This window comes from Kitasatospora sp. NPDC057904 (assembly GCF_042887925.1).
Classification (GTDB): Bacteria; Actinomycetota; Actinomycetes; order Streptomycetales; family Streptomycetaceae; genus Kitasatospora.
Genome location: NZ_JBHVOL010000001.1, coordinates 1,137,401 through 1,195,071 on the forward strand (window position 1 = coordinate 1,137,401; position 57,671 = coordinate 1,195,071).

Here is a 57,671-nt window from a genome sequence, read left to right on the forward strand (position 1 = left end):
CACGACTACAACCTCAACGCCGGCCCCTGGCACGGCTGGGAATCCCTCGACACCAACAAGAAGTTCACCACCGGCACCCCCGCCGCCCTCTACAACACCGACACCCAGACCGCCGAAGTCTTCGCCACCGACGACAAGGGCATCATCGCCCACAACTACTCCACCGGCGGCAACGCATACACCGGCTGGACCCCTGTGGCCGACGGCTTCAAGTCCGTGGCCAACCCGGCGGCGGTCTACAACCCCGTGAACAAGGTCACCGAAGTGTTCGCCACCGGCGCCAACAGCGCGGTCTTCCACTCCTACCTGTTCAACGGCGCCACGTGGCAAGGCTGGAGTTCCCTCGGGGACGGATGGCAGGCGACCAGCAGCCCCGCGGCCGTGTACAACGCCACCACCAACGCCATCGAACTGTTCGCCATCGGCACCGACGGCGCGGTGAACCACGACTACAACCTCAACGCCGGCCCCTGGCACGGCTGGGAGTCGATCAACACCGGCTGGTCGTTCAGCGGTACCCCGTCCGCCGTCTACGAGTCCGACAACCACGCCGCCGAGGTCTTCGCCATCGGCAGCTCCGACGGCCGGATCTCCAAGGCCTACACCGCCGACGGCCAGCCCATCGGCCCCTGGTACACCCTCGGCACCACACCGTTCAAGACCAGCTGAAGCCTCGACACCGTTGCCGGGCCCGGGCGCTGTCGGCCGAACCGGTATCGGGACGGGCTCGTACGGCTGAGCTGCCGGAAACGGACGGACGCCCGCGGTCCAAGTGGCCGCGGGCGTCCGGGTGTTACGGGATGTGACGGTGCGTCAGCTGCGGGAGCCGCGGCGACGGGCGATCACCAGTGCGCCGCCGCCGACGGCGAGCAGCGCGGCGCCGCCGGCGCCGTAGGCGATCATCTGGCCGCTGTTGCCACCCGTGCTGGCCAGGACCGGCGCAGGCTTGGTCGAGACCGGCTTGGCGCTCGGCTTGCCGACCGGGCCGGTGGTGTCGGCCGGACCGGACGGGGCCGGCGCGGCCGGGGAGGCCGACGGGGTGCCGGTGGTGGCCGGCGCCGACGGCTTGGTGCTGGTGGAGGCCGAGGGCGAGGCGCTGGTCGACGGCGTCGTCGTCGCCGTGGGCGTCCCGGTCGGGTGCTGGGTGGGGGTGCCCGTGGGCGAGGCCGAGGAGGTCGGCGTGCCGGTCGGGGTCCGAGTCGGCGTGCCCGTGGCGGTCGGGGTGCCGGTCGGGGTCGGGGTCGGCGTGCAGGCCTTGCCGCCGTTCCAGGCCGTGATCAGGTCGTTCGGGAAGACCCCGTTGGGGTACTTCGGCAGCGGGTTGGCGACGCCGTCGAACTTCTGGTCGTTGTTGTACAGGTCGATCTGGCCGAAGCACTTCGGCAGGTGCTTGCTGACGTCCAGGGTCGCCTGGCTGTGGCCCTTGTTGAGCGTGGTGGTCGCCCAGCCGAGGAAGGTCTGCTTGCCCGAGGTCTCCCAGGTCGGGCCCTCGGTGTCGTACGAGGCCAGCGAGACCTCGTAGTCGCAGCCCTCGGTGATGTCGCCGACCAGGCGGACCTGGATGACGCCGTGCGGCTGGTCCATCCGGCCGTCTTCGGTCCAGGACTTGCCGCCGTCCACCGAGTACTTCACGTTGACGTCGCCACAGGCGTACTCGCCCTGGGCGTGCGCGGTGCCGGCGGTCATCAGCGGGGCGCCGATGGCTATGCCGAGGGCGGCAAGGGCCGGAAGGCTCCGGCGCAGGGGTTGGTGCACGAGGAAGCTCCCTAGTGGTGTGGTGCACGGTGCGGGTGGGGCCTCACCGCTCCCCCGGTGGCGGTCTTCACGGACCGTCACCGGAACTGAACAGACGTGAGGCCGTGACCGTACCGGATCGCCGGGGAGCACCCGCAGGCAGGGTCCGGACCGGGGTGCGGGCCCCGGTCCGGACGTCAGGAGGCCTGTGCCCGGTACTCCGGGTCGTGGGCGAGCTCGGCGAGGAGGGCGTCCAGCTTGGCCCGGTCGACCGAGGGCATCACGAAGACGTGCACGTAGCTGCGGCGGGTGGACTCGTCGCCGGGGACCATCACGACGTCCTGCGAGGACAGCGACCACTTCGCCACCAGGTCGGCGCTGGGCTGACGGAAGCGCACGGTGACGGCGCCGGGGGTGCGGGCCGTCCAGAGGTCGACGCCCAGGGCCGCGTCCAGCGCGCGCAGGCGGCGCTCCAGGTAGCCGGCGAGCTCCTGGGCGCGGCGGATGCGGTCCACCTGGTCCTGGTAGGAGTGGCGGGAGAGGTGGTCCCAGAGGATCAGCGGCGAGAAGCCGTTGCGGGAGCCGGCGAAGGTGGTGTCCGGCGCGCCTATGTAGTCGGGCTGGGACGGCGGGCAGATCTGGTACTTGACCTTCGTCATGTAGATGCCGCAGGGCCAGGGCGCGCCGGGCCACTTGTGGCCGCTCATGGCGATCGAGGAAACCATGTCGACGTCGCCGTGCTCCGCGGTCGGCAGGGTGAGGCCGAAGTCGAACTCGGGCAGCTCGACCTCGGGCGTCCAGCCGTACTGCTGGTCGGTCGCGGCGAGCCGCATGAAGGGCGCGTAGCCGGCGCCGAGGGCGCCGTCCACGTGGATCCAGAAGCCGCGGCGCACGTCGACCAGGGGCTCGCCGGTGGCCGGGTCGGTGCCGTAGACCACCTCGCGCCGCACCAGGCCGTGGCGCTCGAAGATCGGCAGCAGGCGCTCGCACACCGCGCGGACGTCGTCGTGCGCGCCCTTGAAGGTGCTGCCGAGGTTCAGGTTGACGAAGACCGGGTGGCCCTTCGCGGCGAAGAACTCGACCAGGACGGCGAGCGCGTCGACGTCGATCTCGCCGGTGCCGTCCCACGGGAGGCCGGACGGGCCGGGCCGGGAGGGCACCTCGGTGGGCCACTCGCGGCGCCCGGTGACCGGGTCGACCAGCGGGCACTCGTCCGCGTACTTCTCCAGGCCGACGGCGTGGAACGTCTCGACGCCGAGGACGCACACCGCCTTGGCGAAGGAGTAGTGGGTGTCCTCGGAGTAGAACGCCACCGGGCGGTGGGCGTTGGGGTTGTGGCGGTCGGGCGCGGCGCTGACGTAGCGCAGCGCGTCGAACGGGGCCGTCGGCGGCTGGATCAGCGCCTTGCCGCTCAGGTAGTCGCGGGCGTTCCAGAGCGCGTACATGTTGCCCTCGGTCGAGCCCATGGACAGCATGTAGCCCCAGTACGACTCGGGGTCGGCGGGGTCGTGCGGGCGCTTCGCGTTCCACAGCCGCGCGTAGTAGTCGAGCACGGCGCGCTCGACGACCTTGGTGTTGGGCTTGTAGCCGCCGCTCTGGAACGGGTCGCCGAGGTTGTTGATGTTGTTCGGCATGAACCGGGCCAGGTCCAGCGCGGTGCCCTGCATGTCCTGGGTGGCCTGGTAACCGACCAGGTGCTTGCGCTTGCGCGACAGGTACTCGTCGACCGTGTCCAGCGCGTGCTGGCGCTGCGTCTCGTCCAGACCGCCCGCGGGGAGCACGAACTCGGCGACGTCCAGCTCCGGGCCGGGGTCGACGGCGGTGCCGGCGGTTCCGGCGGTGCCGGCGCTGAACGTGGCGGTCGGGCTCATGCGGGGGCGCTCCGGGAGGTCGAGAACGTAGGGGGCTGCGGGCCCAAGGATGGAACTTCCCGGCGCCTTTGAGAAGCTCCTCCGCAGGAAATTCGGTCGGAACTAGATCATGTTTGCGATTCTTCGGGAACGGCTGCGATCCTGGCGGGCATGCCGAACAATCCGCAGGCCACCCGGACCGCCCGAACCCCGGTGGACGACGTGGACCGGGCGATCATCCGGGCCCTGGCCGACAACGCCCGCATCCCGAACAACGCCCTGGCCGAGGCCGTGGGCATCGCCCCCTCCACCTGCCTGGCCCGGGTCCGGGCGCTGCAGGAGCGCGGCATCATCCGCGCCTTCCGCGCCGAGGTCGACCCGGCGGCCATCGGGCTGCCGCTCCAGGCGATGATCTCGGTGCGCCTGCGCGCCCACACCCGCGAGCAGAACGAGAGCTTCCGCAACACCGCGCCCGACCTGCCCGGCGTCCTGGCCGTGTTCCACATGGCCGGTTCCGACGACTACCTCCTGCACGTCGGCGTGGCCGGCCCGGAGTCGCTGCGCGACTTCGTCGTCGACCACCTGACCACGCACCCGGCGGTGGCCCAGACCCGCACCAACCTGATCTTCGAGCAGATACCCGGCCGCCGGTACCTCGCTCCCCCGCCCTGACCTGGGCCGGAGCCGGCCCGATTGTCAGTGGGTACCGCTAGCGTTCCCCTCGGTGATCACCGGACGGGCCGGTGGGGGTTGCGGAAGGCGTAGGAGGGGCTGTGCGGCGCTGGGAGTTCGTGGCGGACGGATCCGCGAAGTTCTGGGAGGCGGCGGTCGAGGGCGCCTCGGTGCGCGTGCGCTACGGCCGGATCGGCGCGGAGGGGCGGGCGCAGGTCAAGGAGCTGGGCTCGGCCGAGGCGGCGCTGGCGCAGTTCGGGAAGCTGGTCGCGGAGAAGGAGCGCAAGGGGTACGCGGAGGTGGGCACCCGGCCGGTCCCGGCCGATGCTGCCCTGCCCGCCTCGCCGCCCGACGAGGACGCCTTCGTCATGCCCGCCGCGTGGAAGGAACTGGTCGAGCCGCGCCGCGGGAGGACGGCCCGCGCCGTGACCACGCCGTCGCCGGAGTCCCTGGCCACGGCGGAGCAGCACATCGCGACCGACCGGGAGTGGATCGAGCAGGCCCTGGCGTCCCCGCACTCCGACCCGGAGCTGGTCCGCGCCGCCCGCGCCTTCCTCGCCGGGAAGGCCGACGCGCTCGGCGCCGTCGCGGTCGCGAGTCTGCTCCCTGGTTCGATGCAGACCCGGGTGGACGCGGTGCTGTTCACCGACGCGTGGGTGGTCCGGCACGGGCTCGTGTTCGCCGCACGCGCAGTCGTGGAAGCCTTCGGTGTCGAGGCGACGTGGGGTCACGGCCACCACTACCGGACGCAGCCGCGCCTGCGGTCCCTGGGGCCGAAGGACGCCTTCCCGTTGCACCTGACGGCGGGGCCGGCGGACCGGGTGCGGGCACTGCTCTCCATCGCGGACGAGGCGACGTACGACGGCGTCGTCGCCACCCTCGCGACGCTCCGCACCACGCCGCTTCGCCGTGCCGTCGCCACCTATCTCGCTCCCGGCACCCCCGGCTGGGCCGACGAGTGCGTCGCGGACGAGCCCGACTACGGCGACGACGCGCGGCAGCTGCGGCCGATGCTGCTCCGCTCGCTCGACGACCCCGGGCAGGTGGAGCGCCTCGGCCCCTACTCCAAGCACATGTGGCCCAGTTGGTCGGTCGCGCTCGTCGCCACGCTCGCCGACGCCGTCGGTACGGCGTGCGTGCCGCTCCTCGGCGAGGCGCTCGCCATCGTCTACGGCGGCGACGCGGTGCGGGCCATGGCGGCGGCCGTGGCACGGTTCCCGACCGACGACGCCTTCCGCCTCCTGCTCGCCCGCATCGACGACAAGCACGTCCGGCCCGCGCTCCAGGACGCCATGCAGCGCTACCCGGTCCGCGCCACGCGGCTGCTCGCCGAGGCCGTGCTCAAGGAGGGCAGCGCGGCGCCGGCGGCACGGCGGCTCCTCACCACCCACGCGCTCCTGCACCTGGCCGACCTGCCCGCGATTCTGGCGCAACTCGACGACACTTCCGCCGAGTTGGTCGGCTCGCTGGACGGCGTCCGGGGCCGTGTACCCGACGCGCCCGCCGAGGCGCTGCCGCCGGTGCTGGTCTCGCCGCCGCGGACGCGCAAGCCGACGCCGCCCCGCAAGGCGCGCGTGCTCAAGGGCCTGGAGCCGGACGACGTGACGGTGGAGGCCTGGCTTCCCGGGGAGCGGGAGAGCTGGGCCGCCGGGGCGGCGGACTACAGCCGGTGGGAGTACCCGGAGTCGACGGACTGGGCGGCCGAGGCGGCGCGGGTCCTGGTGGGAAGTGGCGGCAGCCACTGGTACGCGGTCCGGCTGCTGATGATGGGGCCCGCGGAAGAGCTCGCCTCCTGGGTCCGCACCTGGCGGCCCGACGCCCACTACGACGGGCACGAGCCGCTGCTTCCCCTCGTCGCCCGGTACGGTCCGGCCGCGCTGCCGACGGCCGTGTCGCTCGCGCGCACCAGGCCGGCGAGCTACGCACCGCTGCTCGCGCCGTTCCTCTCGGCCGACACGGCGCGGATCATGGCCGACTGCCTGGTCCGGCTCAAGTCCATGCGGTCGGAGGCCCGTTCGTGGTTCGAGCGGCACGGCGTGGCCGCCGCGCTGCTGCTCGTCCCCGACGCCGTGGGCCCGGCCGGGCGAGCCCGCAAGGCCGCCGAGGAGGCGCTGCGCGCGGTCGCGGCCGCCGAGAGCCCGGAGGTCCTCCTCGCGGCCGTGGCCGACCGGTACGGCACGGAGGCTGCGGGGATCGCAGCCGACGCGCTCGACACGGACCCTGCCGCGACGGGCGTGCCGGCCAAGCTGCCGGTCCTGCCCGCGTGGGCGCGGCCCGCGCTGCTCCCGCAGGTGCTGCTGGCCGACGGTCGGGCCCTGCCGGAGGAGGCCGTCGGGCATGTGCTGACGATCCTCGCGCTGTCCGGGCCCGGCGCGCCCCACCCCGCGCTCGCCACCGTCGTCGAGGCCTGCCGTGCGGACTCGCTGACCGCCTTCGCGTGGGCGCTGTTCCAGGAGTGGCACCTGGCCGGGATGCCCGCCCCGGAAACGTGGACGCTGCACGCGCTCGGCTTCCTCGGGAACGACGACACCGTCCGCCGGCTCACCCCGCTCCTGTGCGCCTGGCCCGGGCAGGACGCGCACCACCGCGCCGTCGAGGGCCTGTCCGTCCTGGCGGCCATCGGGAGCGACGTCGCCCTCCTGCACCTGCACACCATCGCCCAGCGGGTGAGGTTCAAGGCGCTCAAGCAACGCGCCCAGGAGAAGATCGCCGAGGTCGCCGAGGGCTTGGGCCTCACCGGAGAGCAGCTCTCCGACCGGCTCGTGCCTGACCTCGGGCTCGACCCGGACGGCACGACGGTCGTCGACTACGGCCCGCGCCGCTTCACCGTCGGGTTCGACGAGGAACTGCGCCCGTACGTGCTGGACGGGGACGGCAAACGGCTCAAGGACCTGCCCGCCCCCGGCGTCCGGGACGACCAGGAGCTGGCGCCGGCCGAGCGCAAGCGCTTCGTCGCACTGAAGAAGGAGGTCCGGGCGATCGCCTCGGACCAGATACGCCGACTGGAGGCGGCCATGGTGGCCGGGCGCACCTGGACGGCCGGCGAGTTCCGGGAGCTCTTCGTCCAGCACCCGCTGGTACAGCACCTCGTGCGGCGCCTCGTCTGGCTCGCGGAGAGCACGGACGGCACGACCACCGCCTTCCGCGTCACCGGGGAGCACAGCTTCGCGGACGTCGAGGACTCCGTATTCGTCCTTCCCGAGGACGCGACGGTCCGCCTCCCGCACCCACTGCTCCTCGGCGAGGCGGCCGTGGCGGCGTGGGTGGAGCGCTCCGCCGCTCACGGGATCGCCCAGCCGTTCCCGCAACTCGCGCGCCCGGTGCGGGCGGTGACGCCGGAGGAGGCCGCCGTCAGCCACCTGCACCGGTTCGAGGGTCAAACGGTGCCGACGGGCCGCCTACTCGGACTCACCAAACGCGGCTGGGAGCGCGGCCAACCGCAGGACGCGGGCATCGAGCGCTGGTTCTCCAAGAAGCTCGGCGAGGGCCTCCACCTCGTCATCGCGCTCAACGAGGGGATCTGGGTCGGGGTCGTCGACGAGTTCCCCGACCAGACCTTCGAGACGGTCTGGCTGGACCGTACGCCGCGCGACCACTGGAGCAGGACCGAGTACCCGGCGACCTTCGGCGAGCTCGACCCCGTCGTGGCCTCCGAGCTCCTCGCCGACCTGGAGGCGGTGACGGCGCCGTAGCCTCCGTGCGGGCATAGGCCCACGGGTGTAAACCCGTGGGCCTAATCCCGCACGGGTGATCAATCCGTGGGCCGATGCCCTACCGGGAGGGCACGTGACAGCGTTCCTCCCGTGCCCACGGACCTTCCGTCGCGGCATGACTGACGATCCGTGACCTTGGGGAGGGCTCGTGACCACCACTCCGACCGCCGCACCGCCCACCGGCCGCACGGGCCCGTCGCGCCGCCGCATGCTGGGCGCCGCGCTGGCCGCCGGGGCCGCCGTGCCGCTCGCCGCCGTCGCCGGCCCCGCGTGGGCGGCGCCGGCCCCGACGGCCCCGACGACCCCGACGGCCGGAGCCCCGGGGCGGCTGACGCTGCCCGAGCCCACCGGGCCGCACCCGGTGGGCCAGGTGCGGCTGCACCTCGTCGACCGGTCGCGCCCGGACGCCATCGCCGGGCCGGGGAAGTTCCGCGAGCTGATGGCCACCGTCTGGTACCCGGCGCGGGACGTCGAGCGGTACCCGGTGGCGCCCTGGATGCCGGCCGGCGCGCTCAAGGCGTTCCTCTCCGACGTCGGGGTCGCCCTCGATCCCGCGCTGGCGCCGCTCACTTCGGGCCACACGGGCGCCCCCGTGCGGCGGTCGGGCCGGCGGCTGCCCGTCGTCGTGTACGCGCACGGCGCGCACAGCCACCAGGGCGACCACACGATCATGGTCCAGGAACTCGCGAGCCACGGGTACGCGGTCATCACGGTCGCCCACGCCTACGACTCGTTCACGGAGTTCCCCGACGGCCGGATCGCCGTCCCCATGGGCGGCCCGAACACGCCCACGGCTCCGGGCGACTTCGCCGCCGACCTGCGCTTCCTCCTCGACTGCGCCGAGCAGCTCGCCGCCGGGTGCAATCCGGACGTCGACGGGCGGGAGCTGCCGAAGGGGCTGCTCGGCTCCCTCGACCCGCAGCGCATGGGCGCGTTCGGCTGGTCGAAGGGCGGCACGGCCACCGCGTGCGCCACCCTCACGGACCGGCGCATCCGGGCCGGGCTGAGCCTCGACGGCCCGATGCAGATGCGCCCGGCGTTGAGCGGCGATCTGGACCGGCCGTTCATGATGATGACCGCCGAGTTCACCCGGGCCACCGATCCCACCGCCGAGCAGTTCTGGGAGCACCTGCGCGGCTGGCGGCTCAACATCCAGGCCCAGGGCGCCCTCCACTCCTCCTACGGCGACAGCCAGGCGCTGTACCCGCAGGTGGCGCAGCTGCTCGGCTGGACCCCGCAGCAGCTCCAGGACGTGATCGGCACCCTCGATCCGGACGAGGCCGTACGGATCCAGCAGGCGTACCCGCTCGCGTTCTTCGACGAGCACCTGCGCCACCGCGGCGGGCACCTGCTCGACGGGCCGTCGCGCGACTTCCCGGCGGTGACGTACCTGCCGTGAGGCGGTGGACGGCGGCGCCCCGGACGGGCGCCGCCGTCCTGCGTGTGGCCGTCCGGTGCATCGCCGTCCGGTGCATGGCCGAAAGCCGTGCCTTGATGGGGTCCTGACACTCGATATGGTTAAATTAAGGTAATTTTACGGGGCCAACCGGGTGAATATCACCGGACCCTCGTGAAGGACTCGTACATGCACCGCCACCGTCCCACCCCTTCCCTCCGCCGGACCGCCGCCTCGGCGCTCGCGCTCACCGTCGCCCTCGGCGTCCTGACCGCGACCCCCGCCGTCGCCGAATCCGCCCCAGCCCCCGCGCCCGCACAGCCCGGCGCCACCCCGTACCTCGACGCCGTCGAGGCGACCCTGCGTCAGGTCTCGCCCGGCCTGGACGGATCCGTCTGGCAGCGCACCGCCGGCAACCGGCTCGACGCCCCGGCCGACGACCCGGGCGCCTGGCTGCTCCAGACCCCCGGCTGCTGGGGCGACCCGTCCTGCACCGACCGGCCCGGCACCCGCCGCCTGCTCGACAAGATGCGCGAGAACATCTCCCGCGCCACCCGCACCGTCGACATATCCACCCTCGCGCCCTTCCCGGACGGCGCCTTCCAGGACGCCATCGCGGCCGGCCTCAAGGCCTCCGTCGCCGCCGGGAACCGGCCGCACGTGCGGGTCCTGGCCGGCGCCGCACCGCTGCTGAACATCGGCGCCCTCCCGTCGAAGTACCGGGACGACCTGGTGGCCAGGCTCGGTGACGCCGCGTCGGCCGTCACGCTCGAAGTCGCCTCGATGACCACATCGAAGACGGCCTTCTCCTGGAACCACTCCAAGCTGCTGGTCGTCGACGGACGGACCGTCATCACCGGTGGCATCAACAACTGGAAGAAGGACTACCTCGACACCGGCCACCCGGTCTCGGACGTCGACCTCGCGCTGAACGGGCCAGCCGCCGCCTCCGCCGGCGCCTACCTGGACACCCTGTGGGACTGGACCTGCCGCAACACCGGCACGTTCTCCGCCGCGTGGTTCGCCTCCACCGGCGGCACCCCGTGCACCCCCGACCTGGAGCAGCGGCTCAACCCGGCCGCCGAGGACGCGCCCGCGACCGGCGGCGTCCCGGTGATCGCCGTCGGCGGCCTCGGCGTCGGCATCCGCGCCTCCGACCCGGCCTCGGCGTACCGGCCCGAGGACCTCCCGAACCCCGCCGACGTGAAGTGCGGCCCGGTCGGCCTGCACGACAACACCAACGGGGACCGCGACTACGAGACCGTCAACCCGGAGGAGAACGCCCTGCGGGCGCTCGTCGGCGCCGCCGGCAGCCACATCGAGATCTCCCAGCAGGACCTCAACGGCACCTGCCCGCCCATGCCCCACTACGACGCCCGCCTCTACGACCTGCTGGCCGCCAAGCTGGCCGACGGCGTCAAGGTGCGCATCGTCGTCAGCGACCCGGCCAACCGCGGCGCGGTCGGCAGCGGAGGCTACTCGCAGATCAAGTCGCTGAACGAGATCAGCGACGTCCTCAAGGCCCGCCTGGCCGCCCGCCTCGGCGACCAGGGACAGGCCCGCACCGCCATGTGCCGCAACCTCCAGCTCGCGAGCTTCCGCGCCACCCCGGCCGCGACCTGGGCCGACGGCCACCCGTACGCCCTGCACCACAAGCTGGTCTCGGTCGACGGCTCGGCGCTCTACATCGGCTCCAAGAACCTCTACCCGGCCTGGCTCCAGGACTTCGGGTACGTCGTCGAGGACCGCGCGGCCGCCGGGCAGTTGGACACGCAGCTCCTGTCGCCGCAGTGGCAGTATTCGCAGGCCACCGCGACGGTCGACTACGCGCGCGGGATCTGCAACGCCTGACACCGGGTCAAGGTGACAGCAGCCGGTGCCCCAGCCCCGTCCGGCTGTGGCGCACGGCCCGGCCGCTGCGGACGGTCGTCACCAGCCCGGCCCGGCGCAGCGCGCGGGCGTGTTCGGAGGCGGAGGCGAGGCTGATGCCGAGCTCCGCGGCGAGCTGGCTGGTGGTGGGCTCGCGGTCGGCCAGGCGCAGGACGGCCGCGCGGGTGCGGCCCAGCAGGGCGGCGATCGGGTCGTCCTGCGGGCCGCCGTCCGGCCCGCTCTCCGGGAGCAGCGGCAGCGGGGTGACGGCCGGGTAGACGAGCAGCGTGCCCAGTGGGTACGGGCCGGCCAGCGGGCCGCCGGTCCACTGCGCTGAGGGCATCAGCACGAGACCGGTGCCGCCCGGCCGGACGTCCACCTCACGCTCGACGGGGATCTCCAGGACGCTGCCGCGCCACCGGCTGCCCGGGTGGAGGCCGGCGAGCATCCCGCGCAGGCCGTGTTCGCGCTGGACGCGGGCGCGCCAGGCGAGATCGGTGTCGAAGCCGGTGCGCAGGCGGGGCCAGACGGCGCCGACGAGGTCCGGGTAGGCGGCGCGCATGGCGCGTTCCAGGTACTGCCAGGCGTCCTGGTCCTGGTCGGCGAGGTGGCGCAGCAGGGTGGTGGCGGGCAGCCCGCCCTTGGTCGTGACGCGGGTCAGCTCGCGGCGCACGAGCGTGCCGGTCGAGCTGCGGACGGTCTCCAGGCCCTGGTCGAGGCCGTCGCTCGGCGGGTCGAGGAAGAGCGGACCGGCGCCGCTGGGCGGCACGAGCTGCCGCAGCGGGGCGACGGCGGCCCGGGCCCGGGGCGTGCTCAGCGAGCGGCGCCATCGGGCGAACCCCGGTCCGCCGTCGTGGCGTTGGAGCATCGCGACGGCGAGGCCGAGTTCCAGGAGCGGCGCCGGTCCGTCGGCGAAGCGGACGCCGAGCAGGTCCTCGGCGGTGAAGTGGATCCGCAGCACCGTGCCCCCTCCGCCGTCGTCGCGGCCTGGTCGGTTTCGGCCTCGGCCGAAAGCATCGCGGGCGACGCGTCCGCCGTTCGACGATAGCCACCGCGCCCCCCGCAGGGGAGGGGGCGCGCACCCCTCTCTCGTCCGTGACACGCCAGGAGGCCCGTCATGTCCCTGCCCGCTTTGTCCCTGCCCGTCATGTTCCTGCGCCGGGCCGCCCGACCGTTGGCCGCCGCCGCGGCGCTGGCCGCCGCACTGCTCACCGTGGCCCCGACCGCTCAGGCCCACACGGGCGGTGACGACGGCTGGCAGCCGTACACGAGCGGCGACGAGGACTTCCCGGCCGGCGCGCTCTGCCCGTTCCACCTGCTCATCGGGGTGCTGGTGGAGGGCGAGGAGACCAAGGTCGCCGCCCGCTACCCCGACGGCTCGCCGGCCGAGGTGCTGTGGCGCGGCCCGCTGGTGCTGCGCTACACCAACGTGGACAGCGGGCGCAGCGTCGACCGCGACCAGAGCGGCAAGGCCACCGAGTACAAGCTGCCCGACCACAGCGTCCTGTGGCTGATCCCGAAGGACTCGCACATCTCCGCCCGCGTCCGCGCCGGGAACCCGTACCACGCCCCCGGCGACTTCCTGTTCAGCGGCGGCGTGACGCTGCTGGTCCACCCGGACGGGCAGCCGCAGGTGCTGGTGCAGCACCGGGTGGAGAACCTCTGCGAGACGCTCGCGTGAGCGGCAAGTGGCCTTTCACAGCAAGCGCTTGATGTCCCCTCGGGCCCGGTAGAAGCCGCCGCCGGCGGACTCGCGGACCTCCGCGACGAGGTAGCGCGCCCCGGCCACCCGGACGTCCTTCGGGAACTGCACGCGCCAGGTCGGGTCGTACCCGGCCGACACGACGCGCACCCGCAGCCGGGCGCCGTCCTGCACGCACTCCACCTCCACGCCGCCGAAGCCCGCGCCCGCCGCGACCGTCTCCAGCGCCCGGCCCGGCAGCACGCGCTCGACGTCGGCGCCGCGCACCTCGGCCGTCCGCGGCAGGGTGCCGGCCTCGGCGGCGCCGATGGCGGCCTCGCTCGCGTCCAGGCAGGCCAGCGAGCCGTCGGTGGTCACCAGGTAGAGCCGGCCGTCGCGGTACTGCATGCTGTAGGCCGATCCGCAGCCGGTGGCGAGCTTCCACAGCCGGGTGCCGTCGGCGGCGAAGCAGTACACCGAGGAGTGGTTGTCGCCGGCGAAGACGTACGCGCCGTCCGGCGAGGCCGCGCAGGAGAACACGGCGGCGTCGCACCGGTAGGCCGCGACCTCGGTGCCGTCCGCCTTGCGCAGCCGGTGCACCCAGCCCCGGGAGGTGCCGGCGAACACGTCGTCGGCCACCTGCCAGCCGAACAGGACGGCGCCCTTGGTGTCGGCGTGCCACAGCTGGTCGCCGCCGCGGGAGGCGTAGCGGGCGACGCCGCGCGAGTGGCCGTGGTAGACGCCGTCGGCGTCGCAGCGCACCATCCAGCCGTCGCGGCCCTCGGCCTTGCGGCGCCACTGGAACTCGTCCTCGTGGTCGACCGTGGTCAGCCCGCCGCGCTCGTCGGCGACGCCGAGCACGCCGTCATGGATGTCCAGCCAGTAGATGTCGACGTCCTCGGCGATCTCGTAGGCGACGCGCGGCACCTTGCCGCCGAGGTCGTAGACCTTGCCGTCGTCGCAGCCCGCGTAGATCCACCAGTCGTCCGCGACGATGCACTTGACGCCGTCGGGCAGGCCGAAGCGGCCCGTCACCTCGCCGTCGTGGGTGAGCGTGTAGACGTCGCCGGCCTCGTTGCCGACCCAGGCGTGCTCCTCGCCGACGAAGATGCCGAAGGCGGGCGAGCCCGAGCGGAAGCGCCACAGCAGCGGCGCCTGGCGGGCGGTGGAACGGCTGCTGACGATCTGCCGCCGGGTGGTGGCGCGCCGCTGGCGCACGCCCTGCACGGCCGGGGCGTAGCCCTTGCGGACCTTCTCCCCCACCTTCTTGGCGGCGGCCGCGGCGGCCTTCTCCGGGCTCGGGTAGCTCGTCGCCTTCACCTGCCCGGCGTCGCCGATCCGCCCGTAGCGCACGGTCACGACGCAGTCGGCGACGCGCACCTCGTAGAACTTGTGCGCGGTGCCGGCGTCCTCCGACAGCTCCATGTACGTGACCTGCTCATCCACGGCGACGGGCACGGCGAACACCCCTTTCGGGCAACGGAGTTGGATTCCGTCGGCGGCCCGGACGCTGCGCCCGCCCGCCGACTCCCCAGAATCTAGGCGCTGCCACTGACAACGGGGCCTGACAGCGGGGCCTGACAACGGGTGGTGAGCCGGGGTCAGGCCCGCGGGGTGAGGCCGTCGAGGAGGGCGCGGACCGTCTCCGTCGCGAACTCCTCCGTCGTCGGCGGGAGCAGCACGCCGGGCGGGGCCTCGTCGGCGTAGAAGACCTCCAGGAACGCCCGGTGGAAGCACGCGCCGATGAGGAGCAGCGCCGCCGCGTGCGGGTCGAGCGCGGCCGGGACGCGGCCGAGGCGCTGTTCGGCGGCCAGGTACTCGGCGAGGTGGACGCCGACCTGGTGCGGGCCGGCGTCGCCGAGCTTGCCGCGGTGGGCGGCGAGCAGTTCGGGGCTGGCGAGCAGGGAGCCGGCCATCGGGAACGACCGGCGGTAGAACGGGACGGCCACCCGGACCAGCGTCTCCAGGTGCTCACGGACGGTGCCCTGCCCGGCCTGGTCCGGCAGCTCGGCGACGGCGTCGGCGAGGCGGGGGGCGCGTTCGCGCAGGACCCGGACGAAGATCTCCTCCTTGTCCCGGAAGTGCTTGTACAGCGCCGCCTCCGAGCAGCCCGCCTCGCGCGCGATCTGCTTCGTCGTGGTGCGGGTGAGACCCACGGTGGCGAGCAGCCGGGCGGCGGCGTCGAGCACCCGGGCCCGGGTGAGCGCCCCTCCGGTCAGGGGCTCGGCGCCCTCGTGCGTGCTCTCCGGCGTTCCCTCGCGCGTCATGGGCCCCAGCGTACCTTGACAGGTGGGTGAGCACTCACCCACCATCGAAGGAGAACGTAAGTGAGCACTCACCCACCCACACTCACCCACCCTCGCGCACCCACCCCTGGGAGGGGTCATGAAACTCACCGTCCTCGGCGCCACCGGAGGCATCGGGCGCCACCTCGTCCGCCTGGCCCTGGCCGACGGGCACCGCGTCACCGCCGCCGTCCGGGACCCGGCGCGCCTCCCCCTGCAGCACGAGCGGCTCACCGTCGTCACCGCGGACGCCCTCGACCCCGCCTCGCTGGAGCCGGTGGTCGAGGGCGCCAACGCCGTGCTCTCCGGCATCGGCCAGGCCGGCCGCACCGACCCACTGAAGCCCGCCTCCACGTCCGCGCGTGCGGCGGTCGCGGCCATGACGGCCACCGGGGTCCGCCGCCTGCTCGTGGTGAGCGCCGGCCCGCTCAACCGCGGCGGCACCGGCCAGCCCCTCCTCGCGTCCAAGGTCTTCACGCCACTGCTGTGGGCGGTGCTCCGCGACCTCTACACCGACCTGGAGACGATGGAGCGCCTGCTGCGCAACACCGACCTCGACTGGACGGCCGTCCGGCCGCCGCGGCTGACCGACGCCCCCGGGCGCGGTCGCACCCGGCGCGACGTCGAATCCGGCCCGGCCGCGACCAGCGTCGCCCGGGAGGACGTCGCCCGCGCGATGATCGACATGGTGGCCGCGCGGGAGACCTTCCGGCACGCCGTCGGGGTCGGCGGCTGACGGACCCGAACCCGCTTGTGACGTACCGCCGGGACGCGGTCGGGTGGTGCCCGTGCCCACCGCCGAACTCACGCCCCGCGGCAGGCTGGTGATCACCGGCTGCGGGACGGACGGCCGCGGGCCCGGGCTCGATGCCGCCGAATGCCGCCGAATGCCGCTGGATGCCGCCGGCCGGACCGCGGTGCCCGGCAGGCGTTCACCACCTGATGCCCGCCGCGACCGGCAGGTGGTCGCTGCCGGTGTCCGGCAGCACCCGGGAGCTCGTCGCCGTCACGCCGCGGACCAGGATCTGGTCGATCCGCACCACCGGGAACGAGGCCGGGTAGCTGAAACCGAAGCCGTCCCCGGCGGTCTCCTGGGCCGAGCGCATCCGGGCGGTGAGGCCGGCGAACGCGCGGTCGTCCAGGCTGCCGTTCAGGTCCCCCAGCAGCAGCGTCCGCTCGCTCGCGTCGGCGGCGACGGCCCGGCCGATCGCCTGCACGCCGATGTCACGCGAGGCCGTCCAGAAGCCCGACGAGGGGAGGACCCGGACGGACCCCAGGTGTGCCACGTACACGGTCAGCGGCCCGCGGTCCGTGGCCACCGTGGTGCGCAGCGCCCGGTTCTCGGCCGCTTTGCCGTCCACCGGCCGGGTGTCCGCCAGCGGCCCGTAGTCCATGACGTCGATCGGCTGGGCGTCGCCCAGCGGCAGCCTGCTCCAGAGGCCGACGGTGCCCCGGACCACGTGGTACGGGTACGCCGCCGCGAGCCCCTTCTCGTACGCGTCCGTGGACTGCGGGGTCAGCTCCACCAGGGCCAGCAGGTCGGCGCCGGAGGCGGCCAGGCGACGTGCGGTGCCGCCCGGGTCGGGGTTGTCGGCGTCCACGTTCTGCTCGGCCACGGTGAGGTCGCCGCCCGGGCGGGACTTGTCGGCGAGCACTCCGCCGAAGAGGGTGAGCCACGCCGTGACCGGCAGCAGCAGCGCCACCACGGCGGCGGCCGATCGGCGCCACAGCGCCGCGACCAGCAGCAGCGGGACGAACAGGCCGAACCACGGCAGGAGGTTCTCCACCAGGCTGCCGAGGTGCCAGACGCCGTTCGGGATCTGCGCGTGCAGCAGCAGGACCAGGCCCAGCAGCAGCGCCAGCGCCGTGAGGACCGGGCCGCGCTTCCACGGCTCCGGCCGGGAGGCGGCGCGGAGCGCCCGGTGCAGCGGCGTGCGCCGTGCGGTCGGCTCCTCCGTTCGCGTGCGCTCACCGGCGGTCGTCGTCACGTCCTGCTTGAGGTTCATTCCGCCAGTCAACGGGCGTCGGCGTTGCCGGGGCGTATGCGATTTCCGATACGCGGACGATATGTGCGGGCTCGTAGCATCGGGGGATGCGCGTGTTGATCGTCGAGGACGAGCTCTACCTGGCCGAGGCCATCAGGGACGGCCTGCGGCTGGAGGCGATCGCGGCCGACATCGCGGGTGACGGCGACACCGCGCTGGAGCTGCTCGGCGTCAACGCCTACGACATCGCCGTCCTCGACCGCGACGTCCCCGGGCCGTCCGGTGACGAGATCGCCAGGCGCATCGTCGCCTCCGGCAGCGGCATGCCGATCCTGATGCTCACCGCGGCCGACCGGCTCGACGACAAGGCCTCCGGGTTCGAACTCGGCGCCGACGACTACCTCACCAAGCCCTTCGAACTCCGGGAGCTCGCCCTCCGGCTCCGGGCCCTGGACCGCAGACGCGGCCACAACCGGCCCCCGGTGCTGGAGCTCGCCGGCCTGCGGGTGGACCCGTTCCGGCGCGAGGTCTACCGGGACGGCCGCTTCGTCGCGCTGACCAGGAAGCAGTTCGCCGTGCTCGAAGTCCTGGTCGCCGCGCAGGGCGGTGCGGTCAGCGCCGAGGAACTGCTGGAACGGGCCTGGGACGAGCACACCGACCCGTTCACGAACGCCGTGCGCATCACCGTCTCCGCCCTGCGCAAGCGCCTCGGCGAGCCGTGGATCATCGCCACCGTGCCGGGCGTCGGCTACCGCATCGACGCCACGGGAAGCACTGGAGCCGACCGTGGTTACGGCCCCCGGACCGAGCGTCCGCCTGAAACTGGCCCTCAGCTACGCCGGGTTCCTGATGGTCGCCGCCGTCCTGCTGCTCGCCGCGGTCTGGCTCTTCCTGCTGCGGTACGTCCCCGACCGGGCGTTCCTCATCCCCGGCTCCACCGACACCCCGACCAACAACGGGGTGTTCCCCGTCCGGTCGAACCTCCTGCACGTCTTCGCCCCGAGGGCGGCCGTCGTACTGGCGTTCCTGCTGGTGTTCGGCCTGGTCGGCGGCTGGCTCCTGGCCGGCCGGGTGCTCGCCCCGCTGAACCGCGTCACCGAGGCCACCCGGCTGGCCGCGACCGGATCCCTCCGGCACCGGATCCGACTGCCGGGCCGCGCGGACGAGTTCCGGGAACTCGCCGACGCCTTCGACACCATGCTGGCCCGGCTCGAAGCCCACGTCGACGAACAGCGTAGGTTCGCCGCCAACGCCTCGCACGAGCTGCGCACCCCGCTGGCGACCACCAAGGCGCTCCTCGACGTCGCCCGCACCGACCCCGACCCGGACGTCGCCGGGATCGTCGACCGCCTCCACGCCGTCAACACCCGGGCGATCGAGCTCACCGAGGCGCTGCTCCTGCTCAGCCGGGCCGACCAGCGCTCCTTCACCCGGGAGCCCGTCGACCTGTCCCTCCTGGCGGAGGAGGCGGCCGAGACGCTCCTGCCGCTCGCCGAACGGCACGGCATCACCCTGGAAACCTCCGGCACCGTCGCCCCCACGACCGGATCGCCGGCACTGCTGCTACAGCTGACCGTGAACCTCGTGCACAACGCCATCGTCCACAACCTGCCCGAGGGGGGAACGGTACGCATCGACACTCGGACCCGCCCGGGCGTCGTGCTGCTCACCGTCGACAACACCGGCGAGCAGCTCTCCCCGCACCTGGTCGCGACCCTCACCGAGCCGTTCCAGCGCGGCACCGGCCGCGTCCGCACCGACCACGCGGGCGTCGGCCTCGGCCTGGCGATCGTCCACTCCATCACCCGCGCGCACGACGGAACGCTCACCCTCACCCCGCGCCCCGGGGGCGGCCTGCACATCACGGTGGAACTGCCCGCGGCGGCCGCCTGACGGAAACGGCCGGTCGTCATCCAAAGGGATGACACCGCTGATTCGCATAGATGATGGCTCGTCAGAACTTGCATCGGCAGGCGGATTCGGGGGGCCAGGCCCCGAATCTAGTCTCAACGGCATGAACCGATACCGCCGCGCAGCCGCCGTCACCGCCCTCGTCCTCGCTCTTCCGCTCCCGCTGGCCGGGGCCGCCATGGCCTCGCCCGCGCAGCCCGTCGCCACCTCCGCGCCCGCCTCCGCGAGCGCTGCCTTCCACGGTGAACTCCCCCGCCCCACCGGGCCGTTCGCGGCCGGCGAGGAGGTGCTGCACCTGACCGACCCGGACCGCACCGATCCGTGGGTGCCCGCGGCCGGGCCGCGGCAGCTGACGGTGTCGATGTTCTACCCGGCCCGGCCCGGCACCGGGGAGGCCGCCCCGTACATGACCCCCGGCGAGGCGCAGAACTTCCTCGCGACGCGGGTGCCGCCGGGCACCGGTCTGCGGCCGCAGGACCTCGTCGACACCAAGACCTACGCGTACACCGGCGCGAAGGCCGCGGGCGGGAAGCACCCGCTGGTGGTGCTCTCCCCCGGCTTCGAGAACCCCCACGCCACGCTGACCGGCCTGGCGGCCGACCTGGCGAGCCGCGGGTACGTCGTGGCCCTGGTCGGCCACACCTACGAGGACTCCGGCGAGACGCTCGCCGACGGCAGCACCCCGGGGTGCGCGCTGTGCGACAGCGGGGCACCCGACTCGCTCCCCGACAGCCGGGCGAAGGACGTGTCGTTCGTCCTGGACCGGCTCACCGGGCACCACCCGGTCTGGCGCCTCGCGCACCTGATCGACCGCGACCGCATCGGCATGGCCGGGCACTCGATCGGCGGCGCGTCGACGCTGAACGCGATGGCCGCGGACGAGCGGATCCTCGCCGGGGTGAACATGGACGGATCCTTCTTCCCGCCGGTCCCGACCGACAAGCTCGACGGACGCGCGTTCCTCCTGCTCGGCAAGCAGAGCGACCACTCCGCCGGCAGCGGCGACCCGTCGTGGGGGCAGGCCTGGGCGGGCTGGGACGGCTACAAGCCCTGGCTGGCCGTCGCCGGCACCACGCACGCGAGCTTCACGGACGTCCCGGTCCTGGCCGCCGAGGCCGGCCTCCCGCTCCCTCCCGGCACGACCACCTCACCCGAGCGCGGGATGCAGCTGACGCGGGAGTACGTCGGCGCCTTCTTCGACCAGACCCTGAAGGGCCTCCACGAGCCCCTGCTCGACGGCCCGTCGGCGGCGAACCCGGAGGTGTCCTTCCAGCACCCCTGACCGGCACCCCTGACCGGAGGCTGTCTCCGCCCCTCGGCGGAAACAGCCTCCGCTCCGCGCCCCGAGCGTTGCGATCAGGCCAGCGTCGGGCGGACCGCCAGGAAGCGGTCGACCGTGCGCTCCAGGTCCTCCGGCGTGGCGCAGTCCAGGATCGCCCAGCCGATCCGCTCCTGCGAGGAGTGCGGCGGCCCCACCACCGCGCCCGGTTCGGCGTTGACGCCGCCGCGCACCACGCCGGGCCAGGCCAGCCACTCGTGCTCGCCGGCCGACTTCAGCACGCCGGTCCGGTCGGCCGTCACGAAGCAGCTGCCCGCGTGGTGCATGGCGACGTCGGAGGGCGGCTGGAACGTGCCGCCCCGGGCGAGGGTGAGCACGTCGGCGAACAGGTCGGTGCCGGCCACGATCGACGTCGCCTCCATGCAGTGGTCGCCGGGGGCCCGGACCGCGACCTCCATGATCACCAGGTCGGTACCCCTGGTCCGGAACTCGACGAACATGATCCCGGTCCGCATCCGGATCGCGTCCGCCACCGCCTGGCCGAGCGCGTCGGCGGCGCGGCCGAGCTCCGGGTCGGTCCGCTGGTGCCCGGCGAAGTGCGCGAGCTCGACGAAGTCCGGTGCGTTGGTGGTGAGTTTGCGGGTCAGGCTGCCGAAGCAGACCCGGCCGTCGACCGCCAGCCCCTCCCAGTTGTACTCCTGGCCCTCGACGTAGTCCTCCACCAGCAGGGCGCCCTCGGTGTCCCGCCGGGCGACCGCGTCGGCCCACTCCGCCGGGGTCGCGACCCGCTCGACGCCCTCGCTGCCCGCCCGGTCGAGCGCCTTGACCACGACCGGCAGACGGCCGGCCGCCCACTCGGTGGCGGCCGACAGCCGCGGGGTCTTGAGGTGCTCGGGGTTGGCCAGACCGGCGGCCGCGAACCGGAAGCGCTGCTGGCTCTTGTCCCGGGAGATGGCCGCCGCGTCCAGGCCGGGACCGGGCAGGCGGTGCTGTTCCTGGGCCATCGCCGCGGCCAGCACGTGCACCTCGGAGGAGGCCACCACGCCCTCCGGACGCACCCGGCGGACCAGTTCGGCGGTGGGCCGGATCCAGCCGTCGTCCCGTCCGGTCGCCGCCGGGTCGACCTCGGCGGTGGCGGTGATGCAGTCGTACCGCTCGCGCAGTTCGGCGGCCCGCGCGGCGGTCTCCACGAGGGCGATCTCCAGGCCGAGCCGCTCCGCCGCGCGCAGGTAGCCTTCGAGGATCGGGGCGGCCCCGACCAGGACGATGCTCATCGGACACCTTCGGTGAGTGAGGCCGCCAGGGCGCGGCGGTCGGTCTTGCCATTGGGGTTGAGCGGCAGCGCGTCGAGGTGGGTGAAGCCGCGCGGCACCATGTACGGGGGCAGGTCGCCGAGCAGCGAGCGCAGCGCCACCGGATCCTGCTCCCCGCCCGTGTAGCAGGCCTCCAGGCCCAGCTCGTCGTGGGCGTCGGGCAGCGCCAGCACCACCGCGTCGGTGACGCCCGGCAGTGCGCGCAGGGCCGCCTCCACCTCGCCGAGTTCGATGCGGTGGCCGCGGATCTTGACCTGCTGGTCCAGCCGGCCGAGGTGGACCAGGCCGTGGCCGCTCACCGCGACCCGGTCCCCGGTCCGGTAGTAGAGCTCCGGGCCCACCGTCTCCTCCTGGTGGATCACCGCCCGGGTCCCGTCGAAGGAGACGAAGCGCCCGGGGTTGTCGGAGGGCTGGAGGTAGCCGGGAAATCGCTGCGACCCGCGAATGCACAACTCGCCCTCCTGCGCCGGGAGTCCGTCCTCGTCCAGGACCAGGAAGTCCAGGTGGGGGTAGGGCTCGCCGATGGGGACGGTGCCGTTCGCCGGGGACGGCCACTCCTCGGGCCGGGTGGGCAGCCGGTACTCGGTGCAGATCACGGTGGTCTCGGTCGGACCGTACAGGTTCTCCAGCAGGCTGCCGGGCGCGGCCCGGCGCCACAGGTCGATCTGCTGCACGGTCAGCCGCTCGCCGCAGAATCCGCTCCAGCGCAGGCTGGGCATGCTGTCCGGGGCCAGGTCGCGCAGCCGGTGCGCGTAGTTGATGATCGACGGCACCGAGAACCAGTGGGTGATCCGCTGCCGGGCGATGAAGCGGGCGGGGCGCACCAGTTCGCTGCGGGTCGGCACGACCAGGGTCGCGCCGGAGCCCCAGGCCGAGAACATGTCCCACACCGACGGGTCGAAGGTGAGGTCGAAGGTCTGCGACAGCCGGCAGCCGGGGCCCAGTTCGTACCGCGGGATGACGTGGTCCAGCAGCGCCGAGACGTTGCGCTGCAGCACCGGCACCCCCTTGGGCGTGCCGGTCGAGCCGGAGGTGAACAGGATGTAGGCGATGTCGTCCGGCCCGGCCGCCCCCACCGGCGCCTGGTCCGCGGGGTCCGCCGGCGCGTCGGCGAGCACCACCGGCACCGGCAGGCCCGGCGCCGGCGCCTCGCTCAGCACGACGTCCAGCCGGGCCAGTTCGGCGACGGCGGCGAGCCGGTCGGCGGAGAAGCCGGGGTTGAGCGGGACGGCGGTGGCGCCGAGCCGGTGGACCGCCAGGTAGCCGGCGTACGCGGCGACGCTGCGGTTGGCCAGCACGCCGACCCGGCGCGGCGTACGGCCGGCGCACCCGGCCACCAGCCGGACGGCCGCCAGCCGGGCCTGCTCGGCGAGTTCGGCGTAGCCGAGCCGACGGTCGCCGACCTCCAGCGCGCTGAGCTCGGGATGGCGCCGCGCGGTCGCGGTGAACCGCTCGTAGAGCGTGGGCTGGTCGGCCATGTCAGTCCTCCAGGGCGGTGACGTCGGCATGCGTGACATCGGCGTCCGGGACACCGGTGTCGGTGACGTAGGCGTTGTAGTAGACCGGGGTGCCGAGGAAGGAGGAGGTGAACACCCCGCCCACCTGCGAGCCGTGCAGCGCGAGGTGCACGTAGGAGAACAGCGGCACGACCGGCACGTGGTCGCGCATGAGCAGCTCGTCCAGGGCCGCCCACTCGCCGGCGGCCGGTTCGGCGGGCAGCCGGCCGATGCGCTCGATCTCGGCGTCGACCGCCGGATCGGCGAGGTAGCTGGTGTTGTCGTTGCCGCTCGGGCCGATGGTCCGCCCGTCGAAGGCGCCGAGCAGGGTGGAGGCTCCGGGCCAGTCGGCGGCCAGGCACATCATGTAGAGGTCGTACGGGTTGCCGCGGGTCTTCAGGGCGCCGTTGTGCGAGGGCCGGTCGATCTCCACCACTTCGGTGCGGAACCCGGCCCGGTCCAGGCTGTCCGCGAGCGCGCGGCTGCCGGCCAGGAAGTAGTCGCCGTCCCGGCTGAGCAGCCTCAGCTCGGGCGTCCGGCCCGCGAGCAGCTCCGCGGCGGCCGCGGGGTCGCCGTTCGGGCCGCCGGGGTTCGGGTCGGGGTAGTCGCGGTGGCCGATGGTGGCGGCGGGCAGGATGGTGTGCACCGGTTCGCCCTGGGTGTCGCCCACCATGACGGCGCGGACGCCGACGCGGTCCACCGCGCGGGCGACGGCCCGGCGCACGTCGGGGTCGGTGACCCGGGCGGTGTTGATCACCAGGTACCAGATCAGCGGGGTCGGGTCGCGGCGCAGCCGGCCGGCCAGGGACGGGTCGGCGAGCAGCTGCGCACCGACCGCCTGCGGGGCGTTGTTCTCGGCCACCGCCCGGGCGTCGTGGCCCCGTTCGTCCCTGACCCGCAGGTTCTGCTCGCCGCTCCCGACGCCGAGCTCGATCTCGATCCGGTCGGGGTGGTCGTGCCGGACGGGATCGGTGGCCGGGTCCCAGTGCGGGTTGCGCTCCAGGGTGATCCGCTTGTCGGGGACGTGTTCGGCGATCCGGTACGGGCCGCTGGCGACCGGGGCGAGGTCGTAGTCCGCGCCGGTGTCGGCGTCGCGCGGGACGGGCGCGGTGACCGCCTGGGAGGCGGCGAACGGCAGGTCGGGGTGCGGCTCGCGGAAGCGGAACACGAGGGTGTGGGAGTCCGGCGTCTCCAGGCCGGGCACGTCGGCGGGGCCGGCCGCGTACGGGCCCGGGTAGTCGCCGTTCTCGCCGAGCCAGGTGCGCAGGTAGGTCGGGCCGTCGGAGACCTCCGGCGCGAACGAGCGGGCGATCCCGTACGCGACGTCGGCGGCGGTGACCTCGCGGCCGTCCTCGAACCGGACGCCCCGTTTGAGGGTGAACTCCCAGGTGCGGCCGTCGCCGTCGACGTCGCGGCCGGGCGTCTCGGCGAGGTCGCCGACCAGCACCCGGCCGCCGGCGCCGTCCTCGCGGAACATGGTCAGGGTGCGGAAGAGCAGGTGTCCGACGGCCATCGACTGGAGGGTGTAGCTGCGCTGCGGGTCCAGGTGGTCGTAGGCGGCGTCGCGCAGGATGTGCAGGGTGCCGCCGCGGCGGGCGCCGGGCTGGGCGGGGGCCGGGCCCCGGGAGGCGGCCGGGTCGCGGGCGATGGCGTCGGAGGTCATGCGGGTATCTCCAGTGCGGGGGCGGTGGTGTGGAAGGCGCCGCCGGAGAACACCAGCGGCTGCGCGGCGGGCGGGCGGCCGATCGCCTGGACCGCGCCGACGACGATCGCGTGGTCGCCGGCCGGGTGGACGGCGTGGACCGTGCAGTCGAACCAGCCGGCGCCGTCGAGCAGCACCGGGCTGCCGGTGGCCGGCCCCGGCGCCCAGGCGTCGTCGGCGAAGGCGGCCGCGCCGAGCGGCCGCCGGGGGTCGGCGAAGCGGCGCGCGGTGGCCTGCTGCCCGGCGCCGAGCACGGTGACCGCGAAGGCGCCGGTGGCGAGCAGGTGTTCGCGGATCCGGGCCTTGTGGCCGACGCAGACCAGGACGAGCAGCGGGTCGAGCGAGACGGTGGCGAAGGAGTTCGCGGTCATGCCGAACGGCCCGTCGGCCGACCGGGTGGCCACCACGGTCACGCCGGTGGCGAAGCGGCCCGCCACGCTGCGGAACGCGTCCGGGTCCGGCGCGGTCCGGTTCATCCGGCGCTCCGCTGCCGGAGCCGGTCCAGGTGTTCCAGGCCCGCGAGGACGGTCTCGTCCGGGATGCCGAAGTCGATCAGGCAGGCCAGTTCGTCGACGCCGGCGGCCCTGGCCCGCTCCACGACCGCGGACGCCTGCTCGACCGTGCCGAACAGGCCGCTGGAGTCGTAGTAGGTGTCGAAGGAGCGGCGGACCAGGAAGTCCACGTCCGACTCGCGGAGCTTGTCGACGTCGAAGCCCTGGAGCAGGCTGGTCGCGGAGCGGGCGATCAGCCGGAAGGAGCTCTTCAGGTACTGCGTGAACGGCTCGCGGACGGTCTCGCGGACCTGCTCCGGGTCCTCGCCGAGGAAGCTGTGCAGCATCAGCACGACGTGTCCGGGCCGGCCGTCGTGGCCGGGCCGGGCGGCCAGCGCCTTGCGATAGACGGCGATCTTCTCGGCGAGCTGGTCGAAGTCCTGGCCCAGCAGGTGGGTCAGGACGCCCGCACCGGCCCGCCCGGCGGCCTCGAAGGTCTGCGGCCCGCCGGCGCTGGTGACCCAGACCGGCAGTTCGGGCTGGACCGGCCGCGGGAAGGCCCGCACCTCGGCCGGGTTCCCGGCGCCGTCCACCACCGGCAGCGGCTCGCCGCGCCACAGCGCCCGCAGGGCGTCGACGGTGTCCAGCACGGCCTGCTTGCGCTCCGGGTAGCCCTCGGGCCGCAGCGCGAAGTCCACCGCGTTCCAGCCGGAGGCCAGGGAGATGCCGGCCCGGCCGTTCGACAGGTTGTCGACCACCGCCCATTCCTCGGCGATCCGCAGCGGGTGGTGCAGCGGGGCGACGACGCTGCCGGCCCGGACGCCGATCCGCTCGGTCACCGCGGCGACGGCGGCGCCGGTCACCGAGGGGTTCGGGTAGGGCGCGCCGAACGGGTGGAAGTGCCGCTCCGGGGTCCACACGGCCGCGAAGCCGTGGGTGTCGGCGAACCGGGCCCCGTCCAGCAGGAGGCGGTACCTCCCGCGGGACGGGTCGTCCGAGCCGTCGGCGAAGTAGAAGAGACTGAAGTCCATGGGGCTTCCTCGGGGTTGTGCGAACGGCTAGCGGACGGCGAGCGGTCGGAGGTCCGTCCACACCTCGGCCACGTGCGCCAGGCACGCGGCCCGGTCGCCCCGGAAGCCGGTCTCGCGCCAGCCCGCCGGGACGGGGACGAGGACGGGCCAGACCGAGTACTGCTCCTGGTCGTTGACGACGACGGTGTGCACCGGCTGGTACTCCTGCACGGCAATGCCTTTCGGTTGGAACTCAGTGGGAACGGAGTTCGTCGGAGATCGGGTCGGGCAGGCGGTGTTTGATCCGCACCAGCGAGGAGGTGCCGAGCGGGATCAGAGCCAGGCAGAACCCGAGGGTGGTGATCAGGACGGTGGTGCGCAGGCCGAGGAGCGAGCCGAGCCCGCCGCCGACCAGCGCGCCCACCGGGGCGATGCCCATGGCCACGAACCGGTTGGTGGCCGCCACCCGGCCCTGCAGCGAGTCCGGCGTGATGGACTGGCGGATCGTCACCATGGTCACGTTGTTGGCCACGCCGAACGAGGCGAAGACGAAGTTGACGGCCATCAGCGCGCCGGTCTCCACCGGTCCGCTGCCGCGCACCAGGGCGATCAGCGGCATGACGAGGTTGGCCACGCACGCGGTGAGCAGCATGGTCCGGCCGTAGCCGAGCTTCTTCGGCAGCCGGCCGGCGAACACCGCGCCCACCAGGAAGCCGGGGCCGAGCGCCGCCATCACGAGGCCGATCTCGCCCGCGCTCAGCCCCAGGGTGTGCGGCATGTACTGGACGAAGACCACCTCGAAGGCGGTGAAGGACAGGTTGAAGGTGGAGGCCATCAGCGTCATGGTGCGCAGCGGCTCGTTGCGGAACACCAGGCGCAGCCCCTCCCGCACCTGGCGCAGGGTGCCGGCGGCCCCGCCGTCGCCGGTCGGCTCGGCGGGCTGCTCCCGGTGCCGGATCAGCCAGATGTTCAGGACCGACAGCAGGTAGGAGACGGACGCGGCGGCCACCGCGAGCGGTGCGCTCAGCCACTGCACCAGCACGCCGCCGATCGCCGGGCCGCCGATGGTCGCGGCCGACTGGCTGCTGCCCAGCGCCGAGTTGCCGGCCGCCAGGTCCTCGCGGTCGACCAGCCGGGGCAGGTAGGCCTGCGCGGCCACGTCGAACAGGACGGTGCAGCAGCCGGCCAGGAAGCCGAGCACGTACAGCCAGCCGATGCCGAGCCGGTGCATCGCGTACAGCACCGGGACCAGGCCGAGGATCAGGGCCCGGCCCAGGTCGGCGGCGGCCATCAGGTTGCGCCGGCGGACCCGGTCGACCAGCACGCCGGCGAACAGCGAGACCAGCAGGTAGGGCAGTCTGACCGTGGTGGACAGCAGGCCGACCTGCTGGGAGCTCGCGGCCAGCGCGAGCACGGCCGTCAGCGGCAGCGCGAACTCGCTGATCTGGGCGGCGAACAGGGAGGCCGACTGGCCGATCCACAGTTTGGTGAAGTCGGCGTTGCGCCACAGGCTGGGGCGGGGTGCGGCCTCCTCCTCCCCGGAACCGGGTGCGGCCTCGGCGGCGGCGGTCGACATGGTGGGGCTCCTCAGGGTGCGGTGGTGGGTTCGGCGCCCCGGCCGGCCGGACGGGCGCGGACCGGCCGTGCGGCCGGCCGGGGGGCGGGTCAGACGGAGACGTCTCCGGCGGGCTCGCCGGCGAGCGCGGCCTCGATGCGGGCGGCCAGCTTGGGCACGTTGGGCCGCTCCAGCATCGAGAAGTGGTTGCCGGGCGACACGTCGATCAGCAGCCGGCCGTCGACCCGGCGGGTCCAGCCGAAGTCCCAGCCGCTGAACATCTCGTGCTCGGCGCGGATCAGCAGCATGTCGCCGCGGAACGGCTCGCGCGGGGTGTCCCGGTAGCGGATGAGCGCGCGGGCGTGGCGCTGGTACAGCCGGACCAGCCGGCGCAGGTCCTCGACGCTGGCCGCGTCCTCGCGCTCGTCGGCGGTGCCCTTGGTCAGCTTGAGCACGAAGCGCAGCCGGGCCTCCGGGTCCAGCGCCTCCAGCTCGGCTTCGGTGGTGGGCAGTTTGTGGGCGAAGGCACCCATGATGGCGGCCGACTCGGAGACGGTGTAGCGCGGCGGCACCGGGTCGTCGATGCTGGCGCTGACCACCACGAGGGCGGCCACCTCCTGCCCGGCCCGCTGGAGCTGACGGGCCATCTCGTAGGAGACCATGCCGCCCATGCACCAGCCGCCGAGGTGGTACGGCCCCTCGGGCTGGACGGCCCGCAGGTGCTCCAGGTAGAGCGCGGCGATCTCCTCGACGGTGTCCGGGCGCGGCACGTCCGGACCGGCGTACTCCGGGGCCTGCACTCCGTGGAAGGGCTGCGCCTCGTCGAGCTCGTCGACCAGGTCCGCGTAGCTGAACACGGCGCCGCCCAGCGGGTGGACGAAGAACAGCGGCGGCCGGCCGCCGGTGGAGCGGAACGGCACCACCACGCCGCGGTCGGCGGCGAGTTCGCCGTCCACGATCCGGGCGAGCTTCTCCACGGTGCCGCCCTCGAAGAGCGCCGCGACCGGCACGTCGACGTCGGTGATGTCCGGCAGTCGCATCACCACGCGCAGCGCGGAGATCGAGTTGCCGCCCAGGTCGAGGAAGTTGTCGGTGACGCCGACCTTCTCGATCCCGAGCACGTCGGCCCAGATCGCGGCCAGCGCGCGCTCGGTGTCGGTGCGCGGTTCGACGAACTCCCCGGCGGTGGTCTCCTCGCGGCCCGGGGCGGGGAGCCGGTTGCGGTCCACCTTGCCGTTCGGGGTGAGCGGGAAGGCGTCGAGCACCACGAAGGCGCTCGGCACCATGTACTCGGGCAGCGCGGCGGCGACCGCGGCGCGCAGGTCGGCCGTGGCCGGGGCGGCGCCGTCCGCCGCGGTGAGGTAGGCCACGAGCCGCGGGTCGCCCGCGCGGTCCTCGCGGGCGGCCACCACGACCCGGCCGACGCCGGGCTGCCGGGCCAGCACCGTCTCGATCTCGCCCAGCTCGATCCGGAAGCCGCGCAGCTTGACCTGGTGGTCCGAGCGGCCGAGGAACTCCAGTTCGCCGGAGGGCAGTCGACGCACCACGTCGCCGGTGCGGTACATCCGGGCGCCGTCGCCCGCGAACGGGTCCGGCAGGAAGCGGTCGGCGGTCAGGTCCGGCCGGCCGAGGTAGCCGCGGGCCAGGCCGTCGCCGCCGAGGTGGAGGTCGCCCGGCACGCCGTCCGGGACGAGGCCGAGGTGCTCGTCCAGCACGTGCACCCGGGTGTTGGCGATCGGGCGGCCGAGTCCGACCGGCCGGTCCGGGGCCACGCGCTGCAGGCAGGACCAGATGGTGGTCTCGGTCGGGCCGTAGGCGTTCCAGACCACCGGGAAGCGGGCGGTCAGTTCACCGGCCAGGTCGGCGGGCAGGGCCTCGCCGCCGGAGATCACCCGCAGCCCCTCGTCCGGCCGCAGCCCGGCCTCGACCAGGAGGCGCCAGCTGGAGGGGGTGGCCTGCATCAGGGTCGGGCGGGTGCGCTCCAGGTGCTCGCGCAGCCGGGGCCCGTCCACCGCGATGTCCGGGGCGAGGACGAGCTCGGCGCCGGCCAGCAGCGGCAGGTACACCTCCAGGCCCGCGATGTCGAAGGAGAGGGAGGTGACCGCCAGCAGCCGGTCCTGCTCGGTGATCGCGAGGTCCCGCTCGAAGGACTGCAGCAGGTTGAGCAGCGCGCCGTGCGGGATCTGCACGCCCTTGGGCCGGCCGGTGGAGCCGGAGGTGTAGATGACGTACGCGAGGCGGTCCGCGGTGGCCAGCGGCGGCGGGCACTCGGCCGGGTAGCCGTCCCCGGCGGCGGCGTCCACGGCCACCACCCGGGCCCCGGCCGGGTCCAGCGCGTCCTCCAGCCCGGGGTCGCAGAGCAGCACGGCCGCACCGGCGTCGTCGAGCATGTACTCCAGGCGGTCCTGCGGGTAGTTCGGGTCCAGCGGCACGTACGCGCCGCCGGCCTTGAGCACGGCGAGCAGGCTGACGACGAGTTCGGCCGACCGGGCCTGGTGGACGCCGACCAGCACGTCCGGGCCGACGCCGAGTTCGCGCAGCCGCCAGGCGAGCCGGTTGGCGCGGGCCTCCAGTTCGGCGTAGGACAGCTCGGCCCGGTCGGTGCGCAGCGCCACCGCGTCGGCGCGGCGGGCGGCGGTGGCGGACAGCAGCTCCGGCAGGGTGTGTACGGAGCGCTCGGCCGCGGTGTCGTTCAGGGCGCGGACCAGCCGGTCGGTCTGTTCCGGGCCGAGCAGCGCGGCGGACTGGGCCGGGGCGTCCGGGTCCGCCACCAGCGCGGCCAGCGCGGCCGCGTAGTAGCCGCCGATTTCGGCGATCCGGCGCCCGGAGAACTGCGCCTCGTCGAAGTTGATCCGCAGCCGGACCTCCTCGGTGACCGGGTCGGTGCCGAAGTTCGCGGTGAACGGGAAGTTCGTCTGCTCGAAGAACTCGCTCCCGGCGATCTCGATCCGGGTGAGGGCGAGGTCGTAGCCGCGGAAGTTGCGGTGGTCGACGACGGTCTCGAACAGCTCGGGCCGTTCCAGGTCCCGCAGCAGCTGGGCCATCGGGTAGCGGCGGTGCGCGAGCGACTCGCTCTCCTGGCGGTGGATCTGCCGGGCCAGGTCGAGCCAGCTCACGCCGGCCGTCTCGGCGACCAGCGGCAGGGTGTTGAGGAACAGGCCCACCACCTGGTCCCCGTCGGCGGTCTCGGGGCGGCCGTTGCTGACCCGGCCGGTCACCACCCGGGTCCGGCCGGACAGCAGCGCCAGCACGCGGGCGTGCGCGGCGAACATGACCGCCTTGACCGGCACCCTGGCCCGGGCCGCGACCGCGCGCAGCCCGTCCGTGAGCCCGTCCGGCAACGGCACCTCGTGCACCCGGGCCGACCGGCCGGCGGCCAGGCCCGGCTCGTCGAAGCGGGGCAGGCCGGTGAACTCGGTGCCGGCCAGGGTCCGCGTCCAGTGGTCGCGGGCGACGGGGTCGGCCAGCGCCTCCTGTTCGAGCAGGACGAAGTCCCGGAAACGGGTGACCGGCGCGGCCGGGGCGGCAACGTCACCGGCACCGGCACCGGCACCGGCGAGCCTGGCGTCGTACCCGGTCAGCAGCTGCGAGATGACCAGCGACAGGCTCCAGCCGTCCAGGATCGCGTGGTGGAAGCTCAGGTTGAGCCGGAAGTCCCGGTCGGCGAACAGCTGGACGTGCAGCCGCAGCAGCGGGGCGGCGGCCAGGTCGAAGGGCGTGGCCTTCTCCTGCGCGGTCCACTCCGCGACCCGGCGCCGCTGCTCCTCCTCGGCGAGGCCGCGCAGGTCCTCGACGGTGAGGGGGGTCGGCACGGCGGAGTGCACCAACTGCATCGGCTGGCTGAAGTTCGCCAGGTCGATGGCGCTGCGCAGGACGTCGGAGCGCTCGATCACTCCGGCCAGCACCTCGCGCAGGGCGTCCTCGTCGAACGGGCCGGTCAGGCGGATCGCGGAGATGTCGTGGTAGGTGGGACTGTCCCGGTCCCGCATGCTGTGGTACAGCATTCCGGACTGGAGCCTGGTCAGCGGGTAGGCGTCGACGATCTCGCCGGGGTTCGGCATGTCGATCCTTTCGGTAGTTCGGTGAGTGGCCTGTCACTTGGCGCGCAGGCGGGCCAGGTCCTCCGGCGAGAGCAGCCCGAAGGCCGTCGCCCGGCGCTGCGGTCCGCCGGTCTCCGTGCGGGAGTCCAGCCAGCCGGCCACGGCCTCGACGGTCTGGTGGGTGAACAGCTCGGTCAGCGGGATGTCCAGGCCCTGTTCCCGGGCCTGTCCGACCACCCGCACGGCGTGCATCGAGTCGCCGCCGAGCTCGAAGAAGTTGTCCGTGACGCCGATCCGCGCCAGCCGCAGCACCCGCTGCCAGAGTTCGGCGAGCTGCCGCTCCACCGGGGTGCGGGGCGCGACGTACGCCTCCGGGGCCGCGCCGCGGTCCGGAGCGGGCAGGGCGCGGCGGTCCAGCTTGCCGTTCGGGCTGAGCGGCAGGGCGTCCAGCGGGACGAAGGCGCTCGGCAGCATGTGCTCGGGCAGCGTGCGGCCCAGTCCGGCCCGCAGGGCGCTCCGGTCGGGTGCCGGTCCGTCGCCCGGCGTGAGGTAGGCGACGATCCGCCGGTCGCCCGGCTCGTCCTCACGGACGATGACCGCGACCTGGCCGACGCCCGGCTGCGCGGCCAGCGCCGCCTCGATCTCGCCGAGTTCGATGCGGAAGCCGCGCACCTTGACCTGGTGGTCGATCCGGCCCAGGTACTCGACGGTGCCGTCCGGCTGCCAGCGGGCCAGGTCGCCGGTGCGGTAGAGCCGGTCGCCGGGCGCGCCGTACGGGTCGGGGACGAAGCGGTCGGCGGTCAGGTCCGGCCGGCCGCCGTAGGCGCGGGCCAGTTGGACGCCGCCGAGGTACAGCTCGCCGGGCACCCCGAGCGGGGCCGGGGCCAGCCAGCGGTCGAGCACGTACACCCGGGTGTTGGCGATCGGCGCACCGATCGGCAGGCTCGGGCGGTCCCAGTCCGGCCGGCTGGACCAGCGGGTCACGTCGACCGAGGCCTCGGTGGGGCCGTACAGGTTCTCCAGCCTCGTCCCGGGCAGGGCCTGGTGGAAGCGCCGGGCCGTCCCGGCGGGCAGCGCCTCGCCGCTGCACGCCACCATCCGCAGCGACCCGCAGCGCTCGGCGGGCGCGGCGGACAGGAAGGTCTCCAGCATCGGCGGCACGAAGTGGCACACCGTCACCCGCTCGTCCTGGATCAGCCGCGCGAGGTGGTCCGGGTCGCGGTGGCCGCCGGGGCGGGCCAGCACCAGCCGGGCGCCGGTGAACAGTGGCCAGAACAGCTCCCACACGGAGACGTCGAAGCTGATCGGGGTCTTCTGGAGCACGGTGTCGTCCGGGCCGAGCCGGTAGGCGTCCTGCATCCACAGCAGCCGGTTGACGATGCCCCGGTGCGGCACCTGGACGCCCTTGGGGCGGCCGGTGGAGCCCGAGGTGTAGATGACGTACGCCAGGTGGTCGGGGCCGGCCGTCGGCTCGGGCGCGTGGTCGGGCAGGTCGGCGGCGGTGTGCGGGCCGACCGCGACGACGGTGCGGCCCGCGGCGGCGATCGCGGGCGCGCCGGAGTCGGTCAGCAGCACCGGCGCCTGCGCGTCGGCGAGCATGAACTCCAGCCGGTCCGCCGGGTATCCGGGGTCCAGCGGCAGGTAGGCGCCGCCGGCCTTGTGCACCGCGAGCAGGGCGACCATGAGCTCGACCGACCGCTCCATCAGCACGCCGACCACCACGTCCGGGCCGACGCCGTGTCCGCGCAGCAGGCGGGCCAGGCGGTTGGCCCGCCGGTGCAGTTCGGCGTAGCTCAGTTCCCGGCCCTCGCAGCGCACCGCGATCCGCCCGGCGGCCGGGCCGGTGCCCGGTCCGGCCTGCTCGGCGAGCAGCGAGGTGAGGGTCCGCTCCAGCGGCCAGTGGGCGTCGGTGGCGTTCCACTCGTGCAGCACCCGGTGGCGCTCGGCGGGCGGGAGCAGGTCGGCGGTGGCCGTGCACGCGGCGGGGTCGGCGGCCATGGCGGCCAGCGCCGCGGTGAAGCGGCCGGCCAGCCGCTCGACGGTGGCGGCGTCGAACAGGTCGGTGTCGTAGTCGAGCCAGCCGAGGATCTCGCCGCCGGTGTCCAGCATCCGCAGGTTCAGGTCGAACTGGGCGTTCGCCTCGGAGACCTCCACCAGCTCGCTGGTCACGCCCGGGGCCTCGAACGAGCCGAGCCGCACGTTCTGCAGCGCGAACAGCGCCTGCACGAGCGGGCTGCGGGCGAGGTCGCGCTCCGGTGCCAGCTCGCCGACCAGCCGGCCGAAGGGCACGCCCTGGTGGGCGAACGCCGCCAGGGCGTCCTCGGTGACCCGGCCCAGCAGTTCGCCGAAGGACGGCGCGCCGCGCAGGTCGAGCCGGACCGGGACGGTGTTCAGGAAGCAGCCGACCAGGTCCTCGAACTCGGCGCGCTCCCGGTTGGCGACCGGGGTGCCGACCAACAGCCGTTCCTGCCCGCTGTGGCGGGACAGCACCACGGCGAAGGCGGTCAGCAGGGTCAGGTACAGGGTGCTGCCGGACTCCCGGGCGAGCCGGCGCAGCCGGTCGGCGGTGTCCGGGTCGACGGCCAGCCGGTGGCGCGCGCCGCGGTGCGCCTGGACGGCGGGCCGGGGGCGGTCGGTGGGCAGCTCCAGCACGGTCGGGACGTCCGCCAGGTGGTCCGTCCACCAGTCCAAGAGCTCCGTCAGCGGCTCTCCGGCCAGCTCGGCGCGCTGCCAGCGGGCCACGTCGGCGAACTGCAGCCCGTCGCCGAACCCGGCCTCCCGGCCCTCGCACGCGGCCCGGTAGGCCTGCGACAGGCCGTCGAGGAGGACGCCGAACGACCAGCCGTCGAAGGCGATGTGATGGATCGTCAGCACCAGCAGGTGCTCGTCCTCGGCGGTGTGCAGCACCAGGGCCCGCAGCAGCGGACCGGCGGCCAGGTCGAACGGGCGCTTGGTCTCCCGCATCGCCTCCGCGAGGGCCGCCCCGGGGGCGGGCTCCAGGTACCGGACGGTCACCGAGGCGTCGGCCACCGCCTGCTGGACGGGCTCCCCGTCGACGACGGCGACCCGCATCCGCAGCACCGCGTGCCGGCGCAGCACGGCGTCCACCGCCGACTGGAGCGCGGTCCGGTCCAGCGGGCCGCGCACCCGCAGCACCAGCGGCATGTTGTAGGCGGCATCGCCGGGGCGCAGCTGGTCCTCCAGCCACAGCCGCTCCTGGGTCCACGACAGCGGCGCAGGCTCGGACTCCCCGCTCCTGGGGACCGGCCGCTCGGGCCCCGCCCCGGTGTGCCGCCCGACCAGCCGGGCCAGCCCGGCGACCGTCGGGTGGGCGAAGAGCTCGCGCAGCGACAGTCGCACGCCGAACCGCTGCCGCAGGCGCACCAGCACCCGGCTCAGGAGCAGCGAGTGCCCGCCGAGCGCGAAGAAGTCGTCCCGGCTGCCGATCCGCTCCCGGCCCAGGACCTCCCGCCACACTTCGGCGATCCGCTCCTCCCGTTCGCCCGCCGGGGCCACATACGCGGCGACCGCCGCCTCCTCGCGGCCGAGGGCGCGCAGCGCCGCCCGGTCGGCCTTGCGGTTCGCGGTGAGCGGGAGCTCGTCGAGCACCACCCAGCCGGACGGCACCTTGTACTCGGGCAGCCGGGCGGCGAGCGCCGCGCGCAGCCGTCCCAGGTCCGGGCGGGTGCCGCCGGTCGCGAGGTAGGCGGTCAGCCGGTGGCCGCCGCGCTGCTCGGGCGTGGCCAGCACCACGGCCCCGCGCACGCCGTCCTGCCCGGCGAGGGCCGCCTCGATCTCGGCCGGCTCGACCCGGAAGCCGCGCACCTTGACCTGGTGGTCGGCCCGGCCGAGGTGGTCGACCAGCCCGTCCGGGCGCAGCCGGCCGAGGTCGCCGGTGCGGTAGACCGGGTCGGGCCGGTGCCCGCTCAGCGGGTTGTCGCCGTAGCCGTCCGTGGTCAGCGGGTCGGCGTAGCGCGCCAGGTGCGGGGTGCGCACGACCAGCTCGCCCACCTCGCCGAGGCCGGCCGGGCGGTCGCCGGCCAGCACCAGCAGCTGCACCTCGTCGATCCCGGGACCGAGCGGGATCCGGCCCTCCCCCTCCGGGGCGGCCTGTCCGGCCCGCCGGGCCACGTGGACCGACACGGCCTGCGGGGTCTCGGTCGCCCCGTACAGGTTGAGCAGGTCCGCGGCGGGGGCGAGGGCCGCCCACTCCCGGACGGTGCGCCGGGTCAGCGCGTCGCCGCCGAAGCCGACCAGCCGCAGCGCGGGCCAGCCCGGTCCGGCCGCGGCGGCCAGCGCATCGGCCAGTGCGGGGGTCAGGTGGGCGACGGTGATCCGCTCGCGGTGCAGCTCCTCGGCCAGGGCCGGGACGTCCCGCAGGTCCGCCGCCGGGAACACGGCGGTCGCGCCGGCCCACAGCGGCGCCAGCACGTCGCGCAGGAACGGGTCGTGGCCGAGCCCGGAGAGCACCGAGAAGCGGTCGCCCGGGGTGATCGCGTACGCGTCGGCGTACCAGTGCAGGAAGTGGGCCAGCGGGCCGTGGCCGCCGACGATCCGGCGGGGGCGGCCGGTGGTACCGGAGGTGAAGGCGACGTAGGCGGGGTCGTCCGCGGTGGCGGCGCGGCGGGCGGCGGGCGGCGCGTCGGGGTCGTCCGCCACGGCGAGCACGGGAACGGCGCGGGCCTGGTCGGGCAGCTCGCCCGGGCCGGTGGCCAGCCAGGCCTTTGGCTGCAACTCCTCGGCCCGCAGGGCGAGTTCGGCTGCCGGGTAGTCGGCGTCCAGGACCGCGAAGGCGGCTCCGGCCCGCCAGACCGCGAGCAGCGCCACCGCGGTGGCCGGGTCGCGCGTGGCGTGCACGGCCACCACGTCGCCGGCGCCGACGCCGACTCCGGCCAGCCGCCCGGCCAGGCGCTCGACCCGGTCGGCCAGCTCCCGGTAGGTCAGCGCGCCGGAGGGTCCGGCCAGGGCCGTCCGCTCCGGGCTCCGTTCGGCGTGCCCGGCCAGCCGCTCCAGCAGCGGACCGGGGTGGGTCGCCGTCAGCTCAGCCGTCGCGTCGGGGGCGAGGGCCGCGGCCCGGCCGGTGGCGAGCGCGAGCTCCCCGGTGCGGCGGGCCGGGTCGGCCGTGGCCTGCCGCAGCACCAGCGCGATCTGCTCCAGCAGGTCGGCGATCCGCTCGGCCCGGTACAGCCCGGCGTCGTACACCGCCTCCAGGGCCAGCCGCCCGCCCTCGGTGGAGACGTACAGCGTCAGGTCGAACTTGTTGTCGATCTCCGGGAAGGGCAGCTGCTCGACCGCGCACCCGGCCAGGGCGAGCGGGGCGGCCGGCGGGAGGACGTTGAAGAACACCTGGATCAGTTGGGTGCGGCCGAGGTCACGCTCGGGGGCCAGTTCGCCCACCAGCCGCTGGAACGGCACCCGCTGGTGGGCCAGGGCCTCCAGCGCACTGGCGCGGACCCGGCCGAGCAGGTCACCGAACGACGGGCCGCCGGACAGGTCCAGCCGCACCGGCAGGGTGGTCAGGTAGCAGCCCAGCGCGTTGTGGTCGCCGGCCCGGCGGGTGGAGACCGGGGAGCCGACCAGCAGCCGCTCCTGGCCGCTCTGGCGGGCCAGTACCACGCCGAAGGCCGACAGCACCGTCATGTAGAGGGTGGCGCCGTGGGCCCGGCCCAGCTCGCGCACTCCGTCGCTCAGCCCGGCGTCGAGCAGCAGCCGCGCCTGGGCCCCGCTGCGGCCGCGGACGGCGGGCCGCGGCAGGTCCGCGGGCAGCTCCAGCACCCTCGGCGTCTCCGCCAGGTACGCGCGCCACCACTCCAGCAGCCCGTCCACGGTCTCCGGGGTCAGCTGCTCGCGCTCGGCGCGGACGGCGTCGCCGAACCGGCGGCGCAACGGCGGCAGCGCCGGCGCCTCCCCCGCCCGCGCGGCGCCGTACGCCGCCGACAGCTCCTCGAAGAACGGCCCGAACGACCAGCCGTCGAAGACCAGGTGGTGGAAGGTCAGGACGAGCAGGTGCTCCTGCTCGCCGGTCCGCACCGCGAGCGCCCGCAGCAGCGGACCGGCGACCAGGTCGAACGGGCGCTCGGCCTCCCGCTGGGCGAGCCGCAGCCCGGCCGCGGCCGGATCGGGCAGCGCGCGCACGTCCTCGGTGGCGACCGGGACCGGCGCTTCGGGCAGCACCCGCTGGACGGGCGTGCCGTCCGGCTCGGCGAACACCGTCCGCAGCGCCGTGTGCCGGGCCACCACGGCGTCCACGGCGTGCTGCAGCGCGGCCACGTCGAGCGGGCCGGACACCCGCGAGATCACCGGCATGTGATAGGCGGAGCCGCCGGGCCGCAGCTGCTCCTCGAACCAGATCCGCTCCTGGGTGAACGAGAGCGGCAGCGGTCCGGCGGCCTCGGCGGGAGCCGGAGGGAGGAAGGTGTCGGTCATGGGAGGTCCTTGGTGAGGTCCTTGGCGAGCAGCAGGGTCAGCTCGGATTCGAGGAGGTCGGTCAGCAGGCCGAGGACGGCGGGCGGCAGCAGGCCGGCCGGGGCCTGGAGGCTGCCGACGAGGTCGTCGCCGTCCTCCCACAGCTCGCAGACCAGTTCGCCCTGCGCGCCCAGCGGAGGGGCGGGTCGCGGCCGGAGGGTCGAACCCCCGAGCCGTACGGTCGGGTTGACCCGCTGGAACACCAGCATGGTCTGGAACAGCGGACTGCGGCCGCCGGGCGGGCGGGGCACCAGCGCGGCGATCTCGTCGGTGGGCAGCGCGGCGTGCTCGAACACCTCCAGCAGCCGTTCGCCGATCAGCCCGGTCAGTTCGGGCCCGGAGGCGCCCGGCGTCCCGGCGATCCGGACCGGCAGACTGTTGGCCAGGAAGCCGATGGTGCGCTCGTGGGCGGCGGCGCGGTCGGCCACCACGACGCCGACGGCGAAGTCGAGCCGGCCGCTCCAGCCGGACAGCGCCCGCCACCAGGCGGCCAGCGGCACCGCCAGGGCCGGACGGCGCAGCCGGGCCGCCGCCGCGCGCAGCAGGGCGGCCGAACCGGGCGGCAGCACGACCGGGCGCTCGACCACCGGAGCGGTCCACAGCCCCTTCATGGTCACCGGCCTGGCCCCCGGCAGGTCCAGCGGTTCCAGGCCCGCCAGCTCGGCCCGCCAGAAGGCCCGGTGCCGCTCGGCGTCGCCGACCGGGCCGGTCGGCGCGGCCGGGGCGGGCCGCGGCCGGACGCCGGACCAGGCCGCCGCCAGGTCGGCAAGCAGCACCTGCTCCGAGTGCCCGTCGTAGACCGTGTGGTGCACCGCCAGCACCAGCGTGTGCCGCTCGGCGCCGTGCGACAGCAGACCCGCGGCGAGCAGCGGGCCGTTCACCAGGTCGTGCACCCGGGCCGCCAGTTCGGCGGTCAGGGCCGGCAGGGCGGCGGTCTCGTCGCCCGAGCGCCGCAGCAGCGGCGGCAGGGCGGGTTCGGCGGCCACCGCGCGGTGCGGGCGGCCGCGCAGCTGCGGGAAGGTGGTGCGCAGCGCCGGGTGGGCGGCGGCCACGGCGGCCAGCGCCCGTTCCAGCCGGTCGCCGTCGACCGGCCCGGTGATCTCGATCCGGCTCACCGCGACGTGCCCGGGTGCGCCCGGCGCCAGCCGTTCGGCGATCCAGAAGCGGCGCTCCCCGGCGGAGAGTTCGGTCGGCCCGCCGTCGCCGGCCGGTCCGGTGGGCCCGACGGGTCCGGGTGGACGGCGGCGGGCTTCCCGCTCCAGGGCGTCCACCGTGCCGTGCCGGTAGACGTCGCCCGCCGAGAGCTCGGTGTCCAGCAGGCGGGACAGCCGGGCGGCGATCCTCAGCACCTGGAGCGAGTTGACGCCGTCGGCCAGGAGGTCGTCGTCCCCGGCGAGTGCGGGGTCGCCGAGGATCCGTCGCACCTCGCTCAGCGCGGGTGATCCGTCCGCCGCCGGTGCCGGTGCCGCCTCGGGCGGTTCTCCGACGAGCAGCCGCTCCAGGGCCCGCAGGTCGGCCTTGCCGGTCGGGCCCAGCGGCACCGACGCCAGTCGGACGAACCGGTCGGGCCGCAGGTGCGCCGCCAGCACGGCCGCGCTCGCGCCGCGCACCCGCTCGTCGGTGAGCGTCCGGCCCGGCTCGACGGTGTAGCCGCAGACGGTGCTCGTGACCGTCCCCTCCGCCGTCCGGACGGGGACCAGGAAGCACTCCTGCACCCCGGCCACCGCGGCGACCGCGCGCTCTACCTCGCCCGGCTCGATCCGGTACCCGCGCAGCTTGAACTGGCGATCGGCGCGCCCGACGTAGGACAGCCGGCCGTCCGGTGCCATCCGCACCAGGTCCCCGGTCCGGTACACCCGCTCCGGTCCCCGGCCGGGGACGTCGAGGACGCCGAACCGACGGGCCTCCTCCTCCGGACGGTCGAGGTAGCCCAGCGCCAGCCCGTCGCCGCCGACCCACAGTTCACCGACCCGGCCGCGCGGCAGCGGCGCGCCGTCGTCCCCCACCACGGCCAGCAGGGTGTTGCGCACCGCGCGGCCGACCGGAACGCCGTCCGGCTCGGCCAGTTCGGCCGCGGTGACGTCCTGGGCGGTGACGAAGACCATCGACTCCACCGGGCCGTACCCGTTGGTCAGCCGGGCCCGCGGGCAGGCGGCCAGGAACGCGGCCAGGTGCGGCGGCGACACGCGCTCGCCGCCGGTCATCAGGTGCCGGACGCCAGCGAACGCCCCGGGCTCCTCGTCCAGGATCAGGTTGGCCAGCGAGCTGGTCAGCCAGAGCGTGTTGACGCCGTCCTCGCGCACCAGCCGGCGCAGCTCGGCCGGGGTGAGCAGGCCGTCCCTGGCCTCGACCGCGCAACCGCCGTTGAGCAGCGGCCCGAACGTCTCCAGCGCGCCCGCGTCCCAGTACGGAGCGGCCAGCAGCGGCATCACGGTGTCCGGGCCGAAGTCGGCGTAGCCGCCGTCGACGAAGGTGCGGATCATCGCGCGGTGCGGGATCACCACGCCCTTGGGGCGGCCGGTGGAACCCGAGGTGAAGAAGACGCACGCGGGGTCCTCCGCGCCGACCCGGGGCGCCGCGAAGTCCCGCCGTGTGCACGGCGGTTCGCCGTCCGACAGCTTCACGACCGGCAGCGCGAGGGTGCTTCCCTCCCCGGTGGCGTCGAGCACGAAGCGGGCACCCAGGTCCTCGGCCACGTCCGCGAGCCGTCCGGCGGGCCACCGGGGATCGACGGCGGCGAACGCCGCGCCCGCCAGCAGCACGCCGAGCGCCGCGACCGCGAAGGCCTCCCCCGGCCGGGCCGACACCGGCACGAACTCACCGGGCCGCAGGCCGAGTTCGACCAGGCGGGAGGCAACCTCCCGGGCCCGGCCGACCAGGCCCCGGTAGGTGGTGGTCCGGCCGCCGGCCCGCAGCGCGGGGGCGTCCGGCGTCCGGTCCGCCCAGGCCAGCACCGCGCCGTGCGCGGTGCCGTGCGGCGGGACGGCCGCGGCCGGACCGAACGTCAGCGACGGTTCCACGACCGGTCAGCTCTCCGCGCGGGCGGCGTTCACCGCGTCGGCCAGCGAGTCCGGAGTGGAGTCCAGCACGGCGAGGAAGTCCAGCTCGACGCCCCACTCCTCCTCGATCCGGGCGATCAGCGTCACGGCGTGGAAGGAGTCGCCGCCGTGGCCGATGAACGACCCGTCGCCCGGGACGTCGACCCCGAGCGCCTCCGCCACCATCGCCCGAACCGCAGCCGCGTCGACACGGTCGGCCGAAATGTTCGGCTGGGACATCTGAACCTGCCTCCAGAAAATTCCGATTACCACTTGTGGACATGACAGCAAGCCCTTTCCCGGGAATTGGGGAACGGTTATTGCTGCGAAATATTGGAGTGATGCGAGTCAATTTCGGGCGGCGCCCCGGGAGAGGGGGGACGAAACCCGCGTAGAGCCCGCTGGACGGGGCCCGTCCGTATCCGTCGGATCAGGCCGCACGGGCCTATCCCCAGCCGGTGTCGCCGTTGCCACCAGCCTGCGCTACAACGGAAGTCGACGGCTCCCGGCCCGGCAGATGACCGGTCCCGGCGGCCGCCGCGAGGGTCGCGACGAGGGCTGCCGCGACCACGGCCGCGCCGGTCCGGAGGATTCCGCGGATTTTCTTGGAGAACTGCACGATGTGCCCCCGTGGGATGGATGCCTGCGCCGCCGGGGATCGCCCGTCGAACGCCGTTGACATCAGCATCGGGAATTCGGAGCTTGGCAGTCCAGTCACCGAGCCCGCATGATGATGCTTTACATCAAGCTGCACGTGGGAGAAAGAGTGGACAAGGTGTCAAAAACGGACATCGTGACCAGGTTCCAGGCGCTGCAGGCCGAGGAGATCCAGGTCTACGGGTGGGCGGTGGACCGGGGCGTGCTGCGGATCCCGGACGCGGCGGTGGGGCTCGGACTGCCCCAGGAACGCGTCGCCCGGGCGGTCGAGTCGCTGGCGGCCGTCCCCCTGGTCCGGCCGCTCGATCCGCTCGATCCCGCCGGGCCGCTCCGACCACCGGGCGGGCCGGCGGACGGACCCGAGGACGGATCGGAGGACAGACCGGACGGCAGACCGGCGGACAGACCGGCGATGGAGCGAGCCTGGAAGGCCGTCGACCCGCAGCAGGCCAGCGCGGAGGTGGCCGCGGCCGAGTCCCGCTTCCGCCGCGGGCTGTCCGGCGTCCTCTCCGTCTGGGACGTGGTGGACTCGGTGAACGCCATGTACGACGCGGGCGTCGACGACGTCGACCGGGGCGCTCCGCTGCAGCCCGTCGAGGCGCTCGGCGAGGTGATCGCGATGCTCGACGAGGCCGGCGCCACCTGCGAGTCCGAGGTGATGACCGCCCAGCCGGGCGGCGGCCGCCCGCCCGGAGAGCTGGAGCGCTCGATCGCCCGCGACCTCGCCATGATCGGGCGCGGCGTCCGCATGCGCACCCTCTACCAGCACCCCGCGCGCCACAACGCCCCCACCCAGGCCTACGTCGAACGGGTCACGGCGGCGGGCGCCCAGGTCCGCACCCTGCCCGAGCTCCTGGGGCGGATGATCGCCTTCGACCGCCGGGTGGCCTTCATCTCCCACCACCGGACCAGCGGCGGCGCGGTGGTCATCCGGGACCCCTCCACCGTCGGCTTCCTGTGCGACGCCTTCGACCGCAACTGGCAGATGGCGACCCCGTACCATCCGGCCCCGCTGGACGGCGGCCTGCGGGACGACCTCAAGGGCACCATCCTCGGCATGCTCAGCGAGGGCCTGCGGGACGAGACGATCGCCCGGCGGCTCGGCGTCTCGCTGCGCACCTGCCGCAAGTACATCGCGGACATCTTCGCGCAGTTGGGCGCCGAGAGCCGCTTCCAGGCGGGCTACCTCACCGGCGCCCAGCGCCGGCTCGGCACCGGGCCGGACGAGTCCCCCGGCGTCTTCTGAACCGGCTCGGCCGCGCTACCGCAGCGCCTCGCTCATCCTGGCTCATCCAGGTCAATCAACTGTTCGGCCCCGTAGGGGACCACGCGCGCCGTCCACCGCTCGCGCCGCATTGCGGGGGCACGTCGCCCGGCTGATCACTCTCCGCGCCGACGGCCTCCGGCCGGCCACCCGCACCCCCGGCCACGTCCGGCTCGCTGCGCCGGACCGGGTCGACGCCCATCGGCTCACACAGTTCCTCAACGAGGCCAGCCGGCCCCGGGAGCGGGCGCTCGAACCGGCCACCGGGCAGGGGCGGACGACCAAGCAGGTGGACCGGTCAGGGCCGCCGTCAGGCCTGCTTCAGGCGCCCCAGGAGGTCGTGGTCCGTGCGCCCGCCGATCCGGTCGCGGTGGTCGCGGTGGTCGGGCGCGACGGGGCCGCGGGCCGGAGGAAGTCCGAGCCGGCCGTCGAGGTGGTCGTGCGGGCGCCCGTGCCCGGCGTGGTGGCGGCCGGTCCGCCCGCCGTGGTGGGCCGTGCGGCGCCCGCCGGGGCGGCCGTCGGGTCGGCGGTCGCGGTACGACGCGCGGCGGGCAGGCCGGGCGTGGCGGCCGGAGTGCGCCCGCCCGGTTCGATCCGCTCGATCCGCAGCACGAGGTTGCGGTCCTGGCGGTCGCCGGCCCGGTCGCGGTTGCGGCTGTGCACCTGCTGCGTCTGCACGCCCCGGACCTCCTGCCAACGGCCCTGGACCGCGCGGATGTTGGGACTCCACTCGCCCTCGTGGCAGTGCTCCAGGTCCAGCTGCCAGCTCGCGGCGTCGACCACGTGGACGGCGCCGACCGCCGCCGGGACCAGGACCGGCGCGGCGCCCCGCACGGTCACCACCGCCCGCTGCTGCCACGGGCCCTCCACCGCCGTCACCGTGATCCGGCTCGGCCCCTGGTACCAGGCCATGGTCGTCCTCCCGCGTCCGTCCTCGCGCCGGTCGCCGACCGGCCTCAGCAGATACCACGGGCGGCGGGCCCTCCAGGGTTCGACCGGGCTCGACCGGGCTCCGCCGGATTCGACCGGCCGGGGGTCACTCGTCCACCGGCACCTGACGGACCCGGACGTCCCCGCAGACGACGAAACCCGCGGGCACACCACCGCTGAGCAGATGGAGCCGCAGGTAGCGAGCAGACGCCGGGCCCGGCACGTCGACCAGCGCCTCGATCTCCGGGTCGGAATCCGCCTCCCGGATCTCCAGGTCCTGGTAGCCCGACCGCGTCTTCATGGCCAGGACACTGACGAACTCGACCTCCGTGGCCGTGTCCCTCCCCTGCTTCCAGAAGCTGCGGAACAGCAGCGTCCGGTGCGAAACGCGGTACGACCAGACCTGCATGTCCTCGTGCAGGTCCAACGGCAGCGGACTCGTCGTCATGCCGGTTCTCCTCTCCCGGGCGCGGTACTGCGCCGCCGAGTTGCGTACTAGCCGGCGTACTGCCGCCGGAGGGCGTCGAGGTGCTTCGCCCCGCGCTCGGCCTCGTCCAGGTGACCGAGGTCCAGGGCTGCCGTGGCGCGGCCGTAGACGTAGAAGACGTCCTCGCGCTCCTCGGCGGACAGCGTCCGCAGCCGGCGCAGCACGTCGAAGTCGACGTCCAGGGAGAGTTGGACGGCCGCCAGGCGGTCGCGGGCCGTGACGGGCAGCCGGGTGCGCAGCACGTCCTTGAGGTGGTCGCGGATGCGGCGATCCGCTTCCTCGGGCCGGCGGACGGCGGGCCGGTGCGGATGGTCCCCCAGCTCGTCGGCCCAGGTGGCGAGAACGCCGTGGATCGCCTGCAACGCCGCCACGTCCCCGGGGTCGGTGGCGAACACCTCCCCGGCCAGCCTGGCCGCCTCCCGGGCACGCCCCTCGACGTCCGTGCAGGCCGCGACGAATCCGGCGAGCGTTCCGCACCTCCACCGCAACTCGGCGGCCTGCCAGGCTTGTTCCATGTCCACGTCGGCACCCTATCGGGCGGCCGGCCGGGGTTGTCGACCGCTTTTGGGCGGCGGGCCGGCCGGGCCGTCGTCGACGAGCACGAAGGCAACCGAGGGCGCCGCCGGCTCGCCGGTCCGGCCGCGCCATGCCGCGAACGGTCTGCTACCCCGGTATCCGGGCGCCCAATGCCCGGATGAACCAGTCGAAGGCCGGCGCCAGGCTTTCCGGGGCCGACCAGCCGTTGATCACGGCGAGCAGCTGAAGGTACCGCTCCCTGCGAGGGTCGTTCACGGTCTCCAGGCGGGTCGACAGCCGGCGCCGGAGGTCGACGTCGTCGGGGAGCCCCACGGCGTCCGCGTACTGGGCCATGACTGCCGCAACGACCCGATCGGCCTGGGGCGAGCCCGGGTCGATGCCGGCTGCCAGGGCCGGGCCGACCTGGTCGAGGGCCGCTGCGGCAGGGTCACGGCGCGGGCACGTGGTGCCGACCTGGGCGTGATCGGCCACGTAGTGCTCGACCGTGCGCCGCGTGCCGGCGCGGAAGTCCGGGTCCTGGGACAGCTCGGCCAGCTCCACCCACGCCTCGACCTGCTCGGCCTCCGGGTTGTCGGGCAGCTCGGGCGTCATCGACCGCGTGATCCCCGCGAGTCCGGGGTTGGCGTCCAGCAGTCCGCTGAAGGCGGTGTCGAGGAAATCGCCGATCAGCCGTCGACGTTCGTCCTCGGAGAGCTTGGCCAGCTTGTGCATGAAATCCATCTCCTCAGGGGTGGACCCGCGCCTGGCCACCGCCGTCAGCACCGCGCGCCGCAGGCGCAGCGTCCGGATCTGCACCGCCAGTGCTTCGGCGTGCGCCGCGGCGACCTCGGGAAGGGAGATCTCCCGGTCCACGACCTTCCGGATGGCAGGGAGGTCCAGTCCCAGGTCGCGCAGTGTCCGCACGAGGTCCAGACGTGCGACGGCGTCGATGCCGTAGAGGCGGTAGCCGGCCGGGCTACGGTCGGTCGGCGGCACGATCCCGCAGTCGGAGTAGAACCGGATGGCCTTGACCGTCAGACCGGTCCGCCGGGCCAGATCACCGATCGGGTAGAGCGTGTCGCCGTCCATGCCCTCACCCTCCCACCTCCCCCTACAGGAGACTCAAGCCCACCCGCCTGCCGGCGGCAGACCACCCGTCAGTCACACAGAGGCTTCACTCGAAGCGGTGGTTTGCCCTCTCAGAGGAGTGGCCGGGCAGCTCGCTGCGCTGGGGTGGGTACGGACTCGCCGTTCGCACCAGCAGCGGCCCTCTCACCTCAAGGAGTGTGGATGCCCAGTCAGAACCCGCCAGGGGTCTTCGTGACGGAGCTCCCCAGCGGAGTACGCACGATCACCGGGGCGAGCACATCGGTCCCGGCGTTCCTCGGTTACACGAAGGCCTCCGCCAACGACGATCCGAGCGCGGCCCCCGAGCCGTTCACCGACGCCGAGCGTGTCGTCCCGCAGAAGATCCGCAGCTGGCAGGAGTTCGCCGCCCGCTACAGCGTCCAGGGAATCGCCAAGGAGCTCGCGGACGCGACCGAACCGGCCGCGATCCACACGCTGCAACGGTGCCTGCCCCTGGCCGAAGCGGTCTACGGGTTCTTCGCCAACGGCGGGAGCACCTGCTACGTGGTCGGCTTCACCAGCCCGCAGAGCGCCGTCTCACCCGAGGAGCTCAAGGGGAACACGGACGCCCGCACCGGCCTCGCCGCCCTGGAGACCGTTCCCGAGGTCACCATGGTCGCCGTCCCCAGCCTCTGGGACATGACCGCGGACGCCTCCGCCGAGAAGGAGGCGCCGACGCCCGACCATGCCGAGGGCGTCGGCAGGATGGCCCAGGTCGTCAAGCACTGCACCGAGCAGCGCAACCGGCTGGCGATCCTCGACCCGCCGCCCGGCCTGACCCCGGCCGAGGCGGCGGCCTTCGCCGACACGCTCGGCTCGCGCGACTCCGACGACGCCGCCTTCACCGCCCTGTACTACCCGTGGATCACGGTCCCGGGCGTCGACGCCGTCGAGCGCACCGTGCCGCCCTGCGGCCACGTGGCGGGTGTCTGGGCCCGCACCGACGCCGAACGCGGCGTCTTCAAGGCCCCCGCCAACCAGAACCTCCGCGGCGCACTCAAACTCCAGACCGTCCTCACGGACGACCAGCACGGGGAGCTGAACGCGAAGGGCGTCAACTGCCTGCGGCTCTTCCCGGACCGGGGCCTGCTCGTATGGGGCGCTCGTACCAGGTCGACCACACGCGACTGGCGCTACCTCAACGTCCGCCGCCTCGTGTCCTACCTCGCCGACTCCGTCCACCAGTCCTCGACCTGGGCGGTGTTCGAGCCCAATGACGAACGGCTGTGGGCGACACTGCGGCACTCCGTGTCCTCCTTCCTCACCGACCAGTGGCGGCAGGGCGCCCTCGTGGGACGCACGCCGGACGAGGCGTTCTATGTGATCTGCGACGACACCAACAACACACCCAAGACCATCGACGACGGCAAGGTCATCTGCGACATCGGCGTCGCACCCGTGCGCCCCGCCGAGTTCGTCCACTTCACCATCACCCAGATCGCGGGACAGTCCGGAGAGGCCCCCAAGGCCACCTGACGGCACACCTGTCCGCCCCGCCGTTGCGCGGCTCGCGGCTCGCGGCTCCCGGCTCCCGGCTCCCGGCCCGAGCAGGAAGGCGGACCGGCCGACTTCCTGCTCCGGTGGCCGGCCGGAGGCTCCTCGGCGGCCGGGCAGTATGGCGCGCGATCGTGAACGCCGCCGGATTCGGCCGCCGGGCCCGTGGCGGGTACCGTGACTGGATGCCGATTCCCCGTTCGTGGCGAGGGAGTTGGCAGAGCTGATCGCCGAGGCGGGCGCCCGGAGGAAGCCGTGGACCTCCTGGGCCCCGCCCGTTCCTGGCACCGCCGCACCTTGGCGGGGCTACTCCTGGAGCTCGGGCGGATCGACGAAGCGGTGGCCCTGTTCCGGCTGCGGTAACCGGCCGCTCCCGCCCGGCCGCGTGCCCGGACCCGGCGTCGCCGCCGGCGTCCGGCGTCCGCTCTCGGCCTCGGCTTCGACGCCGAGGCCGACGTCGGGACGACGGGCCGGCCGTCGCCACCGGTTCCGGAACGCCCGGAGGACCGCGACGACGGCAGCCGTGGCGAGGCCCGCGAGGAACTCGGGCAACGCGGCTCGCAACAGGTCGCTCATCGGGCCGTCCTCGCGGCCGCGGCGGTGCGCTCGGCGTGGAGGGCGCCCCGGCGCCGGAGCTTTCGGCGCACCCGGTCGCCGTACGAGGGCGGCAGGCCCGCTTCGACGGCCGCCTGGAGCCAGCTCCCGCCGTCCCGCGCGAGCCGGACGGCGACGGCGGCCTCGTCGGCGGTCAGGCCGCGCAGGACCGCTCCGATCCGCTCGTCGTCGAACTCGTGCCGCAGGACCACGTCCTCGGCGCTGCGGTGGTCGGTGAGCGCGTCCTCCAGGGTCACGCCCGCGCCGATCGTGACGCTGGTCAGCCGGGTGGGGCCGTTCCTCGTCCCCCGGTTCCACAACGGCAGCCACCGTTTGCGTTCCTCCTTCGCGCAACGGTCGAGGAGCGCCACCAGCTCGGGATCGCTGCGGCAGTCCCCGAGGCCGTCCACCCAATCGCCCAGGAGCGCGTCGATCACTCCCTCTCGCCACTCCTCCGGCCGCGCCCTGCCGAGCACCCTGCGGGTGAAGTCGTCCACGCCTTCGAGGTCTCCCACGAGGGCCGCGAAGCGGGCGGCCAGGGCCGCGACGAGAGCCGCCCGGGCGGGCGGCGGTGGCGGGGAGCCGAGGTGCCTGATCGACCTGGCCAGACCGATCAGCAGGACAGCGACCGAAGCGGGCGGCACCTCGGCGAGTGCGGTGTCCAGACCGGCCGTCGTCATGGCGTCCGCCACGTCGTCGAACCCGAAGATCCGAAGCATCTGCGCGGGCCGGTTCCTGGTGATGTACAGCAGCTTGATGATCAGGTGCGGGTCTGCCCGGTCCGCGCCGGGCACGACCAGCACCGACTGGCAGCGCTCCCGCCCGCGCCGGTCGGCCCCTCGGTAGTTCACGTCGGTCAGGAACTGCCGGGGCAGCCCCGGGCCCGGCCGGAACTCGATGCACACACCGTCGATGCACACGGCGATGACTCTCCTCTGCGACTCGTACGAGCAGGCTCTACTTCCGGGGACGGGAGCACGGCACAACGGCAAAGAATCCGGAGGATCGGGACGTGATCTGCGTCACGTCGGACGAATGGGCGCCCGCACCCGGCCGGGGCGGCACCGGTCCGCGGCTCCGGCCGGGCGCCGGCGACCGGCCGGTGGTGAACCGCCGGGCGGGCGCGGGCCGTATAGCTGGGCGGGGCACCGACCGGGTGGGTCCCGACGAACGATCAGGGGAGGCGTACGCCGATGGCCGAGGTGGAACCTCACCGGACCTCCGCCCGGGCCGGGCGTACGCACCGGCCGACGGACGTGGTCCGCGCCGTCGCCGGAGCGCCCTTCCCGCCCCACCGGCAGACGGACGCCGGCCGGCGCGCCGCCGGAACGCCGATCACGTGCCGGCGCCCGGCGCCCGCGATACCGCCCGCCGGCCGGGTGGCGCGATGAGTGCGCCGCAGTCCGGGGCCTCGTCCGCACCGGCTCTGCGCCGCCGGTTCGGCCGTCGTGGGGCGCCGTCCGCTCCACCGCCCGTACCGGCCGGGCGGCGGGGGCCGTCGCGGTCGATCCTGCGGCCGTTCGGGCCGCACTACGTCATCGCCCCGCGTGAGGTGGGCGACGACGAGCTGGCGGCGGCGATGGGCAGCCTGCGGCCGGTGCCGGACGCCCTCGTCGTCGTGGCGGCGGCGGCCGACGCCGCGCCGGTGCTGCGCGAGCAGATGGCCGAGCTCGGGCTGATCGCCCGGACCCGGGGCGCTGCCCGGCTGATCCTCGCCGCCTCCGGTCTCGCCGCGCTGGGCCCGGGTGGGCGGCGCCCCGCCGAGGTGGTCGCCGACAAGGCCGGACTGCCGGTCGTGGCCCCGGACGGTCTGGTGTCCATCCAGCCCGACGGCACCCTCAAGGTGACCGCGCCCGAGGGTGCCACCGAGCCCGCCGCGTGGTGGAGTTGCCCGCCGGGCGGCCGTCCGCGGCGGCTGCGGGAGACCGTCGAGGCGGCGACCGCCGTCGGACCCGGCCAGGCGCCGCCCGAACCCGAGCCGACGACGTGGCCGGCGCCGGCCGGTCCGGCGTGGGGCGCCACCGGGCCGGCCGCGTGGCCGCCGCCCGCCGTCCCCGTCCCCACCCCCGTCCCCACCCGTACGGTCGCCGCGGCGCGCCCGACCACGCTGCCCGCCTCGGTCGTCGTCCAGCGCCTCGCCAACGGCTTCTGGCTCAGCCACGCGACGGCCCGCCCGGAGGCCGGGATGCCGTTCCTGGAGCAGCTCGCGACACCGCCCGGCACGACGCCGCTGCTCGTCGGCACGCCCACCCAACCCGTCCTGACCCCCGAGGAGTTCGCCGACGCCGCGCTGTCCCTGCCGACCGGCTCCGACCAGCTCCTCGTGAGCGCGCCGTGGGCGGACCCGGGAGCGCTCGCCGCCCTGTCCGGCACGCTCGCCGAGCGGCTCGGCCGGCCCGTGCACGCCGCGGTCGGCCTCCCGGTCGCGGGCGACGGCGCGTTCACCACCCGGGTGCTCGACCACCGCGGCGCCACCACCTGGGAGCCGTACCTGATCCGGCTGACCTCCGGCAGCCGTCACGACACCGTCAGCACCGCCTGGCGCAACGGCGGCGCCGGGTGGGACACCGTCGGCCCCGGACTGTTCCGCGCCTTCCCGTTCTGGTGCCTGGAGGCCGTGCCGGCCGGGCTCTGGCTGCGCCCCGAGCCGCCGTACGCGTGGGCGCCACGCTTCCTGCGCCCGGACCCGGCCCGCCCGCTGCTCGTGGTGGGCGAGCAGGCCCGACTGATCCCGCACGACGTGTGGGAGCAACTGTCCGCCCTGCTGGACCAGTTGCCCGGTGACGGCGCACGGGGTTTCGGGCTGCTGCTACACGGCCTGGTCGACACGGCGTCCGAGAGCAGCGCCCGGTTCTTCGCACGGATGCACGGCCTGGTGTGGCTCAACCCGCCCGCCCGCACGCAGAACGGTCTCCCGGCTCCGGCTCTCCCCACGACGTACGCGGTGGGCGGCGGCCTCGGCACGCCGAGCGGGCCGAGCAGGCCGGGTACCCCGAGCGCGCCGAACGTTCCGGAACGCTTCGCCCTGCCGGCGCACCGGAACGAGGGGTTCGTGACGGGACGGGTCACACCCGCCGATCCGGAGCTCGCTCCCCCGGCCGCCCCGCCCGCCGGACTCGCCACGAGCAGTGGCGCGGCGCCGGCGAGCCGGCCGGCCACCGCCGCGAGCCCATTGACGGCGGAGGCGACGGCGAGCGCCACCGCTCCGGCCGGGTCTCCCGCCACCGAGCGCCCGGCCGAACGGCCCACCGCCTCCACCGAACCCGCCGCCCCCACCGAGCCCGCCGCAGCCCCGACGCCTGAACCGCCCGTGGCCCCGGAGCCGGAGGAGCCCGCGGAGCCGGAGGTGGCAGAGGCGCCCGAGGTGGCAGGGACGCCCAAGGTGGCAGAGGCCGCAGAGGTGCCGGAGCAGCCCGAAGCACCCGCCCAGCCGATCGCCCTCACGGCCCGCTACTTCACCCCCGCCGACGTCCCGCCGCTCGCCCCCGTGAGCAGCGCCGCCGACCGGGACGCCTTCCGCTCGCTCCTCGGCGACCACTACCAGCGCGGCGCCGGCCGGGTCGAACCGGCCGTCACCCGCCTGCCGGGCCTGCGCTCGACCGGCCGGGACGACCTCAAGCCCGACCTGGTCGCCGTGCTGCTGCACCACGAGGGCGCCGACGTGCCCGCCGGCCCGGCCGCGCTGGTCGCCGGGGCCCGCAGCGGCGCGCCCGGCCCGCTCGCGCCCTACCTCGCCTGCCTGGCGTCGGGCCTGCGCCGCCTGCCGAGCCACCACGGCGCGGTGCTGCTCGGCGCCGACGTCCCGCCCGAGATCCTCGACGCCTACCCTCCGGGACTGGTCCTCGTCGAGCCGGCGCCGGTCACCGGCGTCTCGTCACCCGCGGCCGACCTCGGCACGCCGGTGGAGTTCGCCGTGTGGTCGACAACCGGGCGCCGGACGGCCGTGTTCGCCGCCGACGGCGAGGTACCGCAGGTCGTCTTCTCCCCCGGCACCACCTTCACCGTCCTCGACACCGTCCCCGGCGACGGCACGACCCGCCCCGCCCGCGTCCTGCTGCGCGAGACCACCAGCACGCCCCCGGCCACCGCCGACGCCGCACGCGACCGCAGTGCCCGGGACCGCCTGCGGGCCTGGCTGGAGCGCCGCGACGGCACGGCCCCGGCCGACCGCCGCCCGGTCACCGGACCGGAACGCTTCCGCCTGACGCCCGGCACCGCCCTGCCCGCCCGCCCCGGCGCCGGCCCGTGACCTGCCCGGCTCCGGCGGACGGCCCGGTCCTCGGCCGCCGGGCCCGGCGCTGACGAGCGCCTGGACGCAGGGCAGGTCATCGCCGGTCCCCGTCGAGTTCAGCGCGCAGCAGCGGTGATCACCCCGATATCGCCCCTGGAACGTCTGGAACTCCCCTGGAACGTCCCTCGGGTGGGCGTCACCTGCCCACGGCGTAGCCCTGCATGCCGCGCGGGTTGGCGGCCGCCGACAGGACGCCGGTCTCGGGGTCGCGGGCGACGGCGCACAGGCGGCCCTCCGACCACGGGCCCCCGACGGTGACGTCGTGGCCGCGCCGGCGCAGGCCCTCGATGACGTCCGGGCCGAGGCGGGACTCGACGAAGAGGCTGCCGGGCCGGCCGGCGCGCGGATAGAAGGAGCTCGGGAAGCTCTCGGTGTGCCAGTTCGGCTCGTCGATCGCGCCCTGGAGGTCGAGCCCGCCGCGCATCGGCGGGCGCAGGGCGAGGGCGAGGAGGAAGTGCAGGCTCCACTGGTCCTGCTGGTCGCCGCCCGGTGTGCCGAAAGCGAGGACGGGCCGGTCGCCGCGCAGGGCGAGGGACGGCGAGAGGGTGGTGCGCGGACGGCGGCCGGGGGTGAGGGAGTTGGGCAGTCCGGGGGTGAGGGCGGCCATCTGGAGGCGGGTGCCGAGCGGGAAGCCGAGTCCCGGGACGACGGGGTTGGACTGGAGCCAGCCGCCGCTCGGGGTGGCGGAGACGAGGTTGCCCCAGCGGTCCACGACGTCCACGTGGCAGGTGTCGCCGCGGGTGCCGCCGTCCCTGGCGACGGTGGGCTCGCCGGAGCCGGGCGCCGCCTCGGCGGGGGCGTACTCGGCGAGCCTGGGCGCACGGCCCTCGGGGCTGCCGGGCCGCAGGTCGTAGGACGCCCGGCCGCCGATCAGGGCACGGCGGTCGTCGTTGTACCCGGGCGACAGGAGCGCCTTGAGCGGCACCTCGGCGGCGTCGCCGAACGCGTCGCCGTACCAGGCCTCGCGGTCGGCCATGGCGAGCTTGGTGCCCTCCACGAGTGTGTGGACGTACTCGGCCCCGTCCAGCGTCCCGAAGTCGTCCGGCAGCAGGGCGAGTTGCTGGAGGAACACCGGGCCCTGGCTCCACGGTCCCGGCTTGGCGACCGTCCACCCGTTCCAGGTGTGCGTGACCGGCTCCTCGTAGTGCGCTTCGAAGGCCGCGAGGTCGTCGCCGGTCAGGGTGCCCGCGTGGCGCTCTCCGGAGGTGTCCAGCGCGGGACGGGCCGCGAAGCCGGCCAGTGCCTCGGCGATGAAGCCCTCCCGCCAGACCCGGCGCGCCGCGTCGATCTGCGCCTCGCGCCCGCTCCCGGCGGCCTCGGCCTCGGCGACCAGGCGCCGCCAGGTCGCGGCGAGCGGCGGGTTGGTGAGCAGCGCGCCGGGGCGCGGCGCGTGCCCGCCGGGCAGGTAGAGCTCCGCCGAGCTCGTCCACTCCCGTTCGAAGAGCTCCCGGACGGTCTCGACGGTCGCCCCGATCCGCTCGACCGCCGGGTGCCCGTGCTCGGCGTACCCGATGGCGAACCGCAGGACCTCCGCCAGCCGCTTGGTGCCGTGGTCGCGCAGCAGGAGCAGCCAGGCGTCGAACGCCCCGGGCACGGCGGCCGCCAGCGGTCCCGTCCCCGGGACGAGGGACAGGCCGAGCGAGCGGTAGTGCCCGATGCTCGCCCCGGCGGGCGCGGGCCCCTGCCCGCACAGCACCCGCACCGGCCCGTCCGCGGGCGCGAGGATGATCGGCACCTCGCCCGCGGGCCCGTTCAGGTGCGGTTCGACGACGTGCAGCGTGAACGCGGCGGCCACGGCCGCGTCGAACGCGTTCCCGCCGTCCTCCAGCACCGCCTGGCCGGCCGCCGACGCCAGCCAGTGCGTCGACGAGACCATCCCGAACGTCCCCTGCAAGGTCGGTCGAGTCGTGAACACCGGTACCCCTCCCATCCTGAAGCCCCCGCCGTCTCCGGTTGGCACCCATCGTGTCCACTGCCGACCGTCCTGTCACCACCGCCACCGCCCGGAGCCGCGCTGCTCCGGAGGGTGAGGATCGTCACTGGTTCGCTCCATGGGCCCGCAGGGTGGGTAGGTGTACGTTCCAGCGACCACCGGGCGGGGATCCCGACTCCCCCTCGATCGCAGTTGCTCCGGTCCGCAGCGCCTCCGGCGAAGAGAGGTACCAGACATGTCTGCACAGGTGCCGGTCCACCACCATCCACCCCAGCGCGTCGGTGTGGTCGCCGAGTCGAGCGTCGGGGAGACCCGCGTCGCGGCGACGCCACCGACGGTGCGGCAGTTGCTCGGGCTCGGCTACGAGGTCGTCGTCGAGTCGGGGGCCGGGACGGCCTCCGGCTTCACCGACGCGGCGTACGCCGAGGCCGGCGCGCGCATCGGCGACGCCTGGGCGGCCGAGGTCGTCCTGAAGGTCAACCCGCCGTCGGGCGACGAGATCGCCCGGTTGGGTGAGGACGCGACCCTCGTCGCCCTGCTCGCACCGGCGCAGCGCCCCGAACTGCTGAAGGCGCTGTCGGCACGCGGCGTCACCGCGCTGGCGCTGGACGCGGTCCCGCGGATCTCCCGGGCGCAGTCGATGGACGTGCTCAGCTCGATGGCCAACATCGCCGGGTACCGGGCGGTGATCGAGGCGGCCCACGTGTTCGGGCGGTTCTTCACCGGGCAGGTCACCGCCGCGGGCAAGGTGCCGCCGGCCAAGGTCCTGGTGGCGGGCGCCGGTGTGGCCGGGCTGGCCGCGATCGGTGCGGCGTCCAGCCTCGGCGCGATCGTCCGGGCGACCGATCCGCGGCCCGAAGTCGCCGACCAGGTTAGGTCGTTGGGCGGCGAGTACCTGGCCGTGGAGGTCGCCCAGGAGGCGGGCTCGGACGGCTACGCCAGGGCGACGTCGGCCGAGTACGACCGGGCCGCCGCCGCGCTCTACCACGAGCAGGCGCGGGACGTGGACATCGTCGTCACGACCGCGCTGATCCCCGGCAGGCCGGCGCCCCGGCTGCTCACGGCCGAGGACGTGGCGGCGATGCGGCCGGGCAGCGTCATCGTCGACATGGCCGCGGCGCAGGGCGGCAACGTCGAGGGCACCGTGCCCGGACGCGCCGTGGTCACCGACAACGGGGTCACCATCATCGGCTACACCGACCTGACGGCCCGGCTGCCCGCCCAGGCCTCGCAGCTGTTCGGCACCAACCTGGTGAACCTGCTGAAGCTGCTGACGCCGGGCGGGGACGGGCGGCTGGCCGTCGACTTCGACGACGTGGTGCAGCGGGCGGTGACGGTCGTCCGGGCGGGCGAGGTCACCTGGCCGCCGCCGCCCGTGGCCGTGTCGGCCGCCACCGTCGGCACAGCCACCACCGCCGCTGCCACCGGCCAAGCGGCTGCCGCGCAGATCGGCCCGAAGCCGTCCCGGCTCACCCCGCCGCTGCGCTTCGGGCTGATCGGCCTCGGGATGCTGGCGACCTTCCTCCTGATCGCCTTCGCGCCGGCCCAACTGGCCCGGAACTTCACGGTGTTCGCACTTGCCGTGGTCATCGGCTACTACGTCATCGGCAAGGTCCACCACGCCCTGCACACCCCACTGATGTCGGTGACGAACGCGATCTCCGGGATCGTGGTGATCGGTGCCCTGCTCCAGATCGGGCACGAGAGCCGGCTCGTGACGGCGCTGTCCTTCGTGGCGGTCCTGCTGACGAGCGTGAACGTCTTCGGCGGCTTCGCCGTCACCCGCCGCATGCTGTCGATGTTCTCGATCTCCCCCACCTCCCAGCCGTCCCAGTCGTCCCCGTCGTCCCAGCCGTCCTCCGAAAGGCGTTGAGTCCGATGACTTCCACGACGGCCTCCCACGCCGCGGACCTGGTCGCCGCGCTGCTGTTCGTCCTCAGCCTGGCCGGGCTGTCCCAGCACCGGACCTCCCGGGCAGGCGTCGTCTACGGCATCGCCGGCATGGCCCTCGCCCTGGTCGCCACCGTCGTGCTGGCGGCGCGGGACGTCTCCGCCGGCGCGGTCGCGCTGATCGTCCTCGCGATGGTGCTCGGCGGGGCGGCGGGCCTGTGGCGGGCGCGGCGGGTCGAGATGACGCAGATGCCCGAGCTCATCGCCGTGCTGCACAGCTTCGTCGGCCTCGCCGCCGTCCTGGTCGGCTGGAACGGCTACCTGGAGGTCGAGTCCCACGGGTCCGCCCAGACCCGGGTGGCCGGGGACCTGCTGGGCATCCACCACGCCGAGGTCTTCATCGGCGTGTTCATCGGCGCGGTCACGTTCACCGGCTCGATCGTGGCCTTCCTGAAGCTGTCCGCCAGGATCGCCTCGCGCCCGCTGGTGCTGCCGGGCAAGAACGCGCTCAACGTGGGCGCGCTGGCCGCGTTCGCGGTGCTGACGGCCTGGTTCACGGCCAGCCCGGGTCTCGGCCTCATGATCGCGGTCACCGTCCTGGCGCTCGCCCTGGGCTGGCACCTCGTCGCCTCGATCGGCGGCGGCGACATGCCCGTCGTCGTCTCCATGCTGAACAGCTACTCGGGCTGGGCAGCGGCGGCGGCCGGGTTCCTGCTCGACAACGACCTGCTGATCGTCACCGGGGCCCTGGTCGGGTCCTCCGGCGCCTACCTGTCGTACATCATGTGCAAGGCCATGAACCGCTCGTTCCTGTCGGTCATCGCGGGCGGGTTCGGCATCGAGGCTCCGTCGGGCTCCGCGCAGGAGCAGGGCGAGCACCGCGAGATCCGCGCGGAGGAGGCCGCCGGGCTGCTCGCCGCGGCCCGGTCCGTGGTCATCACGCCCGGCTACGGCATGGCGGTGGCCCAGGCGCAGCACCCGGTGGCGGAGCTGACCCGGCGG

The 57,671-nt window shown here is 74.5% G+C and carries 39 protein-coding genes and 1 pseudogene (1 of these 40 cut by a window edge); 15 read left to right on the forward strand and 25 right to left on the reverse strand.

Annotated features, from left to right (window positions below; translation table 11 throughout):
- A partial coding sequence (locus ACFVSN_RS05255) for a hypothetical protein (RefSeq protein ID WP_387599390.1) occupies nt 1-669 on the forward strand: 669 nt, incomplete at its 5' end.
- Nucleotides 670-813: 144 nt separating this feature from the next.
- Here ACFVSN_RS05255 and ACFVSN_RS05260 read toward each other — a convergent pair.
- Both ACFVSN_RS05260 and ACFVSN_RS05265 read right to left on the reverse strand, forming a co-directional pair.
- A complete protein-coding gene (locus ACFVSN_RS05260) occupies nt 814-1,755 on the reverse strand; it encodes a hypothetical protein (RefSeq protein ID WP_387599387.1) in 942 nt (313 codons plus the stop codon).
- 176 nt (nt 1,756-1,931) lie between these two features.
- Nucleotides 1,932-3,605 carry a histidine decarboxylase gene (locus ACFVSN_RS05265; RefSeq protein WP_387599384.1) on the reverse strand — a complete coding sequence of 558 codons (1,674 nt, stop codon included), beginning with the start codon at nt 3,603-3,605 and terminating at the stop codon, nt 1,932-1,934.
- A gap of 150 nt (nt 3,606-3,755) precedes the next feature.
- Between ACFVSN_RS05265 and ACFVSN_RS05270 the strand changes: the two genes are divergently transcribed.
- The 4 genes from ACFVSN_RS05270 to ACFVSN_RS05285 all read left to right on the forward strand — a co-directional run bounded on the left by ACFVSN_RS05270 (nt 3,756) and on the right by ACFVSN_RS05285 (nt 11,216).
- A complete protein-coding gene (locus tag ACFVSN_RS05270) occupies nt 3,756-4,256 on the forward strand; it encodes an Lrp/AsnC family transcriptional regulator (protein WP_387599381.1) in 501 nt (166 codons plus the stop codon).
- A 101-nt stretch (nt 4,257-4,357) separates the two neighbouring features.
- Nucleotides 4,358-7,948 carry a DUF4132 domain-containing protein gene (locus tag ACFVSN_RS05275; protein ID WP_387599379.1) on the forward strand — a complete coding sequence of 1,197 codons (3,591 nt, stop codon included), beginning with the start codon at nt 4,358-4,360 and terminating at the stop codon, nt 7,946-7,948.
- A gap of 169 nt (nt 7,949-8,117) precedes the next feature.
- The gene (locus tag ACFVSN_RS05280; protein WP_387953703.1) at nt 8,118-9,368 is read left to right on the forward strand and encodes an alpha/beta hydrolase family protein; all 1,251 of its coding nucleotides are present in this window, start codon (nt 8,118-8,120) and stop codon (nt 9,366-9,368) included.
- Nucleotides 9,369-9,554: 186 nt separating this feature from the next.
- Nucleotides 9,555-11,216 (forward strand): phospholipase, encoded by a 1,662-nt coding sequence (locus ACFVSN_RS05285; protein WP_387597851.1) that lies wholly within the window; start codon nt 9,555-9,557, stop codon nt 11,214-11,216.
- Nucleotides 11,217-11,223: 7 nt separating this feature from the next.
- Here ACFVSN_RS05285 and ACFVSN_RS05290 read toward each other — a convergent pair whose 3' ends face one another.
- Complete coding sequence (locus ACFVSN_RS05290) at nt 11,224-12,195, reverse strand: ArsR/SmtB family transcription factor (protein WP_380508003.1); 972 nt, start codon at nt 12,193-12,195, stop codon at nt 11,224-11,226.
- Between the two features lie 156 nt (nt 12,196-12,351).
- On the opposite strand from ACFVSN_RS05290, the gene ACFVSN_RS05295 reads away from it, so the two are divergent.
- Nucleotides 12,352-12,915 (forward strand): hypothetical protein, encoded by a 564-nt coding sequence (locus tag ACFVSN_RS05295; RefSeq protein WP_387597854.1) that lies wholly within the window; start codon nt 12,352-12,354, stop codon nt 12,913-12,915.
- 15 nt (nt 12,916-12,930) lie between these two features.
- Here ACFVSN_RS05295 and ACFVSN_RS05300 read toward each other — a convergent pair whose 3' ends face one another.
- Both ACFVSN_RS05300 and ACFVSN_RS05305 read right to left on the reverse strand, forming a co-directional pair.
- Nucleotides 12,931-14,373 (reverse strand): WGR domain-containing protein, encoded by a 1,443-nt coding sequence (locus ACFVSN_RS05300; protein ID WP_387597857.1) that lies wholly within the window; start codon nt 14,371-14,373, stop codon nt 12,931-12,933.
- Between the two features lie 143 nt (nt 14,374-14,516).
- On the reverse strand, nt 14,517-15,182 hold the full coding sequence (locus ACFVSN_RS05305) for a TetR/AcrR family transcriptional regulator (RefSeq protein ID WP_380441448.1): 666 nt from the start codon (nt 15,180-15,182) through the stop codon (nt 14,517-14,519).
- Nucleotides 15,183-15,300: 118 nt separating this feature from the next.
- Here ACFVSN_RS05305 and ACFVSN_RS05310 point away from each other — a divergent pair, with 118 nt between their 5' ends.
- Entirely contained in the window at nt 15,301-15,936 is a 636-nt protein-coding gene (locus ACFVSN_RS05310; protein WP_387597860.1) for an NAD(P)-dependent oxidoreductase, read from the forward strand.
- 196 nt (nt 15,937-16,132) lie between these two features.
- On the opposite strand, the gene ACFVSN_RS05315 is transcribed toward ACFVSN_RS05310, so the two are convergent.
- A complete protein-coding gene (locus ACFVSN_RS05315) occupies nt 16,133-17,206 on the reverse strand; it encodes an endonuclease/exonuclease/phosphatase family protein (protein ID WP_380507997.1) in 1,074 nt (357 codons plus the stop codon).
- A gap of 86 nt (nt 17,207-17,292) precedes the next feature.
- Between ACFVSN_RS05315 and ACFVSN_RS05320 the strand changes: the two are divergent.
- From ACFVSN_RS05320 to ACFVSN_RS05330, 3 genes and pseudogenes are all read left to right on the forward strand, one after another.
- Nucleotides 17,293-17,976: pseudogene (locus tag ACFVSN_RS05320) on the forward strand (response regulator transcription factor); the annotation flags it as partial.
- Nucleotides 17,972-19,078: a sensor histidine kinase gene (locus ACFVSN_RS05325; RefSeq protein ID WP_387953705.1), complete on the forward strand. Its 1,107-nt coding sequence runs from the start codon at nt 17,972-17,974 to the stop codon at nt 19,076-19,078. The pseudogene ACFVSN_RS05320 and the gene ACFVSN_RS05325, both read left to right, overlap by 5 nt.
- A gap of 121 nt (nt 19,079-19,199) precedes the next feature.
- A complete protein-coding gene (locus ACFVSN_RS05330; protein ID WP_387597867.1) occupies nt 19,200-20,378 on the forward strand; it encodes an alpha/beta hydrolase family protein in 1,179 nt (392 codons plus the stop codon).
- Nucleotides 20,379-20,452: 74 nt separating this feature from the next.
- Here the strand turns inward: ACFVSN_RS05330 and ACFVSN_RS05335 are convergent, their stop codons facing one another.
- The 12 genes from ACFVSN_RS05335 to ACFVSN_RS05390 form a co-directional block, all read right to left on the reverse strand.
- A complete protein-coding gene (locus ACFVSN_RS05335; protein ID WP_380441461.1) occupies nt 20,453-21,649 on the reverse strand; it encodes an ATP-grasp domain-containing protein in 1,197 nt (398 codons plus the stop codon).
- Nucleotides 21,646-23,166 carry an AMP-binding protein gene (locus ACFVSN_RS05340; protein WP_380507983.1) on the reverse strand — a complete coding sequence of 507 codons (1,521 nt, stop codon included), beginning with the start codon at nt 23,164-23,166 and terminating at the stop codon, nt 21,646-21,648. The genes ACFVSN_RS05335 and ACFVSN_RS05340 overlap by 4 nt, the downstream gene beginning before the upstream one ends.
- Nucleotide 23,167: 1 nt before the next feature.
- Entirely contained in the window at nt 23,168-24,847 is a 1,680-nt protein-coding gene (locus ACFVSN_RS05345; protein ID WP_387597870.1) for an ABC transporter substrate-binding protein, read from the reverse strand.
- On the reverse strand, nt 24,844-25,362 hold the full coding sequence (locus tag ACFVSN_RS05350; protein ID WP_380441467.1) for a flavin reductase family protein: 519 nt from the start codon (nt 25,360-25,362) through the stop codon (nt 24,844-24,846). The genes ACFVSN_RS05345 and ACFVSN_RS05350 overlap by 4 nt, the downstream gene beginning before the upstream one ends.
- Nucleotides 25,359-26,408 carry an LLM class flavin-dependent oxidoreductase gene (locus ACFVSN_RS05355; RefSeq protein WP_380441468.1) on the reverse strand — a complete coding sequence of 350 codons (1,050 nt, stop codon included), beginning with the start codon at nt 26,406-26,408 and terminating at the stop codon, nt 25,359-25,361. Before ACFVSN_RS05355 ends, ACFVSN_RS05350 begins: the two co-directional genes overlap by 4 nt.
- A gap of 27 nt (nt 26,409-26,435) precedes the next feature.
- Nucleotides 26,436-26,618, reverse strand: coding sequence for an MbtH family protein (locus ACFVSN_RS05360; protein ID WP_380441470.1), 183 nt, complete (start codon nt 26,616-26,618; stop codon nt 26,436-26,438).
- 22 nt (nt 26,619-26,640) lie between these two features.
- The gene (locus tag ACFVSN_RS05365) at nt 26,641-27,963 is read right to left on the reverse strand and encodes an MFS transporter (RefSeq protein WP_380441472.1); all 1,323 of its coding nucleotides are present in this window, start codon (nt 27,961-27,963) and stop codon (nt 26,641-26,643) included.
- Nucleotides 27,964-28,052: 89 nt separating this feature from the next.
- Nucleotides 28,053-32,003 carry an amino acid adenylation domain-containing protein gene (locus ACFVSN_RS05370; protein ID WP_387597875.1) on the reverse strand — a complete coding sequence of 1,317 codons (3,951 nt, stop codon included), beginning with the start codon at nt 32,001-32,003 and terminating at the stop codon, nt 28,053-28,055.
- Between the two features lie 33 nt (nt 32,004-32,036).
- Entirely contained in the window at nt 32,037-38,408 is a 6,372-nt protein-coding gene (locus ACFVSN_RS05375; protein ID WP_387597878.1) for an amino acid adenylation domain-containing protein, read from the reverse strand.
- Nucleotides 38,405-41,467 carry an amino acid adenylation domain-containing protein gene (locus tag ACFVSN_RS05380; protein WP_387597879.1) on the reverse strand — a complete coding sequence of 1,021 codons (3,063 nt, stop codon included), beginning with the start codon at nt 41,465-41,467 and terminating at the stop codon, nt 38,405-38,407. The genes ACFVSN_RS05375 and ACFVSN_RS05380 overlap by 4 nt, the downstream gene beginning before the upstream one ends.
- A 6-nt stretch (nt 41,468-41,473) precedes the next feature.
- Nucleotides 41,474-41,725, reverse strand: coding sequence for an acyl carrier protein (locus ACFVSN_RS05385; protein ID WP_387597882.1), 252 nt, complete (start codon nt 41,723-41,725; stop codon nt 41,474-41,476).
- Nucleotides 41,726-41,930: 205 nt separating this feature from the next.
- Entirely contained in the window at nt 41,931-42,239 is a 309-nt protein-coding gene (locus ACFVSN_RS05390; RefSeq protein WP_387597885.1) for a hypothetical protein, read from the reverse strand.
- A gap of 39 nt (nt 42,240-42,278) precedes the next feature.
- Between ACFVSN_RS05390 and ACFVSN_RS05395 the strand changes: the two genes are divergently transcribed.
- Nucleotides 42,279-43,388 (forward strand): LuxR C-terminal-related transcriptional regulator, encoded by a 1,110-nt coding sequence (locus ACFVSN_RS05395; protein WP_380495682.1) that lies wholly within the window; start codon nt 42,279-42,281, stop codon nt 43,386-43,388.
- Nucleotides 43,389-43,727: 339 nt separating this feature from the next.
- Here the strand turns inward: ACFVSN_RS05395 and ACFVSN_RS05400 are convergent, their stop codons facing one another.
- From ACFVSN_RS05400 to ACFVSN_RS05415, 4 genes are all read right to left on the reverse strand, one after another.
- The gene (locus ACFVSN_RS05400; protein ID WP_387597887.1) at nt 43,728-44,318 is read right to left on the reverse strand and encodes a hypothetical protein; all 591 of its coding nucleotides are present in this window, start codon (nt 44,316-44,318) and stop codon (nt 43,728-43,730) included.
- A gap of 124 nt (nt 44,319-44,442) precedes the next feature.
- Nucleotides 44,443-44,784: a hypothetical protein gene (locus ACFVSN_RS05405; RefSeq protein ID WP_380441486.1), complete on the reverse strand. Its 342-nt coding sequence runs from the start codon at nt 44,782-44,784 to the stop codon at nt 44,443-44,445.
- A 47-nt stretch (nt 44,785-44,831) separates the two neighbouring features.
- Nucleotides 44,832-45,344: a hypothetical protein gene (locus ACFVSN_RS05410; protein WP_380507961.1), complete on the reverse strand. Its 513-nt coding sequence runs from the start codon at nt 45,342-45,344 to the stop codon at nt 44,832-44,834.
- 142 nt (nt 45,345-45,486) lie between these two features.
- Nucleotides 45,487-46,428 carry a MerR family transcriptional regulator gene (locus tag ACFVSN_RS05415; protein ID WP_387597890.1) on the reverse strand — a complete coding sequence of 314 codons (942 nt, stop codon included), beginning with the start codon at nt 46,426-46,428 and terminating at the stop codon, nt 45,487-45,489.
- Nucleotides 46,429-46,629: 201 nt separating this feature from the next.
- Between ACFVSN_RS05415 and ACFVSN_RS05420 the strand changes: the two genes are divergently transcribed.
- Nucleotides 46,630-47,943, forward strand: coding sequence for a phage tail sheath family protein (locus ACFVSN_RS05420; protein ID WP_387597893.1), 1,314 nt, complete (start codon nt 46,630-46,632; stop codon nt 47,941-47,943).
- 324 nt (nt 47,944-48,267) lie between these two features.
- Here ACFVSN_RS05420 and ACFVSN_RS05425 read toward each other — a convergent pair whose 3' ends face one another.
- Both ACFVSN_RS05425 and ACFVSN_RS05430 read right to left on the reverse strand, forming a co-directional pair.
- Nucleotides 48,268-48,537 (reverse strand): hypothetical protein, encoded by a 270-nt coding sequence (locus ACFVSN_RS05425; RefSeq protein WP_387597896.1) that lies wholly within the window; start codon nt 48,535-48,537, stop codon nt 48,268-48,270.
- Nucleotides 48,534-49,475: a hypothetical protein gene (locus ACFVSN_RS05430; RefSeq protein WP_387597898.1), complete on the reverse strand. Its 942-nt coding sequence runs from the start codon at nt 49,473-49,475 to the stop codon at nt 48,534-48,536. The genes ACFVSN_RS05425 and ACFVSN_RS05430 overlap by 4 nt, the downstream gene beginning before the upstream one ends.
- A gap of 467 nt (nt 49,476-49,942) precedes the next feature.
- Between ACFVSN_RS05430 and ACFVSN_RS05435 the strand changes: the two genes are divergently transcribed.
- Nucleotides 49,943-52,804 (forward strand): hypothetical protein, encoded by a 2,862-nt coding sequence (locus tag ACFVSN_RS05435; RefSeq protein ID WP_387597901.1) that lies wholly within the window; start codon nt 49,943-49,945, stop codon nt 52,802-52,804.
- A 178-nt stretch (nt 52,805-52,982) separates the two neighbouring features.
- Here ACFVSN_RS05435 and ACFVSN_RS05440 read toward each other — a convergent pair whose 3' ends face one another.
- Nucleotides 52,983-54,761 carry a gamma-glutamyltransferase family protein gene (locus tag ACFVSN_RS05440; RefSeq protein ID WP_387597904.1) on the reverse strand — a complete coding sequence of 593 codons (1,779 nt, stop codon included), beginning with the start codon at nt 54,759-54,761 and terminating at the stop codon, nt 52,983-52,985.
- Between the two features lie 253 nt (nt 54,762-55,014).
- On the opposite strand from ACFVSN_RS05440, the gene ACFVSN_RS05445 reads away from it, so the two are divergent.
- Nucleotides 55,015-56,652, forward strand: a complete 1,638-nt coding sequence (locus ACFVSN_RS05445; protein WP_387597907.1) for a Re/Si-specific NAD(P)(+) transhydrogenase subunit alpha — start codon at nt 55,015-55,017, stop codon at nt 56,650-56,652.
- Nucleotides 56,653-56,657: 5 nt separating this feature from the next.
- Nucleotides 56,658-57,671, forward strand: the 5' portion of a protein-coding gene (pntB, locus tag ACFVSN_RS05450) for a Re/Si-specific NAD(P)(+) transhydrogenase subunit beta (RefSeq protein ID WP_380509208.1). 447 nt of this gene lie beyond the right edge of the window; only the first 1,014 of its 1,461 coding nucleotides appear in the window; the start codon lies at nt 56,658-56,660; the stop codon falls past the right edge of the window.

Coding starts and splice junctions, on each gene's coding strand:
- ACFVSN_RS05265 (WP_387599384.1), bottom strand. CDS start 3,605: ATGAGCCCGACCGCCACGTTCAGCGCCGGCACCGCCGGAACCGCCGGC.
- ACFVSN_RS05270 (WP_387599381.1), top strand. CDS start 3,756: ATGCCGAACAATCCGCAGGCCACCCGGACCGCCCGAACCCCGGTGGAC.
- ACFVSN_RS05285 (WP_387597851.1), top strand. CDS start 9,555: ATGCACCGCCACCGTCCCACCCCTTCCCTCCGCCGGACCGCCGCCTCG.
- ACFVSN_RS05295 (WP_387597854.1), top strand. CDS start 12,352: ATGTCCCTGCCCGCTTTGTCCCTGCCCGTCATGTTCCTGCGCCGGGCC.
- ACFVSN_RS05305 (WP_380441448.1), bottom strand. CDS start 15,182: ATGACGCGCGAGGGAACGCCGGAGAGCACGCACGAGGGCGCCGAGCCC.
- ACFVSN_RS05310 (WP_387597860.1), top strand. CDS start 15,301: ATGAAACTCACCGTCCTCGGCGCCACCGGAGGCATCGGGCGCCACCTC.
- ACFVSN_RS05315 (WP_380507997.1), bottom strand. CDS start 17,206: ATGAACCTCAAGCAGGACGTGACGACGACCGCCGGTGAGCGCACGCGA.
- ACFVSN_RS05330 (WP_387597867.1), top strand. CDS start 19,200: ATGAACCGATACCGCCGCGCAGCCGCCGTCACCGCCCTCGTCCTCGCT.
- ACFVSN_RS05335 (WP_380441461.1), bottom strand. CDS start 21,649: ATGAGCATCGTCCTGGTCGGGGCCGCCCCGATCCTCGAAGGCTACCTG.
- ACFVSN_RS05340 (WP_380507983.1), bottom strand. CDS start 23,166: ATGGCCGACCAGCCCACGCTCTACGAGCGGTTCACCGCGACCGCGCGG.
- ACFVSN_RS05345 (WP_387597870.1), bottom strand. CDS start 24,847: ATGACCTCCGACGCCATCGCCCGCGACCCGGCCGCCTCCCGGGGCCCG.
- ACFVSN_RS05350 (WP_380441467.1), bottom strand. CDS start 25,362: ATGAACCGGACCGCGCCGGACCCGGACGCGTTCCGCAGCGTGGCGGGC.
- ACFVSN_RS05355 (WP_380441468.1), bottom strand. CDS start 26,408: ATGGACTTCAGTCTCTTCTACTTCGCCGACGGCTCGGACGACCCGTCC.
- ACFVSN_RS05365 (WP_380441472.1), bottom strand. CDS start 27,963: ATGTCGACCGCCGCCGCCGAGGCCGCACCCGGTTCCGGGGAGGAGGAG.
- ACFVSN_RS05370 (WP_387597875.1), bottom strand. CDS start 32,003: ATGCCGAACCCCGGCGAGATCGTCGACGCCTACCCGCTGACCAGGCTC.
- ACFVSN_RS05375 (WP_387597878.1), bottom strand. CDS start 38,408: ATGACCGACACCTTCCTCCCTCCGGCTCCCGCCGAGGCCGCCGGACCG.
- ACFVSN_RS05385 (WP_387597882.1), bottom strand. CDS start 41,725: ATGTCCCAGCCGAACATTTCGGCCGACCGTGTCGACGCGGCTGCGGTT.
- ACFVSN_RS05400 (WP_387597887.1), bottom strand. CDS start 44,318: ATGGCCTGGTACCAGGGGCCGAGCCGGATCACGGTGACGGCGGTGGAG.
- ACFVSN_RS05405 (WP_380441486.1), bottom strand. CDS start 44,784: ATGACGACGAGTCCGCTGCCGTTGGACCTGCACGAGGACATGCAGGTC.
- ACFVSN_RS05415 (WP_387597890.1), bottom strand. CDS start 46,428: ATGGACGGCGACACGCTCTACCCGATCGGTGATCTGGCCCGGCGGACC.
- ACFVSN_RS05420 (WP_387597893.1), top strand. CDS start 46,630: ATGCCCAGTCAGAACCCGCCAGGGGTCTTCGTGACGGAGCTCCCCAGC.
- ACFVSN_RS05425 (WP_387597896.1), bottom strand. CDS start 48,537: ATGAGCGACCTGTTGCGAGCCGCGTTGCCCGAGTTCCTCGCGGGCCTC.
- ACFVSN_RS05435 (WP_387597901.1), top strand. CDS start 49,943: ATGAGTGCGCCGCAGTCCGGGGCCTCGTCCGCACCGGCTCTGCGCCGC.
- ACFVSN_RS05445 (WP_387597907.1), top strand. CDS start 55,015: ATGTCTGCACAGGTGCCGGTCCACCACCATCCACCCCAGCGCGTCGGT.